Below are 57,215 nucleotides of genomic sequence, written 5' to 3' on the forward strand. Positions count from 1 at the left end.
TGGCGTAGGGCTGGTGCTGCTGGCGATCTTCCTTGACCGCCTGACCCAGGCCATGGGCGCCCGCACCAGCGCCGACCCGAGCCTGCGCTGGTACCACACCGGCCCGGTAGGCGTGGTCATGCGCCTGTGTGGCGTGGCGCAACCGCAAGGGCGGCGCAAGACCGCCTGAGCACTGCAAGGCTTTTGAGACGTTCGATCTGCCGCACTTGAAGATAAAAATCAGAAGAAGGTAAGCGACGATGCACGAATCCAAGTTCTCCCGCAGCATCCTCAAATGCGCCACTGCGCTGACCCTGGTGGCAGCCGCGCTGGGCGCGCACGCCTCGGCCGAAAAACCGGGGGAGGGCGTGAAGGTTACGCCGATCTTCCCCTCCATCGCCGAAGAGCGCTTCCGTGGCGAAGTGGCCATGGAAGGCCTGCGCGAGCTGGGCTACAAGGTCCAGGAGCCGAAGGAGACCGAGTACGGCGTGATGATGGTGGCCCTGGCCAACGGCGATGCCGACTTCACCGTGCACCTGTGGGACAAACTGCACAACCAGTTCTACCAGCAGGCCGGTGGTGACGACGTGATGGTCAAGACTGGCGACATCCTGCCGGGCGTGGCCCAAGGCTACCTGATCGACAAGAAAACCGCTGACCAGTACAACATCAAGTACATCACCGACCTCAAAAAGCCAGAGATCGCCAAGCTGTTCGACACCGACGGTGACGGCAAGGCCGACATGACCGGTTGCAACCCGGGCTGGGGTTGCGAGCTGGTGATTGCCCACCACATGAAAGCCTACGACCTGGACAAGAGCATCACCGTCAACCAGGGCTCCTACTTCGCGCTGATGGCCGACACCATCACCCGTTACAAGGAAGGCAAGCCGATCTTCTACTTCACCTGGGTGCCACAGTGGATCGCCAGCGTGCTGGTCGAGGGCAGGGACGTGGTCTGGCTGGAAGTGCCGAAAACCGACCTGCCGGATGGCAAGAATGATGTCGACACGATGTACCACGGCAAAAACCTCGGCTTTGCCATCGACAAGGTGGTGGCCGTGCTGAACAAGGACTTTGCCGAAGAGAACCCGGCAGCGCTGAAGTTCCTGTCGCTGGTGCAGATCAGCACCGACGACGAGAGCAACCAGAACCTGAAGATGCAGCAGGGCGAGAAGAAGCCTGCCGACATCACCCGCCATGCCAAGGAATGGGTAGCGGCGCACCGCCAGCAGTTCGACCAGTGGCTGCAAGCCTCCCGTGACGCTGCGGCCCAGGCTGGCAAGTAACCTGATCCATTAGCACTGGCTCCTTCGCGGGTGAACCCGCTCCCACAGGTACTGCACAGGCTCTGAATACTGTGCGATACCTGTAGGAGCGGGTTCACCCGCGAAGGGGGCAACGCGATTTCCGCTGTTGAGTTAATAGCCATGAGCCACTTCGAAAGCATCCTCAAGAACACCAACCTGGCCCACCTGGACCCGGCCATCCGCACTTCGCTGTCGATGCCATGCCAGCGTGTCGCCTTCGTCCTGCGCGAGCACTTCTCGATGATGGCCTTCACCGCCGCCATGGACAGTCTGGTCACCGCCAACCTGATGAGTGCCACGCCGTTGTTCCAGATTCAGGTAGTGGGTGAGGGTCCCCAGGTGATGAGTGACCTTGGCATCGCCCTGCCGGTCAACACCCAGCTGGCCGACCTGGAGGTGCAAGGCCTGGACTGCCTGCTGGTGTGCGGCGGCTTCCGTGTGCGCCTGGAAACCTCACCGCTGCTGCGCGCCAGGCTGCGTCAGGCCGACCAGCACGGCTGCCAGCTGGGCGGTTTGTGGAACGGTGCCTACTTCCTGGCCGAAGCCGGTTTGCTCAACGACCATGATTGCGCCTTCCACCCCGATGGCCGGGCGATGATGAGCGAGCTGTTCCCCAAGGTGCGCATCAGCCGCCAGGCCCATGTGCTGGACCGCCGGCGCATGAGCTGCGCGGGCGCCAGTAGCGCGCTGGACATGATGCTGGCGCTGCTTGAACAGTGCGGTGGCGTAGCGTTGCGCCGCGCCGTGGAGCAGATGCTGGCATGCGACCGGTCGCGGGTACTGAGTGATGCACCTGCCTGCTCGCCGGAAATCGACCCCAGCCTGCCCAACGGCGTGCGCCTGGCCCTGGAGCTGATGCACGCCAATATCGAAGACCCGATCGGCATCGACGAGATCGCCGAGCATGCCGGCTTGTCCAGGCGGCATCTGGAGCGCCTGTTCCGCCGGCATGTACAGGCTACGCCGCCGCGTTACTATCTGGAGCTGCGGTTGACCCATGCGCGGCAGTTGCTGCAGCACACCAGCAAGTCATTGACCGAAGTGGCGGTGGCCAGCGGGTTTGTCAGCTTCCCGCATTTCTACCGGCGCTTCCGTGAGCTGTTCGCCATTGCCCCGCGGCAGTACCGGGCAAGGAGCCAAGGGTGGGCAGGGCGGCAGGATGTGGCTGTGCACTGAACTTTCGGTTGCCTGTGCTGGCCTCTTCGCGGGTAAACCCGCTCCCACAGGTATTGCACAGGTCTTGCGGCAGTGGTGGATCTCTGTGGGAGCGGGTTCACCCGCGAAGAGGCCGGCACAGGAAAACACCGTTCGATAACCGAACATCTCTCCTGCCATGAACGTCCGCTATCCGCCCATCCATTCCCAAGGTCGCATTGCCCAACCCCCGCCTTTTTGCTTAAGTGTGCCCATCCACCGGTTGTCGCCTGCCCCCGCGACCCGCAGCCGGCTCGATAGAATGACCGTGACGACCGCAACCACAGCCCGCCGGGCCGTAGGAAGCGGCGACCAGAACAATAACGATCCGAGTGCCTTGCCTATGGAAAGCCGCCTGCTGAGCGAGCGCAGTAGCGTGTTTCATCACGCCGACCCTTATGCTGTGTCCGATTATGTCAACCAGCATGTAGGCCAGCATTGCATCGGTCTGTCCCGCACCACTCGTCCGCAAGCCAGCCTCAGCCACCGCAAGTTCGCCGAACTCGACCTGTGCCGCATCAGCTACGGCGGCAGCGTGCGCGTTACCTCGCCGGCACTGGAAACCATCTACCACCTGCAGGTGCTGCTCAACGGCAACTGCCTGTGGCGTGGGCACAAGCGCGAGCATCACCTGGTGCCGGGCGAGCTGTTGCTGATCAACCCCGACGACCCGGTTGACCTGACCTACTCGGAAGACTGCGAAAAATTCATCCTCAAGGTGCCGACCCGGCTACTGGACTCGATCTGCGACGAACAGCGCTGGCACCGCCCCGGTGGCGGGGTGCGGTTCTTGCGCAACCATTACCGGCTGGACGAACTGGACGGGTTCGTCAACCTGCTGGCCATGGTCTGCCAGGAGGCAGAGGTGAGCGATTCGCTGCCCAGGGTGCAGGGCCACTACAGCCAGATCGTCGCCAGCAAGCTGCTGACCTTGATGAGCACCAATATCCGTCGCGAAAGCCTGAGCGCGCCGCAAGCGGGCCTGGAGCGCATACTCGACTACATCGAACGCAACCTGAAGCTGGAGCTGTCGGCTGAAGTGCTGGCGGAGCAGGCTTGCATGAGTTTGCGTTCGTTGTATGCGTTGTTTGACCAGCATTTGGGTACCACACCCAAGCATTACGTGCGTCAGCGCAAGCTGGAGCGGGTGCATGCGTGTCTGAGCGACCCGACTTGTGGCGTACGTAGTGTGACCGAGCTGGCCCTGGATTACGGATTCCTGCATCTGGGGCGGTTCTCGGAGGTGTACCGGCAGCAGTTTGGTGAGCTGCCTTCGCAGACGTTCAAGCGGCGCGGATGAAGAAGTCTGGCTCGTTCGCCTAGCATTTCTGCCAGTTGCGAGCGTTTTATCCTCAGGCCATCATTTTTCCATCTCGGAGAAATGGTAGTAGCCATGTCGAAGTCGCAGAGACAAATGTATTTCTATTCTGTAGAAGGCCTTTCGCTGGTTAAGTATGCTAGTGCAGGAGCATCTACTTTGCTGCGCGCCGCAGGTCAGGCGTTGGCGCAGACTGATAATGTTCAGCCAGGACTTTACGCAACAGATATACAAGGTTCGGTGCTGCGGCTCATGGGCCGAGACTCGTATTCTATGCAATACACCGTATATGGATACGACAGGGATGAACCATGTGCTTCAGTGTTGCGGTACGGTGGGCAGCGAAAAGAGCCTATCATGGGACTCTACTTGCTGGGTAACGGCTATCGTGCATTAATTTCGGCTTTGATGCGTTTTAACTCGCCTGACACCCTAAGTCCATTTGGTGAAGGTGGGTTCAACACTTACAGTTACTGTAATGCTGACCCGGTGAATAACCTTGATCCGACTGGCCATATGCTGAAAGCCTTGGTAACTAAGCCGATGCATACGCAACGACCCGTCGCACGCGGATACCCGCCGAGTCACTACGGCCCTATGCCTGATGTTTACTGGAACAATAGATTCGAAAAAGTGCTCAAAGGTTTTAACGTTGGCAAGTCGCCCGCGCCCGTACATACACTAGAGCGTGCTCTTTCTACGTCGCCCTTGACCAGTCGCCCGGCAATATCTATTGAATCAGCTAAAGTTTCCGGCCAGATGTCAGAGGCTGTTGTTAGTGACTTGCGGAGAATACACACATTTTTGGCTGGGCAAATTAATAGTGCAACGTTAGCGGCTGAGCGTTTTAGTGGGCGGGGGACCGAGTTCTATTTTCATAGGCGGTCTGCGGAGCAGGTAGCCAAGGAGCTTCAGGAGATCAGGCAAAGTCTGCCTTCTCTCCCTTCTAGAAAAAATTAGATATCCGCAGCGTACATGCGCTGTGCAATGGCTTGCGTGAGTGCGCCCACCCGCATGAGCATTTTGGATAACACTCTGCACAATCCGGATAGTCCCCCGCCAGCCGTCTCCCTAACCTGACCAGGTCTAAACAATAACAAGGGAGACCCTGGCCATGTCCCTGGGATTCGACTACCTCAATGCCTTGCTCGAGGACGACCGTGAAAAGGGCATCTACCGCTGCAAGCGCGAGATGTTCACCGACCCACGCCTGTTCAACCTGGAGATGAAACACATCTTCGAGGGCAACTGGATCTACCTGGCCCATGAAAGCCAGATCCCCGAGAAAAACGACTTCCTCACCCTGACCATGGGGCGCCAGCCGATCTTCATCGCGCGCAACAAGGACGGTGAGCTCAATGCCTTCCTCAACGCCTGCAGCCACCGCGGCGCCATGCTCTGCCGGCACAAGCGCGGCAACCGCTCCAGCTACACCTGCCCGTTCCACGGCTGGACCTTCAACAACAGCGGCAAGCTGCTCAAGGTCAAAGACCCGAGCAACGCCGGCTACCCCGACAGCTTCAACTGCGACGGCTCCCATGACCTGACCAAGGTGGCGCGCTTCGAGTCGTACCGTGGCTTCCTGTTCGGCAGCCTGAATGCCGACGTCAAGCCGCTGGTCGAGCACCTGGGCGAGTCGGCCAAGATCATCGACATGATCGTCGACCAGTCGCCGGAAGGCCTGGAAGTGCTGCGCGGTGCCAGCTCGTACATCTACGAAGGCAACTGGAAGCTCACTGCCGAGAACGGCGCCGACGGCTACCACGTCAGTTCCGTGCACTGGAACTACGCCGCCACCCAGAACCAGCGCAAGCAGCGCGAGGCGGGTGAAGAGATCAAGACCATGAGCGCCGGCGCCTGGGCCAAGCAGGGCGGTGGCTTCTACTCCTTCGACCACGGCCACCTGCTGCTGTGGACCCGCTGGGCCAACCCCGAAGACCGCCCGGCCTACGAGCGCCGTGACCAGCTGGCCGCCGACTTCGGCCAGGCCCGTGCCGACTGGATGATCGAGAACTCGCGCAACCTGTGCCTGTACCCGAACGTGTACCTGATGGACCAGTTCAGCTCGCAGATCCGCATCGCCCGGCCTATTTCGGTGAACAAGACCGAAATCACCATCTACTGCATCGCGCCGAAAGGCGAGAGCGCCGATGCCCGCGCCAAGCGCATTCGCCAGTACGAAGACTTCTTCAACGTCAGCGGCATGGCCACCCCGGATGACCTGGAAGAGTTCCGCTCGTGCCAGACCGGCTATGGCGGCGGCACCGGCTGGAACGACATGTCCCGCGGCGCTGCGCACTGGGTGGAAGGCGCCGACGAGGCGGCCAGGGAGATCGAACTCAAGCCGCTGCTGTCGGGCGTACGCACCGAGGACGAAGGCCTGTTCGTGCTGCAGCACAAGTACTGGCAGGACACCATGATCCAGGCCCTGAAGGACGAACAGCAACTGATCCCCGTGGAGGCCGTGCAATGAGCCTTTATGAAACCGTGCGCGACTTCCTCTACCGCGAAGCGCGCTACCTGGACGATGCCCAGTGGGACCAGTGGCTGGAGCTGTACGCCAGCGATGCCAGCTTCTGGATGCCGAGCTGGGACGATGACGACACCCTTACCGAAGACCCACAAAGCGAAATCTCGCTGATCTGGTACGGCAACCGTGGCGGCCTGGAAGACCGGGTGTTCCGCATCAAGACCGAGCGCTCCAGTGCGACCGTGCCCGACACCCGCACCTCGCACAACATCAGCAACATCGAGATCGTCGAGCAGGGCGAGGGCAGCTGCCAGGTGCGCTTCAACTGGCACACCCTGAGCTTCCGCTACAAGACCACCGACAGTTACTTCGGCACCAGCTTCTACACCCTCGACCTGCGCGGCGAACAGCCGCTGATCAAGGCCAAGAAGGTGGTGCTGAAGAACGACTACGTGCGCCAGGTCATCGACATCTACCACATCTGATCCAGGGTTTTGCGAGCGCTGCCCGGTGCGTCCTGCGACGTACCGTGGCCCGGCTCGCCCGCGAGGTGCAACATGAGCTACCAGATCGCACTGAATTTCGAAGACGGGGTGACCCGCTTCATCGAAGCCACCGGCCATGAAACCGTGGCCGATGCCGCCTACCGCCAGGGCATCAACATCCCGCTGGACTGCCGCGACGGCGCCTGCGGTACCTGCAAGTGCAAGGCCGAGTCCGGGCGCTATGACCTGGGCGACAACTTCATCGAAGACGCCCTGAGCGAAGACGAAGTCGCCGAAGGCTACGTACTGACCTGCCAGATGCGCGCCGAAAGCGACTGCGTCATCCGCATCCCGGCCTCGTCGCAGCTGTGCAAGACCGAGCAGGCCAGTTTCGAGGCCGCCATCAGCGATGTCCGCCAGCTGTCGGCCAGCACCATTGCCCTGTCGATCAAGGGCGAGGCCCTCAGCCGCCTGGCCTTCCTGCCGGGGCAGTATGTCAACCTCAAGGTGCCGGGCAGCGAGCAGAGCCGTGCCTATTCGTTCAGCTCGCTGCAGAAGGACGGCGAGGTCAGCTTCCTGATCCGCAACGTGCCGGGCGGGCTGATGAGCAGCTTCCTGACCAACCTGGCCAAGGCCGGCGACAGCATGACCCTGGCCGGGCCGCTGGGCAGCTTCTACCTGCGGCCGATTCAGCGCCCGCTGCTGCTGCTGGCCGGTGGCACCGGCCTGGCGCCGTTCACGGCGATGCTGGAGAAGATCGCCGAGCAAGGCAGCGAGCATCCGCTGCACCTGATCTACGGCGTGACCAACGACTTCGACCTGGTCGAACTCGACCGCCTGCAGGCGCTGGCGGCGCGCATCCCCAACTTCACCTTCAGCGCCTGCGTGGCCAACCCGGACAGCCAGTACCCGCAGAAGGGCTACGTGACCCAGCACATCGAACCGCGCCACCTCAACGACGGCGATGTGGATGTGTACCTGTGCGGCCCGCCACCGATGGTCGAGGCGGTCAGCCAGTACGTGCGCGAGCAGGGCATTACCCCGGCGAACTTCTACTACGAGAAGTTCGCGGCGGCGGCCTGAGGTATTGCCAGGGCCGCCTGCCTCGTGCCGATGAGGGCGGCCTCCATTCAATTGACTGTCAGATTGCTGGGGCCGCGGTGCGGCCCTTTCGCGACACAAGGCCGCTCCTACAGAGGACCGCGGTGCTTGTAGGAGCGGCCTTGCGTCGCGATGGAGGGCGCAGCCCTCCCGGCAATTCTGGACTGAGTAGGAGATCGAGATGAACAACCGATTCCAAGGCAAGGTCGCCCTGGTCACCGGTGCCGCCCAGGGCATCGGCCGTGGCGTGTGCTGGCGGCTCAAGGCCGAAGGTGCGCAAGTGGTCGCGGTAGACCGCTCCGAACTGGTTCACGAACTCGCCGGCGAGGGCATGCTCACCCTCACTGCCGACCTGGAACAACATGGCGACTGCGCCCGGGTCATGGCCAGCGCGGTTGAAGCGTTCGGCCGCCTCGACATCCTGGTCAACAACGTCGGCGGCACCATCTGGGCCAAGCCCTTCGAACACTACGAAGTGGACCAGATCGAAGCCGAAGTACGCCGTTCGTTGTTCCCCACCCTGTGGTGCTGCCATGCCGCACTGCCGTACATGCTCGAACGCGGCAGCGGCGCCATCGTCAACGTCTCGTCCATTGCCACCCGTGGCGTCAACCGCGTGCCCTATGGCGCGGCCAAGGGCGGCGTCAACGCGCTGACTGCGTGCCTGGCCTTCGAAACCGCCGGCCGGGGCATCCGGGTCAACGCCACCGCTCCCGGCGGCACCGAGGCGCCACCCCGGCGCGTGCCGCGCAACAGTGCCGAGCAGACCGAACAGGAAAGGCACTGGTACCAGCAGATCATCGACCAGACCCTCGACAGCAGCCTGATGCACCGCTACGGCAGCATCGACGAGCAGGTCGGCGCGATCCTGTTCCTCGCTTCCGACGAAGCCTCGTACATCACCGGCGTGACCTTGCCGGTAGGGGGCGGCGACCTCGGCTGAGCGGCACCCACAAGGCAAAGAGCTTTCTTTCACAACAAAAACAAGAGCGACAGATGCCATGCGAACCCTTGACGTACACCCGATCATCGATAACGCGCGCTTTACCCCGTTTCACTGGATGGTCATGGCCTGGTGCGGCCTGCTGCTGATCTTCGACGGCTATGACCTGTTCATCTACGGCGTGGTACTGCCGGTCATCATGAAAGAGTGGGGCCTGACCCCGTTGCAGGCCGGTGCACTGGGCAGCTATGCGCTGTTCGGCATGATGTTCGGCGCCCTGGCGTTCGGCAGCCTGGCCGACCGCATCGGGCGCAAGAAGGGCATCGCCATCTGCTTCGCCTTGTTCTCCGGGGCGACCATCCTCAACGGCTTTGCCAGCAGCCCGAGCGAGTTCGGCATCTACCGCTTCATTGCCGGCCTGGGCTGTGGCGGCCTTATGCCCAACGCCGTGGCACTGATGAACGAGTACGCGCCCAAGCGCCTGCGCAGCACGCTGGTGGCGATCATGTTCAGTGGCTACTCGCTGGGCGGCATGCTCTCGGCGGGTGTCGGGATCTTCATGCTGCCGCGTTTCGGCTGGGAATCGATGTTCTTCGCCGCAGCGGTGCCACTGCTGCTGTTGCCGGTGATCCTCTACCACCTCCCGGAGTCGATCGGTTTTCTGGTGCGCCAGGGCCGTACCGGCGAGGCCCGCAAGCTGCTCAAGCGGCTGGACCCGGATTGCGACCTGCAACCTGACGATGTACTGGTCGCCCCTGTGGGAGCGGGCTTGTCCCGCGAAAGGGCCGGCAAGTTCACCGCTGTAGTCGAACTGTTCCGCAACGGCCTGGCCATTCGCACCCTGGCGCTGTGGCTGGCGTTCTTCTGCTGCCTGCTGATGGTCTACGCGCTCAGTTCCTGGCTGCCGAAGCTGATGGCCAACGCCGGCTACAGCCTGGGCTCGAGCCTGTCGTTCCTGCTGGCGCTGAACTTCGGTGGCATGGCCGGGGCGATCCTCGGCGGCTGGCTGGGCGATCGCTACAACCTGGTCAAGGTCAAGGTGGCGTTCTTCATTGCCGCCGCGCTGTCGATCAGCCTGCTGGGCGTCAACAGCCCGATGCCGGTGCTGTACCTGCTCATCTTCATTGCCGGCGCCACCACCATCGGCACGCAGATCCTGCTGTATGCCGGCGCCGCCCAGCTGTACGGGCTATCAGTGCGTTCCACCGGGCTGGGCTGGGCCTCGGGCATCGGCCGTAACGGCGCCATCGTCGGCCCGCTGCTCGGTGGCGCACTGATGGGCATCAACCTGCCCCTGCAACTCAATTTCATCGCCTTCGCCATCCCCGGCGCAATTGCCGCGCTGGCCATGGCCGTGCACCTGGCCAGCGGCCGTCGGCATGCCCAGGCCATTGCGGCGCAGGCGTAACTCCAGAACAACAACATGAGGTAACCCACCATGACCGTGAAAATTTCCCACACTGCCGAGGTACAGCAGTTCTTCGAAGAGGCCGCAGGCTTTGGCAACGATGCCGGCAGCCCGCGCCTGAAGCGCATCGTGCAGCGCCTGCTGCAAGACACCGCGCGGCTGATCGAAGACCTGGAAATCAGCGAGGACGAGTTCTGGCATGCCGTCGACTACCTCAACCGCCTGGGCGGTCGTGGCGAGGCCGGGCTGCTGGTGGCGGGGCTGGGCATCGAACACTTCCTCGACCTGCTGCAGGATGCCAAGGACCGGCAGGCAGGCCTGGTCGGCGGCACCCCGCGCACCATCGAAGGCCCGCTGTACGTGGCCGGTGCGCCCATCGCCGAAGGTGAAGTGCGCATGGACGACGGCAGCGAGGAGGGGGTTGCCACGCTGATGTACCTGGAGGGCCAGGTGCTCGACCCGCAAGGCCGGCCGCTGCCGGGGGCCACGGTCGACCTGTGGCATGCCAATACCCGGGGCACTTATTCGTTCTTCGATCAGAGCCAGTCCGAGTACAACCTGCGCCGGCGCATCGTCACCGATGCCCAAGGGCGCTACCGCGCGCGCACCATCGTGCCGTCAGGCTATGGCTGCGACCCGCAGGGGCCGACGCAGGAGTGCCTGGACCTGCTGGGCCGCCATGGCCAGCGCCCGGCGCATGTGCACTTCTTCATCTCGGCGCCTGGGCACCGGCACCTGACCACGCAGATCAACCTGGCCGGGGACAAGTACCTGTGGGATGACTTTGCCTATGCCACGCGCGATGGGCTGGTGGGCGAGGTGGTGTTCGTCGAGGGCGAGGCGGGGCGGCATGCCGAGCTGAAATTCGACTTCCAGTTGCAGCGGGCCCACGGCGGTGCCGATGAACAGCGCAGTGGGCGGCCGCGGGCTTTGCAAGAGGCTTGAGCCACCGGGTTGGCTTCTTCGCGGGCTTGCCCGCTCCCACAGGATCACCACAGGACTGAAACCTGTGTGATCCCTGTGGGAGCTGGCTTGCCGGCGATCAAGGGCGCAGCCCTTGCCATACATCACCGATGCGAGAGGTGCCATGAAAACCCTGATCAAGGACAGTTCACTGTCCGCCATCGTCGCCGGCTGCATCGCCACGATGATCTCCTACGCAGGCCCCCTGGTGATCATCTTCCATGCCGCAGAAGCCGCCGGCCTGTCCCATCGGCAACTGTCCTCCTGGGTCTGGGCAGTGTCCATGGGCAGCGCCGTGCTTGGCGCGCTGCTCAGCCTGCGCTACCGGGTGCCGGTGGTGATCGCCTGGTCGATCCCCGGCTCGGCGCTGCTGGTCACCGCCTTGCCGCAACTGGGTCTGGAACAGGCCGTGGGCGCCTACCTGGTGGCCAACCTGGTTTTGCTGCTGATCGGCATCAGCGGGGCCTTCGACCGCATCATCGCGCGCCTGCCAGGCTCCATCGCCGCCGGAATGCAGGCCGGCATCCTGTTCAGCTTCGGCGTCGAGGTGTTCCGCGCCTTGCCGGTGCAACCGCTGCTGGTACTGGCAATGTTCGTCACCTACGTGCTGATGCGCCGGCTGCAGCCGCGCTACGCCGTGGCGGCGGTGCTGTGCGTGGGCACGGTGGTGACCGTGGCCAGCGGGGCGTTTCGCAGCGAGGCGCTGGTGCTGGAGCTGGCGTCGCCGCAGTGGGTCACCCCGCAGTTCAGCCTGGCAGCGGTATTCAGCCTGGCACTGCCGCTGGTGCTGGTGGCCCTGACCGGGCAGTTCATGCCGGGCATGGCAGTGCTGCGCAACGCCGGTTACCCCACGCCGGCCAGCCCGATCATCAGTGCCAGCGCCCTGGCCGGTGCCGCGCTGGCGCCGTTCGGTTGCCACGGGCTGAACCTGGCGGCGGTCACCGCCAGCCTGTGCACTGGCCATGAAGCCCATGAAAACCCACGGCGGCGCTATGTCGCGGCGGTGGCTGGCAGTGCGCTGTACCTGCTGCTGGGGATCGCCGGGGCCACGCTGATGTCGCTGTTCGCAGCATTCCCCGCCGCCCTGATCGCCGCCCTGGCCGGGCTGGCCCTGTATGGCGCCATCAGCGAAGCCCTGGCCCGCAGCCTGGCGGAACCAACCGAGCGCGATGCCGGGCTGTTCACCTTCCTGGTCACCGCTTCGGGGGTGGCCTTCCTGGGCCTGTCGGCAGCGTTCTGGGGCCTGCTGTTCGGCCTGCTGAGCCATGGGTTGCTCAGGCTGCGCCAGCCACGTGCCCGGGAGGTGCTGCGCCGTACCCCATGAACCGCCGTGCTTCCAACGCTTTACCCATAAAAACAAGATCAAGAGAGCTTCGGAATGAACAACACCCCTTGCGTCGCCCTGGGCCTGACTTTGCTCAGCCAACCTTTGCTGGCCGCCGAAGGCGGCTTCTTCGAAGATTCGAAGGCCACCCTGAGTGCCCGTAACTACTACTTCAGCCGCGACTTCTCCGACATCGTCGGGGCCAACCGGCAATCCAAGGCCGAGGAGTGGGCCCAGGGCTTCATCCTCGACTTCAAGTCGGGCTACACCCCGGGCACGGTCGGCTTTGGCGTTGACGCCCTGGGCCTGCTGGGCATCAAGCTCGACAGCAGCCCCGACCGCACCAACACCGGGTTGCTGCCGGTGCACAGCGATGGCCGCGCTGCCGACGAATACAGCCGCCTGGCGCCCACCTTCAAGGCCCGGTTATCCAGGACCGAATTGCGCGTCGGCGAACTGCAACCCAACCTGCCGGTGCTGACCTTCAGCGACATCCGCCTGTTGCCACCGACCTACCAGGGCGCAAGCCTGAGCTCGGCGGAAATCGACGGCCTGACCGTGCAGGCCGGGCACCTGAAAAGCACCCACCTGCGCAACGAAGGCGGCGACGGCAAGATGAACGCCATGCTCGGCCATGTGCCGATGCGCCAGGCAGAAAGCGATGCCTTCAACTACCTGGGCGGGGACTATGCGTTCAATGCCAACCAGAGCAGCGTCAGCCTGTGGTACGGGCAACTGGAGGACATCTACGAACAGGGCTTTGTCGGCCTCAAGCACAGCAAGCCCGTAGGCAACTGGGTGCTCAGCGCCAACCTGGGGTATTTCACTGCTCGCGAGGATGGCGATGCGTTGCTCGGCAACATCGACAACCAGGCGTTTTTCTCGATGTTCTCGGCCCGGCATGGCGGGCACAGCTTCCATGCCGGCTACCAGGGCATCTATGGCGACAGCCCGTTCCCACGGGTATTCGCCAACATCTCGCCGCTGGGTAACGAAGTGCCGACCTATGAGTTCGCCTACACCGACGAACGCTCGTACCAGGTGCGCTACGACTACAACTTCGCGGCCATGGGCGTGCCGGGGTTGACCGCGACCGTGCGCTACATCACCGGTAACAATGTCGACACTGGGCTGGGTTATGAAGGGCGCGACCGCGAGCGTGACCTGGACATCGGTTACGCCGTGCAGGGCGGGGTGCTGAAGGGGCTGGGGATCCGGGTGCGCAATGCCATGGCCCGGTCCAACTACCGCAGCGACATCGACGAGAACCGCTTGACGCTGGTGTACACCTGGCAGTTGTTCTGACGCATCCACAGGATGCCTGCGGGGCCTTTGTAGGAGCTGCACATAACTCATTGAGTTAGCAGGGACCCTGTGGGAGCGGCTTTAGCCGCGAACACCGGCGCAGCCGGTGCCATGCACCGCGTTGGATTCTTCGCGGCTAAAGCCGCTCCCACAGGGTACGCGGATTGCTTGCAATTTCAGTTATCTACGCGACAGCGCAGCCCAAATGGCTGGGCCATCTCCCACAATGAAAGCCCATAACCAAGGGAATTGCGCATCAGGGCAGGATGAAGGTAGCTTCTGGAAACCACCTTTTCAGGAATGCCACCCTTGGACTCCATCACCCAGGCCGTACTCGGCGCGGCCCTGCAGGGTACCGTACTCGGCCGCATCCAGGGCCGCCGCTCACTGCTGTATGGTGCGGCGCTGGGCACGCTTCCCGACCTGGACGTGATCATCCGCTACGCCGACCCGGTGTCGCAGATGACCTACCACCGCGGCTTTTCTCATTCCCTGTTCGTGCTCACCGGGCTGGCCTTGCTGCTGGCCTGGCTGGTCAACAAGTGCTGGCCAGGCAAAGGCTACACCTTGCCCAGGCTGTTACTGGCGTTCTGGCTGGTGCTGGTCACCCACCCCTTGCTCGACGCCTTCACGGTCTACGGCACGCAATTGTTCTGGCCCTTGCAGGCCACCCCGGAAAGCTGGGCAGCGGTGTTCATCATCGACCCGGTCTACACCGTGCCGCTGCTGGCCGCGGTGATCTACGCAATCATCAAAGGGCTAACGAGAAGGGCTACGCAGCTACTGACCTTGGCCCTGGTATTCAGCGCAGCCTACCTGGGTTTCGGCCTGGCCGGACGCATGGCGGCCGAGCAGCGTTTCCAGGCTGCACTCGACCGCCAGGGTATCGCTGTCAGCCAGGTACGTGCCGTGCCGATAGCCTTCAACAGCCTGGTCTGGCGGGTGCTGGCCAAGACCCCGGAGGGCGATTACTACGAAGGCATCAGCAGTGCGTTCGACCAGCAAGCGCCAGAAATGCAGCGTTTGCCGCGTAATCTGCAGCTGGCGCAAGCGCTGGCCGGGCACCCTTTGCACCAGCGTTTGCGCTGGTTCACCGATGACTGGCTGCGCTATGACCAGGTCGGCGATGCATTGGTGGTCAGCGACCTGCGCATGGGCATCCCGGGGAACTACACGTTCCGCTTCAACATGGCCCACCGTGACAGCCAGGGGCACTGGATCGCCGATGTGCCGTCGATGTGGAAGGGCGCCGGACCAGGGGCGGCGTTCAATGGCGACGACCTGATGCTGATCTGGCGACGGATCGTCGAGCAGCAGCCACCTTTGCCGCTGGCTGCCTGGACCGACCGCTACCTGGGGCCCGCCACAGTCGAGCCCGGGCGCTGAGGCATGCGATCAGCCGGGGTGGACCTGGTCAAGTGGACGGCGATGCTGACCATGGTCGCCGACCACCTGCGTTTCCTGTGGCCTGCTGCCGATGGCCTGTTCGTACTGGGCCGGTTGGCGTTTCCGCTGTTCTGCCTGGCGATTGCGGTGAATGTGGGACGCGCCAGGGGCGGGGCGCTCTATACCCGCGGCAACCTGCGTTATCTGGGGTTGATGCTGGTGTTCGCGGTGCTGTCGGAGCCCGTATACCGTTGGCTGGACAGTGGTTCGCCAACGTTCAGCGTGATGCCGACTCTGGTGTTGGGGTTGCTGGTTGCCTGGGGCGTGCATCATCCGTCGAGGTCGGCGCGCGTGCTTGGCGTTGCCGGTCTGCTTGCAGGGTGGTTGTTCAGCGAACAGCTGATGTACGGGCTACCGGGGGTGATGCTGCCGGGCGCCTGGTTGATGGCCCGCCGCAAGGGAGGGGCGGCCTGGGTGTTGCCTTGCCTGTTGGCCATGGGTGGGAACCTGACCAACAGTTGGTTGCGGGAACATCTGTTGGCGCCCATTACCGTGCTGACGCTGATTGCTGCAGCCTTGGCCATTCCGGTCGGGTTGCTGTTGCTGCGTCATGATGATTGGCGGGTGCCAGCAGTGGGGCGTTGGGGCTACCTGTTCTATCCGGTGCATTTACTGGCGATCAAGGTTTTCGCTTGATCGCTCTCGACGGTCCTGCTTGCATTTCACAAATCCATACCCATCTAAACCGGCCGCACCAGACTCAGGAACCCCCATGGAACCCAACCGCTTCGGCGACATCGCCGCCTTCGTCAGCGCCGCGAAGGCCGGCAGTTTTACCGCCGCCGCCGCCACCTTGGGCCTGACGCGTTCGGCGGTGGGCAAGAGCATCGCTCGCCTGGAGGCGCGCATGGCCGTGCGCCTGCTCAACCGCACCACGCGCAAGCTGAGCCTGACCGACGAGGGCCTGGTGGCCTACGAGCGCTGGCGGCAGATTCTGGATGACCTGGACGAGGTGGAAAGCACCATGGCCCAGCGCCGTGGCAAGCCCACCGGCACCCTGCGCCTGACAGCACCCCTGTCGTTCGGCCAGCGCCATGTGCTGCCGATTCTCGACCGCTACCTGAAGCAGTGGCCCGAGCTGCGCGCGGATATCCGCTTCACCGACCGTTTCGTCGACCTGGTCGAGGAGGGTATCGACGTTGCGGTGCGTATCGGCGCACCGAAGGAAGACTCGCAACTGTTGACGCGCACGGTGGCCTGGCAGCAGTTCGTCACCTGCGCCTCGCCCGCATACCTGGATGCACGCGGCGTACCGCAGGTGCCCGGCGACCTCTACGGCCACGACAAGATCGCCTTCCTGGCCGGTGAAAAGGCCATGCCGTGGCGCTTCCATACCGAAGCGGGGCTGCACTTGTGCGAAGACCCCGGGCGGTTGAACATCGACAGCTCCGAGGCGATGCTCGACGGCGCGCGGGCGGGTTTCGGGCTGATTCACCTGCCCACCTACATTACCGGCGACGACCTGCGCGCCGGCACCCTGGTGGAGGTGCTGCAAGCCTATCGGCCGCCAGCAGACCCGATTCGCATCGTCTACCCAAGCAAGCGCCACCTGTCGCCACGGGTACGCGGCTTCATCGACCTGCTGGTAGCCAGCTGGGAACCGGGCGTGCCCTGGGAATACTGATTGGGGAATGGCAGGCCCCTATGCCGGGCCTGAAGCCGGGTTTATCACTGGCTGCGCAGCAGGGAAACTGGCAGTCACTGATAATCCCTGTGGAGACCCCATGACTGCACTGTCCGTACTGGACCTGGTCATGATCGGCGAAGGCAAGACCTTCGCTGACGCGATCGAAGAGTCCCGCCAACTGGCACGCCATGTCGAGCAACAGCACTACAGCCGCTACTGGATCGCCGAGCACCACGACATGCCGGGCATCGGCTCGGCCGCCACGTCACTGGTCATCAACGAAATAGCCAACGCCACCCGGCATATCCGCGTTGGCGCCGGTGGCATCATGCTGCCCAACCACGCGCCGCTGGTGGTGGCCGAGCAGTTCGGCACGCTCGACACCCTGCACCCTGGCCGCATCGACCTGGGCCTCGGGCGTGCGCCAGGCAGCTCCGGGCCGACCGTGCGCGCCTTGCGTGGTGCTGCGCCAGAGCGCGACTTCAGCCAGGACATCGCTGAGCTGCGTGACTACCTGGCCGACAACGGCCAGCGCCGCGTGCGCGGTGTGCCGGGCAAGCATGACATCCCGGTGTGGATCCTCGGTTCCAGCCTGTTCGGCGCCGACCTGGCAGCGAAACTGGGCCTGCCCTATGCCTTCGCCTCGCACTTTGCCCCGCGCTACCTGCTGCAGGCCATTGCCCACTACCGGGCCAACTTCCAGCCTTCGGCACAACTGGCCAAGCCGTATGTGATGGTGGGCATGAACCTGTTCGCCGCCGACAGCGACGCCGAGGCAGATTACCTGGCCAGCTCCCATCGCAAGTGGATGCTGGACTTGCATGTCGGGCGCTTCGGTCTGTTGCCCAAGCCGCAGGAGGGGTATGTCGAAAGCCTGCCGGACCATGAGCGCGCGGTACTCGAGCAAGTGATGGCCTGCACCGTGGCCGGCGGGCCGGAGCGGGTAAGGGAAGGGTTGCGCACCCTGATCGAGCAGACCGGGGCGGATGAACTGATGATCGACTGCCGCATTCACGACCCGCTGGCGCGGCAGCGTTCGCATGCCTATGCCGCGCAGGCCCTGGCGCAGCTGGGTTAAAGCTACCGGCCTCTTCGCGGGTGAACCCGCTCCCACAGGATCACCACAGACTTGAACTTTGTGGGATCCCTGTGGGAGCGGGTTCACCCGCGAAGAGGCCGGCATAGGCAACAAAAAAGGGAGCCCATGAGCTCCCTCTTTCAGCATCACGCCTGCTTGAGGAACGGATAATCCGTATACCCCTCAGCCCCATTGGCATAGTCGAACTGCGCCCGGTGCGCATTCAACGGCGCCTGCACCCGCAGCCGCTCTACCAGGTCCGGGTTGGCAATGAAGCTGCGCCCGAACGCTACGGCATCGATCAAGCCACGCCCGATCAGGTCTTCACCTTTCTCGGCGGTGTAGGCACCGGCAGCAATGATCACCCCCGGGTAGGCCGCACGAATCGCCTGGCGGAATTCGTCACGCAGCGGCTTGCCGCCGGCCCAGTCCGGTTCGGACAGGTGCAGGTAGGCAAGGTTGCGCTTGGCCAGTTCGCGGATCAGGTACAGGCCTGCGGCTTCCTGGTCCTCGCCATTGTCCACGCCATTGAAACCACCCAGCGGGAACACACGGATACCCACGCGTTCGGCACTCCAGCTGGCAATCGCCGCGTCCACTGCTTCAAGCACGATACGCGCACGGTTCTCGACGCTGCCGCCGTAGCGATCTTCGCGTTGGTTGGCGCTGGGGGTGAGGAACTGATGCAGCAGGTAACCGTGGGCGGCGTGCAGCTCGATGAAGTCGAACCCGGCTTCACGGGCGTTGGCCGCCGCCTGGCCGAAGTCGGCAACGATACCGGCGATTTCCACCTCGCTCAGCGCCCGCGGCGCAGAGGTTTCCACACGCATCAGGTTGCCTTGCTCGTCACGCAGGGTGGTGCGGGCAGCAGCCGGCAGCGCCGAAGGTGCCACCGGGGCTTCGCCGCCGGGTTGCAAGGAAGTGTGCGATACCCGCCCGGTGTGCCACACCTGCACGGCGCTATGGCCGCCATTGGCGTGGATGCCTTCGTTGACATGCTTCCAGGCGGCGATCTGCTCGGCGCTGTGGATGCCCGGCGAGCCGGAATAGCCCTTGGCCTGGAAGGAAATCTGCGTGGCTTCGGTGATGATCAGCCCGGCGCTGGCGCGTTGGCGGTAGTACTCGGCCATCAGCGAGGTAGGTACGTCACCCGGCTCGAGGCTGCGCAGGCGGGTGAGGGGGGCCATGAACACGCGGTTGGGCAGGGTGAGCGGGCCGACTTTCAAGGGTTGCAAGAGTTTCATTGCTGCTCCAGAGGTGGAAAACCAATGGTGCGCACGATACCGAGGTGATTGGGGAAAGGGGGGACCGGGAGCCCGGCATTGGGCTCCCCAATGGTTTGTTCCAGCAGCTTGGATGTCGCCTGTTCCGGCCTCTTCGCGGGTAAACCCGCTCCCACAGGGGTTGCACAGGCCCTGAAGGCATAGGTGATCCTGTGGGAGCGGGTTTACCCGCGAAGAGGCCAGAACAGGAGAACGATCAGCCGCGGGCCAACCGCCCACTCACATAATGCGCCACATCATTGAACCCCGGCGTCGACGCATGCCCCGGCGTGACCAGCGAATCAATGAACGCTTCATCCTCCGCGGTAATCTTCACCGCCAGCGCGCCGCCATAGGTATCCCACTGTTCTTCCGTCCGCGGCCCGACAATCGCCGAACTGACCAGCCGGTTGTTCAGCACCCAGGCAATCGCAAACTCGACGATACCCACGCCCTTGGCCTCGACATAGGCCTGGATCTGCCGGGCAATGGCCAGCGACTCCTGGCGCCATTCCACCTCCATGATGCGCTTGTCCTGGCGCCCGGCACGGCTACCGGCATCCGGCACCGCCCCCGGCGCGTACTTGCCGCTGAGCACGCCCCGCGCGAGCGGGCTGAACGGCACCACGCCCAGGCCATGGGCTGCCGCAGCGGTAAGCTGTTCCGGTTCGGCCTGGCGGTTGACGATGTTGTACAGCGGCTGGCTCACCACCGGCCTGGGCACGCCCAGGCGCTCGGCAATGTGGCAGGCCTCGGCGATGCGCCAGCCGCGGAAGTTGGACACGCCCCAGTAACGGATCTTGCCCTGGCGCAGCAGGTCGCCGATGGCCTGCACGGTTTCTTCCAGCGGCACCTTGTGGTCTTCGCGGTGCAGGTAGTAGATGTCCAGGTAGTCCATGTCCATGCGCGTCAGCGTGGCCTCCAGGGCATTGAAGATGTGCTTGCGCGACAGCCCGCTGCGGTTGGGCAGGCCATCGGCCGGGCCGAAGCCGACCTTGCTGGCGACGATCCAGTCCTGGCGATGGCGGGCCACCGCTTCGCCGACGATTTCCTCCGCACGCCCGGCGTTGTACACGTCTGCGGTGTCGATGAAGTTGATGCCCTGGTCCCAGGCCTTGTCGATGATGCGCAGGGCGTCCTCGGTGCTGGTCTGCTCGCCGAACATCATGCTGCCCAGGGTAAGGGCGGAAACCTGCAGGCCACTGTGGCCGAGGGGGCGGTAGATCATGCGCTTGGGTCCTTGTGCAGTCGGCTGATCTACCCGTTTTACACACAACCGGGGCGCAATGAAAGGCAGCCTCAACCGATCAGCGCCAAGGCCTCCTGCAGGCTCAACGGCCGCTTCAAGCGTTGCGACAGCGTCGCCATGGCATCGGAATAGCCCTTGGCGATGACCGCCTCGACCCGCTCATCCACGCATTGCAAGGCGATGAAGTCGCCTTTTTCCGGTTCGCCGACGAACTCGATATGGTTCCAGTCCCGGGCGTGGCCCAGTACTTCGTAGGTGCGGCCGTGCTGGTAGGTCCAGAAGAACGGCACGTCGGCATAGCGGCGCTGCTCGCCGAGCATGTTGGCGGCGGCGATCACCCCATGTTGCTGGGCCAGGCGCCAGTGTTCGATACGCACCGGGCGCCCGCTGAGCGGGAAGGTGGCGATATCCCCTGCGGCCCACAGGCTATCTGCAGCACGCATTTCAGCGTCGACTTGCACCGACTTGTCTTCGGTCAGCAGCACCCCCTGGATGAAAGCGGTCGCCGGTCTGACCCCGGTGCCCAGCAGCACCAATGGCGTCTGTAGCCGTTCACCGTTGGCCAGCAGCACGGCCTCGACCTTGCCCTGGCCCTCGATCCGCTCGACCTCGGTGGGGCCGTGGAAGGTGACCCCCTTGCGTTCGTGCAACTCGCGGATGCTACGGCCGATACGTTCGCCCAGCTGCCGGGCCAGGGGGACCTCATGGCGGGTGACCAGGTGCACCTGCACGCCGTACTTGCGCAAGGCCGAGGCGGCCTCAAGGCCGATGAAACCGTCGCCGACGATCACTGCCGGCTGGCCGGGCTCGGCAGCGTCCAGCAGGTGCGCGGCATCCTCCCGTGAGCGCAGGGTAAATACCCCGGGCAGGTCGACACCCGGGATATCGGGCCGCAGCGCCTTGCCGCCGGTGGCCAGCAGGCAGGCGTCATAGTCGATCTGCTGGCCGTCGGCCAGGGTGATCTGGCGTTTCTGGGTGTTCAGGGTGCGCACCTTGCCATGCTTGCGCTCCAGCTGGCCCTTGCGCAGGGCGTCGGCGTCGAGCAGGGCCGGCACCTCATCGGGCGGCATCTGCCCGGCGATCACGAATTTGCTGAGGGAAGTACGATCGTAGGCTGGCTGGCGCTCCTGATCGACCCAGACCAGGCGGCCGGCAAAGCCATGGGCCAGAAGGGTGGCGACTGCGGCGCTGCCCGCGGCACCGGCGCCGACCACCACGAAACAGCGGGCGTCGCTGTGGCGGGGCGGCTCGGTTCTGGGCAGAGGTTGGTCGTCGACCCAGACCTCGTCGCCCTTGACCCAGGTTTTGTAGCGTCGCAGGTCGGCCAGGGCCGGCGGCTCGCAGACCGCGCCCTCGTCCACGGCGAACGCGGCCTTGTGCCAGGGGCACACCAGCAGGCCGCCGCACACCACGCCTTCATTGAGTGGCGCGCCTTCGTGGGGGCAGTTGCCCTGGTAGGCGTGCACCTGGTCGCCCTGGCGGATGAGGATGATCTCCTCGCTGCCGGCCTGGACGCGCAGGGGGCGGTGTTCGTCGAGTTGGGCCAGGCGGGCCACGGCGTGCTGGGTCATGGGGGTTCTCCAAAGGGACCTTTGGAACCATTTGACGCCTGGGTCGGGGAGGGGATGCGTTGAGCTGACGATCGGTGGGGGGGTGGATTGTGTGTGGCCTGGGCTGGCCTCTTCGCGGGTGAACCCGCTCCCACATGGATCCCACAATCTTCGAGTTGGTGGTGATCCTGTGGGAGCGGGTTTACCCGCGAATGCCTCAACTGGCCCTTGCAGTACTCAGCGCACCAGCCCGGGTAACCCGCAAGGCCACCAGGCTACCCAGCACGATCAACGCCGCCAGCGAATACAGCGCGGCATCGGTCGAGCCGGTCTGGTCCTTGATGAAGCCGACCAGGTACGGGCTGAGGAAACCGGCCATCTGGCCCACCGAGTTTATGACCGCAAGGCCCGCGACAGCCGCGCCGGCGCTGAGCAGCGCGGTAGGCATCGGCCAGAACATCGGCAGGCCGGTAAGCGCGCCCATGGTGGCGATCGACAGGCCGAGGATGGCGATGGCCGGGTTGCCGGCGAAGTTCACCGCGATCAGCAGGCCGATGGCGCCCATCAGCATCGGCACCACAAGATGCCAGCGGCGCTCGTTGCGCAGGTCGGCCGAACGCCCGCAGAGGATCATGAACACGCCGGCCAGCAGGTACGGGATGGCGCTGAGCCAGCCGATCAGCAGCGGGTTGTCGAAGCCCATGTTCTTGATGATCGACGGCAGCCAGAAGTTGATCGCGTACACACCGCTCTGGATGCAGAAGTAGACAAAGCCGAAGGTCCAGATCAGCGGGTTGGTCAACACGGCGAGCACGCCGTCGCCTGTGGTGCTCGGCTTGCTGGCGGCATCGGCCTCGAGGTCGGCGGCGATCAGCTGGCGTTCGGCCGGGCTCAGCCAGGCGGCTTTCTGGTAGCCGTCACTGAGCAGGAACACCGCTAGTACACCCAGGGCAACGGTCGGCAGGCCCTGGATCAGGAACATCCATTGCCAGCCGGCCAGGCCGTGCTGGCCGGCGGCGAAGTGTTGGAGGATCCAGCCTGAGAACGGCCCGCCGAGCAGGCCCGAAACCGGGATCGCCGACATGAACAGGGCCATGATGCGACCGCGACGGGCCGCCGGGAACCAGCGCGAAAGGTACAGCACCACGCCCGGGAAGAAGCCGGCTTCGGCGGCGCCGGTCAGCAGGCGCAGGGCGTAGAACTCGGTGGGCGTGGTGACGAACAGCAGGCAGGTGGAGAGGCTGCCCCAGGCGATCATCATCAGCGCGATCCAGCGCCGCGGGCCGAAGCGGTTGAGTGCCAGGTTGCTCGGCAGGCCGCAGAGCACATAGCCGATGAAGAAGATGCCGGCGCCAAGGCCGTACACCGTTTCGCTGAACTTCAGGGCGTCGAGCATCTGCAGCTTGGCAAAGCCGACGTTGACGCGGTCCAGGTAGTTGAACAGGTAGCAGATGAAAATGAACGGAATCAGCCGCAGGGTGATGCGCCGGTACAGCGCGTTGCGGTTGGTGTCCGTGCCTTGGTCAGGGGCGGGGCTGTATGCCATGATCGGGTTCTCTGTTGTTATGGTTGTCGCCGCGTCGCCTGTTCCGGCGCTCGCCCTGACGAGTCTCGGGGACTGCGGCGTGCCTGTCTTTGTGCTTTTGCACAGCACTTGCACCGGGCTGCTGTGCCCGAGCCCAAAACCCTGACACCCAAAGGACCGTTCAATGTTCGAACTCGACCATGACCTGGCGCAGGATATCGTTGACCGCGCGATGGCCATTCTGCCATGCAACGTCAATGTCATGGACAGCCAGGGGTTGATCCTCGGCAGTGGCGAACCGGAGCGTATCAACACCCGCCACGAGGGCGCGCAACTGGTGCTGGCCAACGGCCGCATCGTCGAGCTGGATACCGACGCGGCCAAATGCCTGAAGGGCGTGCAGCCCGGGGTGAACCTGCCGCTGATGCTTGATGGCCGATTGATGGGCGTACTCGGCCTGACCGGTGACCCGCAGCAAGTGCGTACCTATGGTGAACTGGTGCGCATGACCGCCGAAATGCTGCTGGCTCAGCGCCATTTGCAGGCCGACCAGCAATGGCGACGGCAGCGCTGTGACGATTTGCTGGCCTTGCTGCTGGGCGGCAGCGGCGATTCTCCGCGGTTGCTCGACGAGGCCCGGCAACTGGGCCTGAAACCCCAGTTGCCACGGGTACCGTGCCTGTTCGAACTGGCCTCGGGGCCAGCCGCCGAAACCCTGGCGGCATGGTTGATGAGCCGCTACCCGGACAGTTGGTGCGTAAGCCCGGCCCGCCAGTCGTTGTTGTGGTGTCGCCCGGCGGGCGTGGTGCTGGACTTACCTCGCCTGTTGGAACGCCTGCAGCGCCATGGCTGGGAAGTGGAGCGGCTGGCCCTGGGCAGTGCCGCGCAAAGCCTGGAGCAACTGCGCCGGGGTTATCGCCGGGTGCGCGACCTGTTGGCCTATGGGCGCGAGGTACTGCCCGGCGAGCGCCTGCTCAGCCTGCAGCGCTACCGGTTGCCGGCATTGCTGTGGCGGCATCGCAACGATGATGCGCTGGATGAATTGCTGGAGCCGTTGCAGCGCATTCGCAGCAAGGACAGCAGCGGGCAGTTGCTCACCACCCTGCGCGCCTGGTGTGCCCATGACGGCCAGAGCCAGGCCTGTGCCGATGCCCTGGGCATCCACCGCAACAGCCTGCGCTACCGCCTGGAGCGGATTGCCGAGCTGGGCGAAGTCGACCCGCTGCGCATGGAAGGGATGCTTAGCTTGTACCTGGGGTTGCAGCTGCTGCCTGCCGACTGAAGGGCTGCCTGCACCGGCCCTATCGCCGGCAAGCCAGCTCCCACAGGATGCATGCTGCTCTCAGGCCTGTGTTGAACCTGTGGGAGCTGGCTTGCCGGCGATAGGGCCAGTGCAGGCGAAAGGCATCTGCCCAAACAACCCGCCCGGCGTTTTGTGCATTTGACCGAGGCCTCCTTGGCAGCCACCTGTCAGCATGCCGCTCATCAGGACAGGAGAAACCCCATGAAGATCGTCATTGCCCCCGACTCGTTCAAGGACAGCCTCGACGCTGCCGGTGTCGCCCGCGCCATTGCGACGGGCCTGGGCGAGGCCTGGCCGGAGGCCGAGCTGGTCGAGTGCCCGATGGCCGACGGTGGCGAAGGCACCATGGATGCGATTCTCGCCGCCAGCCACGGCGAACTGCGTCGTCAGACCGTGCGCGGGCCGCTGGGGCAAAGCGTGGAGGCGGGCTGGGGCTGGCTGCCGCAAAGCCGCACGGCGATCATCGAAATGGCCCAGGCCAGTGGCCTGCAGTTGGTGCCGCCAGGCCAGCGCGATGCCTGCCGCAGCAGCACCTGGGGCACCGGCGAGCTGATTGCCGCTGCCCTGGCCGCCGGCGCGCAACGGGTAGTGCTGGCCATCGGCGGCAGCGCCACCAACGACGCGGGCAGCGGCATGTTGCGGGCGCTGGGCCTGCGCCTGCTGGACGCCGACGGGCAAGCGCTGGAAGAGGGCGGCCTGGCCTTGGCCAAGCTGGCCCGCATCGATGCCAGCGACCTCGACCCGCGCCTGGCTGAGGTGCAGTTCGAAGTCGCAGCAGACGTCGACAACCCGCTGTGTGGCGCCAATGGCGCCTCGGCGATCTTCGGCCCGCAGAAGGGCGCCAACCCACAGCAGGTGCAGGCGCTGGACCAGGCCCTGGGGCATTTTGCCGACCATTGTGCGCAGCTGCTGGGTGAGGATGTGCGGGACTACCCTGGCTGTGGCGCTGCCGGCGGCATGGGGTTTGCGGCCCGGGCATTCATGGGCGCGCAGTTCCGCCCTGGAGTGGAAGTGGTGGCCGAACTGGCCGGCCTGGATGCCTTGGTGCAGGGCGCAGCCCTGGTGGTGACCGGCGAAGGGCGCTTCGACGCCCAGACCTTGCGTGGCAAGACGCCGATGGGCGTGGCCCGGGTTGCCAAGCGCCACGGGGTGCCGGTGGTGGTGCTGGCCGGGACCTTGGGTGAAGGCTACCAGCAGCTGTATGCCCATGGTGTCGATGCTGCCTTTGCCCTGGCCAGCGGGCCGATGAGCCTGGAGCAGGCATGTGCCAATGCCGCTGAGCTGCTGCGGGCGCGGGCTTGTGATATCGGGCGGCTGTGGCGCTGCGCAACGCAGAGTCCCTTGGGCTGCGCTGTTGCGTAGAGAACTGAATTCGCAAGCGGTCCGCGTACCCTGTGGGAGCGGCTTTAGCCGCGAAGAATTCAACGCGGTGCATGGCACCGGCTGCGCCGGTGTTCGCGGCTAAAGCCGCTCCCACAGGGACTGCACGGATTCAGCATTTGCGGTGATCCTGTGGGAGCGGGTTTACCCGCGAAGAGGCCAGTACAGGCGACACAAGAAGGACAGGTATGAACGCGATCGTATCCATACCAAACACAGTGACCAGCAGCTCCCACAGGGCCCCTGCTAATTCAATGAGTCATGTGCCGTTCTATGAGAGGGGGTTATGTGGTGCTGTTCCTGGACAGTGCCCCTGATGCCCAGCGACGCCCGGGTTCTCGAACATGGCAATGAAGTTGGCCAGCGCCGGTGAAGCATTCCGGGCGTTCCATTTCATGTACAAGCCCAGGCCCGGGGTGGGCTGGTCGTCGATTGGCAGGATTGCTCGGAACTGCACGCGCTCGCGCGGTATGGAGCCGATGAACGAGGCCGGCACCAGGGCCACGCCAAAACCACAGGCCACCAGGCCGAGCAGGGTGTGGACCTGTGCCGCTTCCTGCACCACCCTGGGGTAGAAACCCGCCGCCTCGCACAGCGCCGTCAACTGCGCGTGGTAGCCGCTGCCCAGGGCTTGCGGGGTGAAGACGAAATCCTCATCGGCGAACTCGCGCAGGTCTACCGCCCCCTCCCGTGCTTTGGCATGGCGGGCGGGCAGGGCCATGACGATTTGCTCGTCGAGCAGCAAACGTGACTCTAGGGTGCCTGCCGGCAACGGCAACCTGCGCATGAAGCCGATATCCGCCTCACCGGCCAGCAGGGCCTTGGCCTGCGAGGCCGATGGCATCTCGCGGATGGTCAGCTGCACGTTCGGGTACGCCTCGCGAAAGCGGCGCAAGGTGGTGAGCAGCGACTCGTAATAAGCGATGGAAATGGCGGTGATGTCCAGCTTGCCGCAGATGCCGGCGGACACATTGCGCGCATACTCGATGCCCTGTTCCAGCTCGGCCAGCGTGCGGTAGGCGGTGTCGAGGAAGGCCGTGCCCGCAGCAGTCAGCCGTACCCCGCGCTTGTTGCGCAGGAACAGGCTGAAACCGAGCTTGTCCTCGAGGCGACCAATCGCCTGGCTCAGCGGTGGTTGCGCCATGTGCAGGCGCTCGGCGGCCTTGTGGAAGTGCAGCTCTTCGGCCACGGCAACGAACTGCCGAAGCAAACGTGTCTCGATCATCCTGCGGTCCTTCGGCCCGGTGAACCGGCGGTGATATCCATGAGATATCAAAGTTACATGCTTTTAATATTAAGTCATTGATTTTTTTGTTGTTATCGTAGAAAGGAGAATCGAAGGTAGCCAGCAAATGCCCGTCACAGAGCCTTTCCACGACAACGTTGCGGTCTTCACCGATGCCGCACAGGGCCTGGGACTGGCCTGTTCCATGACGCTGGCGGAGGTGGGCGAACTGCGTAACCGCCTCAAGGCATGCAGCCATGTGCCAGTCAACGTCGCCAACACCCGCGCCGACCTGGGCGAAAGCCTGGTCTGGGATGAATGCAGCGGCGCGTTGTACTTCGTCGATATCTCTGGCGGGCGGATCAACCGCCTGACACCCGATGGCGAAACCGAATGCCTCTACGAGTCCGCGGCACGCATCGGCGCGCTGGCGCTGACCGACCAAGGCAACCTGATTTTCACCGAAGACGCCAGCGTTGCCATTTTCGACGTGTCGCTGCGCAGGGTGCGCCGGCATTCGGTGTCGGTTCACCCACGGTCGACCTACCGTTTCAACGACGGCGCCTGCGACCCGCAGGGCCGCTTCGTGACCGGGCTGATGGACGATGCCCTGAGTGGCAACACCGGGGCGCTGTTCCGCTTTGACGGGCAGTTGAGCGACCAGGTGATCCACGACGACATGGCGTTGCCCACCGGCCTGGCCTGGTCGCAGGATGGCCACACGGTGTACTTTGTCGATTCGGCGGCGCGCTCGATCTACCGCGCCAGGTACCTGGCCGAAGGCCGGCTTGGTGCGGTCACCCTGTTTGCCGAAACCCCTGCCGAACTGGGGCGCCCGGACGGCCTTGCGCTGGACCGCGAAGGCGGCCTGTGGGTGTGCCAGTACCATGGCAGTTGCCTGCTGCGCTATGACAGCAACGGCCACCTGACCGACCAGGTGCTGATGCCAGTGCCGTGCCCCACCAGTTGCTGCTTCGGCGGGGCGGGGATGAACACCTTGTTCATCAGTACCGCGCGCTTCGGCATGAGTGCCGAAGACCTGCACCATTACCCCGACGCTGGCGACCTGTATGCCATCAGCCCGGAAATTGGCGGCATCGCCCGGCATACCTTCAAGGAATGAGCTTTTGAGCCTGGCTGGCCGGTAGCACGGCCAGTTCGCCAAAGCGTTGCGCCGCGTCGATGTAGCGCAATGCCGACTTGGCGTCTTTCCAGCCCACATAGCTCATCAGCGCCTTCAACTCCCAACCGTTGGCCGTGGCCCAGGTGGCGAAGCCACGGCGCAGCGAGTGGCCGGTATACAGCGCCGCCGGTACCCCGGCGCGCTCCAGCATGCGCCGCAGCAGGCCGACCAGGCTGTTGCTGTTGAGCGCGGTGTCGCCGAGGTTGCCCCAGCGGTCGAGCTTGCGGAACACCGGCCCATGGGCGATGCCGGCGACTTCCAGCCATTGCAGGTAGGCCATGACCGGGCACAAGGCCTTGAGGGCCGGGGTGCGGTGTTGTACGCCCTGGGCCTCGCGGTCGCCCTTGCTGCGCGGCAGGAACAGGGTGATGCCGACACCAGCCTCGGCCTGGATGTGTTCCACGCGCAGGCGTGCCAGTTCATCACCCCGAAAACCGCGCCAGAAACCCAGCAACAGCAGCGCAGCGTCGCGACGCGCCCGGCGCAGGGTGGCCAGGTCATACTGTTCCCGGGCCTGGCGGGCTTCTTCTTCGAAACATTCCACTGCGCTTTGCAGGTGCTGCAGCAACAGCGGCGCGGCCTGCCTGGGCGGGGTCGGGTGCAAGGTGCGGATGCCGCGTAGCACCTGGCGCACCAGCGGCGCCTTGGTCGGGTCGGGGAAACCTTGGGCGACGTGCCATTGGCTGAGCGCTGCCAGGCGCTGGCGCAGGGTGCTGACGGCATGCTGGTCGGCGTGGTCGGCCAGGTAGCGGGCGATGCTCTCGGCCGTGGCCGGCAGAAAACCGCCCCAGTGGGTTTCGAAATGCTCGATGGCGGCCTGGTAGCTGCGCCGGGTGTTGTCACGGGTGGCGGCGCGGAGGTAGCGCTCGATGTCGGTCATGGTGCGGGTGCGAGTAGATGATGGGCACACGATAAACCGAAATGGGTTGCCTGTCCTGACTGCGATGCTGGCGGGATTGTCGGGGGCGCTTTGCGCCCCTTTCGCGACACAAGGCCGCTCCCACAGGGTTGCGCTGCCTGCAGGTCCAGCGCTGTACCTGTGGGAGCGGCCTTGTGTCGCGATGGGCTGCGAAGCAGCCCCGATCTGGCTTGCGTTACACGCAGGCCTTGTCCTCGACACCGTTGAAGAGCGGGTAGTCACGCATCTGCGCCGGCGACAGCGGCCGGCTGAAGTGGTAGCCCTGGGCGATATCGCAGCCGGCAAGCTTCAGGCACACCACTTGTTCGCGGGTTTCCACGCCTTCGGCCACCACTTCCAGGCCCAGGCGTTTGGCAAGGATGATGGTGGACGACACGATCGGGCTGTCGTCGTGGCTGTTGGACAGCGGCGCAATCAGCGAGCGGTCGATCTTCAGTTTGCTCAGCGGCAGCGAGTGCAGGTGGGCGAATCCGGCGTAGCCGCGGCCGAAATCGTCCAGGCTGATGCCCAGGCCAGCGTCGCGCAGGGTGTGCAGGTGCGCCACCGCCGTGCCTTCGGGGTCGAGGATGGTGGTTTCGGTGATTTCCAGCTCCAGCCGCTGCGGGGCGATGGCGTACTGCTGCAGTTTGCTCAATAGCCGTGCAGCGAAGTCCGCCTGGCGTAGCTGCAGGGCGGATACATTGACCGCCAGCCGCGTCTCCCGGCCCTGGGCGTCCCAACCCGACAAGGCCTCGCAGGCCAGGCGCAGCACCTCCCAGCCCAGTTCGACAATGAAGCCGCTGCGCTCGGCAAGGTCAATGAACCGGTCCGGATACAGCAGACCGAACTCGGGGTGGTCCCAGCGCACCAGCGCTTCATAGCCCAGCACCTGCTGGGTGTCGAGGCGGATCTGTGGCTGGTAGTGCAGCACGAACTGGCGCTCGGCCAGGGCGCTGCCGAAGGCCTGTTCGAGGGTGAAGGCGTGGATGTCGGCCAGGTTCAGCGACGGGTCGAAGAAACGGTACTGGGCGCGCCCGGCCTGCTTGGCCGAGTACATCGCGGCATCGGCACTGCGGATCAGGCTGTCGATGTCCTGGCCATCGCGCGGGCAGATGCTCACGCCCACGCTGGGGCTGGTGTTGACCTCCTGGCCGTCCAGCGCGTAGGTGGCCGACAGCTTCTGCACCAGTACGCGCACCCAGGCATTGATCTGTTCCTCGCTGCGCTCGCCGGCCAGCAGCACCACGAACTCGTCGCCACCAAAGCGCGAAGCCTCGTCGCCTGGCTCCAGCAGGCGCTGGATACGCCCGGCCACGGCCTGCAGCAGCAGGTCGCCGATCTTGTGCCCGAGCGAGTCGTTGATCGACTTGAAACGGTCCATGTCGATGAACAGGATCGCCATCAGCCGGCGCTTGCCGCGTTGCCGGGTCAGCGCCTGGCTGGCCACCTCGACGAACTGGCGCCGGTTGTGCAGGCCGCTGAGGTGGTCGGTAGCCGCGGCATGGCTGCTGCGCCGGTGTTCGTCCTCGAGGCGGCCGATCAACTGCTGGTTGACCTGCTGGGCCTGTTCCAGCGCGTTGAAGGCCTCCTGGCGCTTGCGCAACAGGCGCAAGGTCCACAGCAGGCTGGCGAGGATCATCAGGGTCATGCTCAGGTTCAGCCAGAACTGCCGGGAATAGGCCAGTGTCGACGGCGCGAGGATTTCGTCCTGGCGCTGGCTGACCACCACGCTGAAACCCCGCTCGGGCAGGCGCCGGTACAGGCTCTGGTACGGGTCGCCGGCCGCGTACTGGGTCAGCATGCCTGCTTCACTGCCGCTGTCCGGCAGCCCGGGCAGTAGGGCGTCGCCGGCCACCACCACGCCGCTGCTATCGATGCGCAACCGCTCCAGGCCGTCATCCTGCAACAGGCGCACCAGCCCGCTGCTGCCCAAGTCGATGTGCTGTAGCAGCACCGCCAGGTAGCCGATGTCCAGCTGCACCACCAGGATATTGTCGATTTCGCGGCCGGGCAGGTTGGTCAGCGGCAGCAGGAAGGGCAGGTGCCAGTTGGGCAGGGTGGCCGGTTGGCCGGGGGGCTGCACGCTGGGCAGGAACGGTTTGAAGCCGTAGCGGGCAACGTGCCGTTGCAACTGGCGCAGCCAGTCTTCGGGCAGTTCGGCGGCTTCTTCGGCATGGCTGGCCGACAACAGCCGGCCTTGCCGGTCGTACAGGCTCATGCGCTTGAATACCGGGTCTTCGGCAAGCATCCGCGCCAGGCTGACGCTACCCTGGCGCAGCACCTTCATGTCGTCCTGGGTGACCCGGCCCACGGCCTGGGCACGATCCACCAGCTGGCGCAGGCTTTCGCCGACGATACTGGCCAGGTTCAGGTGCTCGGCGGCCTTGGCCGACAGCGCGTCCTGGCGGGCGGCGGCCTTCTGCGAAACGTGCAGCCCCCAGAGAAAGGCCAGGGTGGCTGCACAGAGCATCAGGATCAGCAGCCGCAGAAGGCTGGCGGATGAAAGCGAACGGCGAATCACTGCTGATAGTTCCCGACCCTGGGTGATGGTCGAAAAAATACGACAGTAAGATGACAGCCTAATGACTGATGGCTAATTGCCTTTAAGGATTGCCCTTATCGGCCAGGGGCGTCTGCAGGCGCGCGGTTTCTTCCTCCATGTAGCTCATCAGCGCGCTGACTTCGGCATCGCCCAGGCGCATGTTGGGCATGGCCACGCGGTTGTACTGTTCGTACAGCAGCATGGCCAAGGGGTCTTTCTGGGCCAGCATCAGGTCGGGCTCCTTCAGCCAGCGGGTCAGCCAGTTGGCATCACGCTGGCGGGTCACGCCCAGCAGGTCGGGGCCGATGCCGGGCTGCCCTGGCTCGGCGTTGCCCAGGGTGTGGCAGGACGAGCAACGGGTACGGAACAGCTGCTCGCCACTGCTGGGGGCGCGCACCTCGGGAGCCTGCGCGTAGTCGTTGGCCATGGCGCTGGCCTGTTTCCAGTTGTGCAGGCTGTTGCCCAGGCGGTCGGCGAGGATGTACGGGCTTTCGAAGGGCGAGGCTTTCATCCAGCGGCCGGTGGCCTGGTTGCCGATGATCAGGCTGAGGTTGTGGTCTTTGGAGCGGCCGTTTTCCAGGCCATCGATGTACAGGCCCAGGCTGCGGCGCAATTGTTCGATATCGGCTGGCTCGCCGGTGAGCAGCGTCCAGCCGGGGCCGATACCGAACTTTTCGGCGTAGCGCTTCAGGGTGGCGGGGGTGTCGTTGTAGGGGTCGATGCTGATGGAGTAGAGGAAGATGTCTTTGCCGACCCGGTCACCGAGGATTTTCTGCACCTGGCGCAGGCGGGCGGTTTCCACCGGGCAGGAATCGGAGCAGCCGGTGAAGATGAAGTTGATGGCGACCACCTTGTCCTTGATCAGGTCGTCGAAGAAATGCACTTTTTCGCCGTCCTGGGTGAGCAGCGGGATGTTGGGGAAGTAGTCGGCACCCCAGGGCGTTGCAGCTTCCTCGGCCACGGGTTGCGGCGGTTGCAGCGGCCAGAACGGGATGCTGGCGGCGAACAGCGAGAGCACCAGCAGGAAACGCCATGAGCCGGACATGATGCGGTCCTCGTCGATAACGGGATCGGGGCTGCCATGCAGCCCATCGCCGGCAAGCCAGCTCCCACAGGGACTGCACATGGCTTGCCGGCGATGGGCCGCATGGCGGCCCCCGCTTTACCCTCACTTGTATCTGACTGGCGCGGTCACGCTCTGCCCCAGCGCCGACTTCACGGCCACTGTCGCCGGCGTGGCCGGGCCGTAGCCGGAGGTGGTTGCCACCAACCGCCAGCTGGCACCGCTGCCCGTGGCGGTCATCGTGGCGGTGCCCAGGTTCACCGGGCCGCCGGTAGTGGCCGCGGTCACCGTGATGCTGTTGCCCATGGCCACCGAGGTAGTGCCAGCAATTTCCCAGGTGAAACGGTTGCTGCTGAGCACCTGTACCGTGGCACTGGTGACCTGGATCTGGTCGACCACCGCTGCCGAGCCTACCGCGATGCTGACCGTGGCCGGTGCCACCGATTCGGCGCCCTTGGCGTCACGCGCCGAGTAGTTGAAGCTGGCGGTGAACGGCGTGGTGACAGTGGCCGGCGGGGTGTAGGTCACCTTGGTGCCATCGGTGCTGGTATTGCCTTGGCCGGAGTCCGGCTGGCTGAGGCCGACGACGGTCAGCGGCAGGTTGCCTTCCGGGTCGGTATCGTTGGCCAGCACGTTCAGGGTGATCGGCTTGCCGGCCGTGGTAGCCGCGCTGTCGTTGGCCGCGACTGGCGGTTTGTTGGCCGCGTCGTCGTCGTCATGGTCTTTGGTGCGGAAGGTCGGCAGGCCAACCGAAGCGACGTACTCCACGCCATCCCAGCCTGGCAGCGGGGTCGGCATCACCTGGAACTGGCCTGGGTGTTCCAGGTCCCAGCGCAGCAGCATCGACGAGTCTTCATGCTGAGTGTTGTGGCAGTGTTCCATGTAGGTACCGGCAAACTCGCGGAAGCGGATCGCCACTTCCACCTCTTCCGAAGAATCGATATCCGGCCCGATGCGATACACGTCCTTGCGCGCCCATTTTTCCCATTCTGGCGGTGCCTTACCGTCGCGGCTGAGGACCACACCTTCCTCGAAGTGCACATGCACCGGGTGGCTCCAGCCATTGCCGCCGTTGATGATCTTCCACACTTCCAGGGTGCCGTCGCCGCTGAAACCGCCGTCGGTGGACTGTTGGGCCAGCTGTGGCGCCGCGTTGATGCGTCGTGGGTCCATGCTGTAGCCAAAGCTGCCATCGGTCTTGATGGTCCAGGGCTGGGTGTCGGTACCGTCAGAGCGACCAAAGATGAACTCGCGGTGGCGGGCGGCCTTGAGTTTGGCCTGGTCAGTGGCAGAGTTGCGGTCGATCGGCAGCGGTAGCATCCTCAGGCCTTCAGCCTTGCCCGGTTTGGCTGGTTCATAGGCTGCCGGGTTCATGCTCAGGTCCTGGCCGCTGTAGGGCTGTACCACAAGCTGCAGGAACTTGCCGATCCCCGGGTCGCCGTTTTCCCAGCGGGGGCCTTTGCTGGTCTGCTTGATCACTGGCTTGTACTTGTCCGACAGCACATCGGCCAGCGAGATGGCGCCTTCCGGACCCTTGCCGCTCTGGTGCTCCTCGAGGTTGACGAAGTACAGCTTGTCGCCGACCTTGATGCCGTTCTTGGCGAAGTTGATGATGATGTCGTAGCGCTCGGCGATGCCTTGCAGCGGCAGGATGCCGTTGTTGTCCTGCAGGTTGCCGTCACCGTTGAGGTCCATCGTCCCGTCGAACGGCACGGTGTGTTCCATGATGTTGCCGTCGTTGGCGATCATGTGGAACGGCACCCGCGCATACGACAGGTTGGAGCCGGTCGGGCCTTTGAACTCGCCACTGGTACCGGCAATTTCACGCACCACGGCGAACTTGAAGTAGCGCGACACCGAGCCGTTGAGGATACGGAAGCGGTAGCTGCGCGCGCGTACCTTGAGCGTGGGCCGGTACTGCCAGTTGACCAGGATCTGGTCGCCGAGGAAGCCATCGGTGTTGAACGGGTTGAACCACAACTGTCCGTTGGCATCCCAGGCTTTGTCGGCGATCACCAGGTTGACGTCGTAGTCGCGGTTGCCCCACGGCATGCCCGAACCACTGGGGAAGCGCAGGTTGACGCCATCCTGCAGCGCCTCGTTGCCGCGGTCCAGGGCGCTGTAATAGTTCATCATGGTGGCGTTGCCTTTGTAGACGTTCTGCGCCGTGAAATCCATCATGTGGTCGTGGAACCAGTGAGTGCTCATGGTTTCGCGCCAGTCACCACGAATCTTGATGCTGCCGTTCTGGCAGGTTTTCAGGCCTGGCGAGGCGTCATTGACGAACAGGGTTTCACCCGGCGAGCAGGGGAACGCCGCGCGCGGGTCCTGGGCGCGGGTGTTGATGGTGTCGTAACCAGCCAGTTGCAACGGCCAGCGGTAATCGTAGTACTGCCCTGGGAAGAAGTAGGCGTTGGCAAAGCCGTCGCTCTCGGCCGGTGAGTGGCCGTTGTGCTCGTGGGTCGAGAGGGTGTGCAGGCCAAAGCCGTTGTTGGCCGAAGGGTCGATCGGCAAGGCGTTGTAGTGGCGCATCAGGATCGGCTGGCCATAGCGCACCATCAGCAGCTTGGGCGGGAAGGTGCCGTCGAAGGTCCACATTGACTTGTGATTCTGCAGCGGCATTTTCGGGTGGAAGCGGGTGTCGATACCCTTGGTGGTGCCCAGCGTGGTCGGGATGTCGGAGGTCTGGTAGTACAGGCCACCCGGGGCGAACTCGCCGACCGCATAGTTGTGCAGTTGCTTGCGGTCACGCAGGCCGAGGTTGATGCGTGCACCAGCCTGGGCGGTCTTGAACCCCGCCTGCGGGTAGAACTCGTTCCAGCGCTGGTGCGACCAGCCTTTTCCTGGTGGCCGGCCTTCTGCTGGCGAGCCGACCGGCTGGCGGTTGAGGAACATCTCGATCTGCGCCTTCCACGGGTTGCGGTCGAGCACGTTGGAGAACTGGGTCGGGAACGGGTACAGGCCCGGCTGTTTGAGGAAGGCTTCCAGGGCGGTGCCGCTGGGCCCGCTGCGGGCCACCACGTCAGGGTCCTGCGCCGGTGCTGCGCCCAGGGTGGGCACCGGGAAGGTCAGGGCGGGCGGCGGCAACGTGGGGTCGAGTTTTTCCGTGCCGAATTCCTCGAACAGTAGTAACTGCTGAGTAAACGGCAGCGCCCCGAACAGCGGGCTGGGCTTGCCGTTGGTGGGGTATTTGTTGTCGGTTTGCAGGGCCGGTGGCAACACGTTGTTGGCGCGTACCGTGTCGCGGTTGCCGTACACGCCATTAGTCAACTCGAGTGAGCCTCGGTTGGCGTCTGGCATGCTGTACAGGTCGAGCAAGGGCTGGGTCGGATCGGCTGGCTGGTCGGTGTAGGCCGACGGGTCGGTCGGCGGTGGCATGCTGTTGTCGTCGAGGGGAGCGGCGGTAGCCGTGACCAGCCCGAGGCCGAGCATCAGCGTGGTGAGGGTGGACAGCTGGAATGCATGCCTGGCAGGGTTGATCACGGCAGGTGTTTTCATTGCCTTATGCCTCGCTCGCGGCCTTATGGCTTTCAGCCATCAGTGGCGTTTTGCCCGTTTCTGGGGCTGGAGCAACGGCTGTGCCAACCCAAATGCGAGGAATGTGTTTCTAAACAAATCCTTGTGGCGCCTGATGCGCGCTAAATACAACGGCGTCAAAAATGGGTGAGGGGCCCCACTAGTGGGTCACCCATTGCCCACAGATTGGGTGGTGACAGCAGCGGCGCCCTGGGGTATACCTGAGCGCCACCAAGGGGAGCCCGGCAACGGGCTGAGAAACCGCTGGATGCTGCAGCGCGGTGACCCTTCGAACCTGATCCGGATCATGCCGGCGAAGGGATGGGACTTGAAACCTGCCTTTTTGCCGGCCTCACTGCGAGGCCCGTCCATGCCAACCATCGCGGTCTCGCTGTCACCCCCATCAAGGACAGCAACATGACCGAACGCTTCAGCCAGTCCCTGCGCCGCCGCAGCGAGCCGACCTGGTCGGCGGCCGTTGGCCACCGCTTCGTCACCCAATTGTGCGACGGCAGCCTGCCGGACCCGATCATGGTCGACTACCTGGTGCAGGACCACCGCTTCCTCGACAGCTTCCTGACCCTGCTGGGCGCGGCCATCGCCACCGCCGACACCTTCGAGGCGCGCCTGCGCTTCGGTCGTTTTGCCGGGATGATCTCCAGTGACGAGAACACCTACTTCCTGCGCGCCTTCGAGGCCCTGGGGGTAAGCCCCGCGCAACGCAGCGAACCGGCCGACACCGTGCCAACCGCAGGCTTCAAGGCGATCATGCGCGAAGCGGCGGCCACCCGGTCCTATGTGGCCGCGCTGGCGGTGCTCAATGTCGCCGAAGGCCTGTACCTGGACTGGGCGCTGAAGGCGCCAGAACCGCTGCCGGACAACTTCGTCCACGCCGAATGGATCACCCTGCACGACAACCCGGCATTCCAGGGCTTCGTTGCCTTTCTGCAAGCCGAACTCGACCGCGTCGGCCCGCAGGAAGCCGCGCTGGCGGCTGACTTCTACCAGCGCACCGTGGCGCTGGAACTGGCCTTCTTCGATGCCGTCTACCCGGAGGACAAATGAGCATGGATATCTTCGACCGCCTCAAGGCCGCTGCCATGCCGCAGTGGAACAGCTACGTCGATCACGAATTCGTGCGCCAGATGGGCGAGGGTACGCTGAGCGAAGCCGCCTTCCGCACCTATCTGGTACAGGATTACCTGTTCCTCATCCAGTTCGCCCGCGCCTGGGCGCTGGCCGCCTACAAGAGCCGTCGCCCGGCCGACATCCGCGCCGCGCAGGCCGGGCTGGCGGCGATTCTGGATGAAACCGAGCTGCACTTGCGCCTGTGCGCACGCTGGGGCCTGACCCAGGCCGATATCGAGGCCGCGCCAGAGCACCAGGCCACGGTTGCCTATACCCGCTATGTGCTGGACTGCGGTGCCGCGGGTGACCTGCTGGAGTTGCATGTGGCGCTGGCGCCTTGCGTGATCGGTTATGCCGAAATTGGCCGGGCGTTGTCCGAGCGCATTGGCGATCTGAGCAATCACCCGTACCGCGAGTGGATCGCCGAGTATGCCGGCGAGGGCTACCAGGGTGTCGCCACCGCGGCGCGCAAGCATCTGGACGAGCTGGCAGCGCGGAGCATGACCGAGCAACGGTTTGCCGAGCTGGTGGGGATTTTCGGCCAGGCGTCCAGCCTGGAGGCGGACTTCTGGCAGATGGGCTTGGTTAGCCAGTAACGCACTGCATGGCCCTGCGCGAGTTCTTGTAGGAGCGGCCTTGTGTCGCGAAAGGGCTGCGAAGCAGCCCCAGCAATTTGTGCATTTGCGCTGAAATCCTGGGGCTGCTTCGCAGCCCTTTCGCGACACAAGGCCGCTCCTACAAAGGTCCGCGCTAACCGGGCAGGTGAGATTTCGGCCACTATGCTGGTAGGGCCACCCGCAAAGCCCAGGGAGAAGCATCATGAACATCATCAACGCACGCCTGCGCGGCAAGCCCGGCCTGTTCCGCATCGAGCTCAGCGGCGAACGCATCGCCGCCATCGTGCCCCAGGCCGAAGGGGTGGCGACGCGCGCTGCCGATGACCTGGATGCCGGGCAAAACCTGGTGGTGGCGCCCTTCATCGAACCGCACATCCACCTGGACGCCACGCTGACCGCCGGCCAGCCGCACTGGAACATGAGCGGCACCCTGTTCGAAGGCATCGAGCGCTGGGCCGAGCGCAAGGCGATCACCACCCACGACGACATCAAGAACCGCGCGAAAAAGACCATCGGCATGCTGGTGGACCATGGCATCCAGCATGTACGTACCCATGTCGATGTCACCGACCCCACTCTGACCGCGCTGAAGGCCATGGTCGAAGTGCGTGACGAAGTGCGCCACCTGCTCGACCTGCAGATCGTCGCCTTCCCCCAGGAGGGTATCGAGTCTTATGCCAATGGCCGGGCGCTGATGGCTGAAGCGGTGGCCATCGGCGCCGACGTGGTTGGCGGCATCCCGCATTTCGAGAACACCCGCGACCAGGGCGTGTCGTCGGTCAAGTTCCTGATGGACCTGGCCGAGCGTACCGGCTGCCTGGTGGACGTGCATTGCGACGAGACCGACGACCCACAGTCGCGCTTTCTCGAAGTGCTGGCCGAAGAGGCGCGGGTGCGCGGCATGGGCGCCCGGGTGACAGCCAGCCATACCGTGGCCATGGGCTCGTACGACAATGCCTACTGCTACAAGCTGTTCCGCCTGCTAAAGCAGTCGGGCATCAATTTCGTGTCCTGCCCGACCGAGAGCATTCACCTGCAAGGGCGTTTCGACAACTACCCGAAACGCCGCGGCGTCACCCGCGTGGCCGAGCTCGACCGGGCCGGGATGAACGTGTGCTTTGGCCAGGACTCCATCGTCGACCCTTGGTACCCGCTGGGCAATGGCAACATCCTGCGTATTCTCGAGGCCGGCCTGCACATCTGCCACATGCTTGGCTACGAAGACCTGCAGCGCTGCCTGGACCTGATCACCGACAACAGCGCCCGCACCCTGAACCTGGGCGAGCGCTACGGCATCGAAGTGGGGCGGCCGGCCAACCTGTTGCTGCTGTCGGCGCCGGACGATTACGAAATGGTGCGCAGCCAGGGGCATGCGCTGGTGTCGGTACGCAACGGCAAGGTGCTGATGCGTAGAACGCCTGCCAGGGTTGAACACTACACCTGACGCCCCCTGCGTCAGCATTCTGCAGCGCCCCGCCGGCTTGAAGCCGAGCGGGGCGTTTTGCTGTCTGGCGTACTGCTTTATTCCCTTGCGCGGCCTTCATGAACCACTCACATGCGATAAGCCGTGATTATTCCACCATAGGAAATGTTTGCATGGGCAATGGCCTGTCTCCATAATTGGTACGTAATTACATGGTACATAACACGGTACAAAATCGTAGGAGCAAGCATGGCCCGGGGCGGTATCAACAAGGTTGTAGTGCAGCAGGCGCGTCAGGCGCTGATTGCCCGGGGCGAGAACCCCAGCATCGATGCCATACGTATCGAACTGGGCAACACCGGTTCCAAGACCACGATTCACCGCTACTTGAAAGAGTTGAATGGCCAGCAGCCTGTGGCCTCCGAGGGCGGCATTGCGCTGAGCGACGTGCTGAGCCGAATGGTCGGGCAGCTGGCAACCCAGTTGCAGGACGAGGCCGACCTGAAGATCGAGCAGGCCGAAAGCGCCTTCACTCGACAGCGCGAACAACTGGAGGCGCAGCTGGCGATTGCCCAGCAGGCACTGGCTGCGGCGCATCAGCAGCATCAGATTGACGCGGCCGCGCTGGCGGCCGAATCGGAGAAACTGCTCTCCACCCAAAGCACCCTGCAGGCCGAACAGCTGCGCAGTGCCAGCCTCAACCAGTCGCTGGGCGAGCTGCAGGTGCGCCTGGCCGACAAGGACGAGCAGGTAAAGTCACTGGAAGACAAGCACCGTCATGCCCGCGACGCGCTGGAGCATTACCGCAACGCCAGCCGCGAACAGCGTGAACAGGAACAGCGCCGCCACGAGGCGCAGCTGCAACAGTTGCAGGTGGAAGTGCGCCAGCTGCAGCAGGGCATGATCGTCAAGCAGGACGAGCTGACCCGCCTGCACCGCGACAACGAGCGTTTGTTGGGCGAGCACCGACAGGCCACCAGCGCCTGTAGGGCGCAGGATGAATTGCTGGAACAGCGTGATGCGCAGATCCAGGGCTTGCGCACTATCCTGGCCCAGGCGCAGGGTGCCAGCGAGGAAATGCGTCGGCAGCTGGATGTACAGGCACAGAGCCTGGAGGCCAGGCGCGACTTGTGCACGGAACAGGCTCGCCAACTGCAGCAACTCGAGGAGCAACTGAAGCAACGTGATGCAGCGTTGGTTCAATGCCGTGCCCAGCTAGCGGTGGATACAGATTAATCAAACTTTTTCTGGCTGGTGATTTCTTCCCTAGACACTCACCGGAGATAGCCTCATGCCTGAACCACAACAGCCAGAAAAACATCCCCAAGGGCCCCATTCGTCCGAGCAGGCGAACAAACGCCAGGACTTGGGTTTCGACCCCGATTCGCCAGATGTGGAGGATCCGCAAGTCGACCCTCAAGGGCCTGCCAAGCCACCGCGGGACGTCGAAAAATCACCGTGAAGGTAGCTTTTGTCGCAAAGGGCCGCTCAGCGGCCCCCGCGATCAACACGGCACTGCTTTGGGGCAGGCTGTCTCAGGCAAGCTACGCCCGCTTGACTCAGGACTCTGCCTGCCTGGCTGCCTCCACGCCCGCAGCCGAGAGTTTGATGGGGTAGTTCACGCTGATCTGGTGGTCGCTGCTCACCGCCACGCTGCCATCCTGGATCAAACCGGCCTCCTGCAGCGTCTTGAGCATGCCGGCCACGGCCTTCTCGCCCCGGTAGTTGTCCAGCACTTCCTTGCCGAGCCCCTGGGGGTGAGCGTGCAGCAGGCGAGTCAGCACTTCGGCTTTCAATGCATCGTTACTCATGGCGGGCCTCACTTGCCGTGTTTGGCCTGAAGCGCCTTGGCATGCTCCAGATGCTGTTCGAGTTTGGGCAGGGTTTCGCTGGCAAAGGCCTTCAGTTCAGCCTTGTCGGACGATGCCGCTTCCTTCTTGAACAGCTCCACCGCCTTTTCGTGAGCGTCGACCTGGTTGTTGACGTAAGACTTGTCAAACGACTCCTCCCGCCATTCCAGGATCATTTTCTTGACCTTGTCGGTTATTGCCGCCTCATCGGGTACGGATATATCGAGCTTGCGAGCGATGTCGCCGAGTTTCTGATTGGCCTTGGTGTGGTCAGTGACCATCTGCTGGGCGAAGGTCTTGATTTCGGCATTCTGAGTTTTTTCCAGAGCCAGCTTGCCGGTGACCACTTCGGCAATACCGGCCTCGGTGGCCGCTTCGACGAAGTCATCGGAACTTGCCGCCATCGCGTGTACCGATGCCAGGCCCAGCACCATGGAGAAACCGACGCGCTTGATGAAGAGACTGCTCATGCTTCACTCCTTAAACCGTGGCGCGACCTCAGTGTCGCGTACGGTTGAGGGTGCACGGGCGGCAAAGGTTTAATCTTTTTCCTGGCCGGCTGCGCCCAGGTGGTGCTGAACTATAGTGAAAGGCGGCGAACGCGGTATGGCTAGGGATTTCAATGTGTGCAGCCAGGAAACAGGATGAAGACGGGTTCTTCGCGATAACAGGCGAGGGCCGCGCCGTGGCGCTGTTCCGCCTGGTACTGGCGTTCATGCTGGTGGTGATGCTGGCCTTCGTCGTGGTGGAAGGCTGGCGTATCTGGCGCGACTACCGGCACGCCTTCACCAACGCCGAAAACATGGTCACCAACCTGGCCCGGGCCACGGCGCAGCATGCCGAAGACGCCATCCGCCAGGTCGACGCAATTACCGCGGCGCTGGCCGAGCGCCTGGAAGGCGACGGCTTCGAGCACATCGACCGGCCGCGTCTGCATACCTTGCTGGTGCAGCAGAAAAGCATCATGCCGCAGTTGCACGGGTTGTTCGTGTATGGCCCGGATGGCAGCTGGATCGTGACCGACCAGGCGGTAGTCCCGCCCAATGCCAACAATGCCGACCGCGACTACTTCATCTACCACCGCGACCATACCGACCGTGGGGTACACATCGGTTCGGTGGTGCGCAGCCGTTCCACTGGCGACCTGATCATCCCCATTTCACGGCGCCTGCAATATGCCGATGGCAGCTTCGCCGGGGTGCTGCTGGGCACCATCAAGGTGGAGTGGTTTGTGCGTTACTACGGCGACTTCAAGATCGACGAACGTGGCGCGCTGGTGCTGGCCAAGCGCGACGGCACCATCCTGGTACGGCGGCCGTTCGTCGAGCAGGTGGTGGGCCGCAGCCTGAGCAGCAGCGAGATCTTCCGCAAGCACCTGCCGTATGCAAGCGAAGGGGTGGCCGAGGCGGTCGCCGTGGTGGACGGCACGCCACGGCTGTATGGCTTTCGCGCGCTGGGCAGCTACCCGTTGGTAGTGGAGGCGGGCTTGTCGCGGGAGTCGATCGTTGCGCCCTGGCGACACGATGCGATCAAGTCGGTGGCGGTCTTGCTGCTGTTGCTGGTGGGGTTGGCGGCCTTTGGTGGCGTGGTGTTGCGCCAGTTGCGCGAGCGAATCGTCATCGAGCGGGCGCTGCACCAGGCACACCAGACCCTGAAGGCCCTGGCACTGACCGACAGCCTGACCGGCCTGGGTAACCGTCGGCGGCTGGATGCAGTGTTCGAGCCGGAGTTGCGCCGGGCGCGACGCCAGGGCTATCCGCTGGCGCTGGTGATGCTCGACCTGGATTACTTCAAGGCCTACAACGACCGTTACGGGCACCCCGCGGGTGACCAGTGCCTGCGGCGCTTTGCCGAGGTGCTGCAGCAGGCACTGAAGCGGCCGGCCGACCTGGCTGTGCGCTATGGCGGCGAGGAGTTCACATTGCTGCTGCCGGATACCGATGTTCGCGGGGCGGAACTGCTGATGCAGGAAGTGCAACAGCTGCTGCGTCGGCAGCCGCTGGAGCATGCGGGCAGCCCACTGGGGCGGGTGTCGTTCAGCGCGGGGATTGCCGTGGGTGACCTGGCGCGGGAGGGAGTGACGGCCGAGCGCCTGATGGCGGCAGCGGATGCGGCGCTGTACCAGGCCAAGCGCCAGGGGCGGGATGGGTATTGTGTGGCAGAAAGTTCGGTGGTGAGTGTAGATGAATGAAGGCTTTGGGTTGTCTGTACCGGCCCCATCGGCGGCAGGCCAGCTTCCACAGGTAATGTGCATCTCTTTGGCAATGCGCGGTCCCTGTGGGAGCTGGCTTGCCGGCGATGGGCTGCAAAGCAGCCCCGGGGGTCTAGTTATCTACGCCAAGGCGCATCGCACAACGGCCCTCAAGCCCATGGGCACGCTCCTCGGCCAGAATCTGCTGCAAGCGTGCATCCAGCAGCCCCTCATCGATCACCTCGAACCCCAACCGCGCGTAGAACGGCGCATTCCACGGCACATCGGCAAAGGTGGTCAAGGTCAGCTCCCGCACCGCCGCCTGGCGCGCCGCATCGGCCACCTGCTGCAGCAGCTTGCGCCCGACACCTTGCCCCTGGGCCTCCCGGCGCACCGAAATTTCATGAAGATGCAGCGCCTGATCCTCGAACCGGGCACAGGCAAACCCCAGAATGCGCCCATCCGGCCCCTCGGCCACCCAGCTCCCGCCAGCTTCGACAAATGCCTGATGGGTGCCGCAGTCCATCACATCTCCTTGCGCCAGCCATGCCAGCGCCGGCCGGGCGGCAAAGGCCTGGGCAGCCGAGCGTTCGACGCCCGGCAGCCATTGAATGTCTTGCTCGAGGGTAGGGCGAATGCGCATGAAGAAGTCCTTTCGTTCTAGTCTGCCGCCAGCACCTGCGGCTGCAATTGCCAGCGCACCGAGCTTACACCTTTCTCCAGGCTGACCCGGCTGACCAACCGTTCCAGTTGCGCTGGTGCCTGCGCGGTGCCGAGCAGTTCGGCGCGCACTTCCAGGCGTGCGGGGTTCGCCAGGTCTTCGCTGTGCAGTGACTGCAGGCGCAGCTGCGGGTCGCCGAGGCTGTGCAACATCAGGCTGCGGACCTGGATCTCGTCCTCGGCGCGGCAGACGATGCGCACCTCGAAGTGCTGTTCCACCTCGCTGGCCGGCACCACGTCCTGGCGGTCCAGGCGCTGGGCAATGTCGCGCAAAAGGATATTGGCACACAGCACCACCAGGCTACCCAGCGTCGCTTCCAGCAGCAGCCCGAGGCTGCACAGCACGCCGACCGCGGCCGTGCACCACAGCGTGGCGGCGGTGTTCAGGCCACGTACGTTGAACCCGTCGCGCATGATCACGCCGCCACCAAGAAAACCGATGCCCGATACCACGTACGCGGCGATACGCGACGCATCGGTGGGCGCCATGCCCGGCACCGCCTGGGTCATCAGCACGAACAGGCAGGCACCGGTGCTGACCAGTGCATTGGTGCGCAGCCCGGTCAGGCGCTGGCGCAGTTGACGTTCGGCGCCGATCAGCGCCCCCAGCAGCAGGGCGATGCTGACACGCAGCAGAAATACTTTCCAATCCATAGCAAACCTCTTCCACGGGCACACGCCCGCAAGAACGCCATCAGCTGGCGCGGTTGAAAAACCAGAAAATGCGCAGGACCACGAAGGGGGAGGAAGAAGAGGGGGGTTACAAGAAACCACCGTCTTGCCAGGCCGGCCAGACAGTGCAGAGACACTGCCGGACTAGCGCGCCACGTGGGCCTGTCGCATGCGACTGGGGCTACTGTCCAATGCAGGTCTCCTGTTCAGGGATGCAAAATTGCGCCGCGGACCTTACGCCCCGTGGCAGGCCAGGTCAAGGGCAAAAACATGACAATGGCTTCATCCGCAGTGGGCCTGCTACCGGTCACGCCTGCATGGAAAAAAATGCGGGCAATCGGTACCCTTGCGCCTTCCCTTGCCATCCCCCGGACCGTTCCATGCTGTTCAATCTCGCCGTGCTGTTCGGCACCCTGGTGGCCATGGAGGGCGTTGGCACGCTGGCTCACAAGTACATCATGCATGGCTGGGGCTGGTGGCTGCACCGCTCGCACCATGAGCCGCAGCTGGGCATGCTCGAAACCAATGACCTGTACCTGGTGGCCTTGGGGCTTATCGCCACGCTGCTGGTGGCCCTTGGCAAGGGTGGTTATGCGCCCTTGCAGTGGGTGGGCGGCGGGGTGGCGGGGTATGGCGTGCTGTATGTCGTGGCCCACGACGGGTTCTTTCATCGGCACTGGCCACGCAAGCCACGGCCGGTCAACCGCTACCTCAAGCGTTTGCATCGCGCGCACCGGTTGCATCACGCGGTGAAGGGGCGCAAGGGGAGTGTGTCGTTCGGGTTTTTCTATGCACCGCCGTTGAAGGTGCTGAAACAGCAGTTGCGGCGTAAGCGCAGCCAGTTGTGACAGGGACTGGCAGAGCAGCCCACGATGATGCAACTGCACATGACTCATTGAGTCAGCAGGGACCCTGTGGGAGCGGCTTCAGCCGCGAACACCGGCGCAGCCGGTGCCATGCACCGAGTTGGATTCTTCGCGGGTAAACCCGCTCCCACAGGGTACGTGGAAAGGCCCTCAATTCACCGTTTCACCCTTGGGCTGCGCCGCCACATGCCCGCGGCTCACCCACCAGCCAAACGCCGCCGCGGTGAAGAACATGATCAGGCTGTACAGCGCCGCCGGCACCGCCATGGTGGCGTTGTTCAGCAACGAAGGGCTCAATGCCAGGGCAATCGCCAAGGTGCCGTTGTGGATGCCGATCTCCATGCCGATGGCAATCGCCTGGCGCTTGGGAATGTTCAACAGGCGCGGCACCCAGTAGCCCACGCTCAGGCTCAGCAGGTTGAACAGCAGCGCGGCCAGGCCCACCACCGGCGCGTACGCAACCACGGTCTGCCAGTCCTTGGCCAGCGCCAGGACGATGGTGAACGCCAGGAACAACGCGGCCACCAGCTTCATCGGCTTCTCCATGCGCGCGGCAAAAGCGGGTGCGAAGCGGCGAACCAGCATGCCCAGCGCCACCGGTAGCAGGACGATGGCGAACACCTGCATCACCTTGGCAAATTGCAGCGGTATGGCCTGGTCCGATGCCATGAACCAGCTCAGCGACAGGTTCACCAGCAGTGGCATGGTCAGGATCGCGATCAGCGAGTTGACCGCCGTCAGGGTGATATTCAACGCCACATCGCCATGGGCCAGGTGGCTGAAAAGGTTCGCCGTGGTCCCGCCAGGCGAGGCGGCCAGCAGCATCAACCCCACCGCCAGGGCCGACTCCAGGCCAAAGCCGTTGGCAATCAGGAAGCACACCAGCGGCAGCAGCAGGATCTGGCAAACCAGGCCTACCACCACCGGCTTGGGGTATTTCACCACGCGGGCGAAGTCGGCCAGGGTCAGCGATAACCCGAGGCCTAGCATGATGATGCCCAGGGCCAACGGCAGAAAGGCGGTGAGCAAAGGTGATGCGGTCATGGGCGGTCTCTCGGGCGAAGGATCCCGAGGAGTGTAGGTCGGCCCTGATTGATAGCTAATTGCAAAGCGCCAGCCCTTGGTAACCGTTTGTTACCAAGCGCAGCGGCCAGCGAGGCTGTATGCCGCGTTGCAGTAGGCCTGCAGGCGCAGTAGCATTCCGGTTTTTACCGAGGATTAGCCTGTCATGCCGTTCCAGCAAGGTCTGCTTGCCACCCCGGTGCCGGCCCACGCCCGTCACCTGTTCTTCACCCTGCAGTCGCCAGAGGCCCTGCCTGCCGCCCTGGATGCCTTGCTGCCGCAGGTCGATGGCGAACAGCTGATCCTGGGTGTCGGCGCCCCGCTGGCCAAGGCCCTGGGCCGTGAAGTACCTGGCTTGCGCGCCTTCCCGCAGCTGGATGCTGCAGTGGAGAACCCCAGCACCCAACACGCCCTGTGGCTGTGGCTGCGCGGCAACGAGCGCGGCGACTTGCTGCTGCGGGCCCAGGCCTTGGAGCTGGCATTGGCACCGGCCCTGCGCCTGGCCGACAGCGTCGACGGCTTCCTGCATCGTGGCGGCCATGACCTGACCGGCTATGAGGACGGCACCGAAAACCCGGTGGACGAAGAGGCCGTGCAAGCGGCCATTGGCGCCGATGGCTCCAGCTTTGCCGCGTTCCAGTTATGGAAGCACGACCTGGAGTACTTCAAGTCGCTGCCCCAGGCCGACCAGGACAACATCATCGGGCGCCGCCTCAGCGACAACGAAGAGCTCGACGACGCCCCCGAGTCCGCCCACGTCAAGCGCACGGCCCAGGAAAGCTTCGAACCAGAAGCGTTCATCGTCCGTCGTTCGGTGGCCTGGGCAGACCAACGTGGCGCTGGCCTGGCCTTCGTGGCCCTGGGCCACAGCTTCGATGCGTTCGAGGTGCAGCTGCGGCGCATGAGCGGCCTGGAGGACGGCATCATCGACGGCCTGTACCGCTTCAGCCGGCCACTGACCGGTGGTTACTACTGGTGCCCGCCCATGAGCGAGACGGGTGTCGACCTGAGCCTGCTGCTGCAAGCCTGATCGCTAAACATCCAGATACAGAAACACCGGACGCAGCGGGGTACAGCGGCTAGCCTTGAAAGTTTCCGCTTCGTGACGGGAGCTTTTCCATGTACGCACGTCGTGATGTCCTACGTGCGGGTGCTACCTTGGGCTTGCTGGCCGCCAGCCCCTGGTTGCACGCCGCTGCCCCGGCGGGCTTGCTGACCCGCAACGTGCCGAGCACCGGTGAAGCGCTGCCGGTGATCGGTGCCGGTACCTCCGGCAGTTTCGAAGTGCAAGCCGGTTCGGCCCAGTACCAGCAGCTGAAAGTTGTACTGAAGGCGTTCTTCGAAGGCGGTGGCCGGGTCATCGACACCTCGCCCAACTACGGCGGCGCCGACAGCATTCTCGGCCAGCTGCTGGAAGAGGGCGGCTGGCACCGGCAGTGCTTCATCGCCACCAAGATCGCCGCCGACAGCCGGGCAGACACCGAAGCGCAATGGGCCGGCAGCCTCGAGAGCCTGCGCACCGACAAGGTCGACTTGCTGCAGATCCACAACCTGCGCGACTGGCAGACCCAACTGCCCTATGCCCGCGAGTTGAAGCAGCAGGGCAAGACCCGCTATGTCGGCATTACCCATTACCTGAACAGTGGCCAGGACGAGGTCGCCCGCATCGTGCGCAGCGAACCGCTGGACTTCATCCAGATCAACTACTCGGTCAATGCCCCCGACGCCGCCCGCGAACTGCTGCCGCTGTGCCAGGACAAAGGCGTCGCCGTGCTGATCAACCGGGCATTCGACGATGGCCGCCTGTTCGCCCGGGTGAAGGACCAGGCCTTGCCCGGCTGGGCCGCAGAGGCAGGTATCGGCAGCTGGGCGCAGCTGTTTCTGAAGTTCGCCATCAGTCACCCGGCGGTGACCACGGTCATCCCCGCGACCAGCCGGCCCGAGCGCCAACTTGACCAGCTCAAGGCCGGGCACGGGCCGTTGCTGACCCAGGCGCAGCAACAGGCGCTGATCAAGCAGTTTGCCTGACACCATGGCAGCCTGGCGGCGGCGCCTGGACCAGGGGCTGAACATCCAGCCCGGCGAAGGGCCGGTGGTGATCGCCGGTTTGCTGCTGTTCTACCTGTTGTTCACTGGCTATTTCATGCTGCGCCCGGTGCGCGAAACCATGGGCGTTGCCGGTGGCGTGGACAACCTGCAATGGCTGTTCACCGGCACCTTCATCGCCACCCTGGCGTGCCTGCCGTTGTTTGGCTGGCTGGCCTCCAAGGTGCAGCGCCGGTACATCCTGCCCTGGACCTACGGCTTCTTCGCCAGCAACCTGCTGCTGTTCGCCGTGCTGTTTGCCCGCAATCCGGAAGCTTCGTGGACGGCTCGGGCCTTCTACATCTGGTTGTCGGTGTTCAACCTGCTGAGCATCTCGCTGGCCTGGAGCGTGCTCGCCGACCTGTTTTCCACCGCGCAAGGCAAGCGCCTGTTCGGCCTGCTGGCGGCCGGGGCCAGCCTGGGTGGGCTCAGTGGCCCCATCCTGGGCACGCTGCTGGTGGCGCCGCTGGGCCATGCCGGGTTGCTGGTGCTGGCCGCGGCGTTGCTGCTGGGCAGCATCGGCGCCACGTTGTACCTGCAACGCTGGCGAACGCGGCATCCACTGCCGGCGCAAGCCGAGCGGGCAGGTTCCCGGCCACTGGGCGGCAACCCGTTTGCCGGTGCCACTGCCGTACTGCGCTCGCCCTACCTGCTGGGCATTGCCCTGTTCGTGGTGTTGCTCGCCAGTGTCAGTACCTTCCTGTATTTCGAACAGGCGCGCATCGTCAGCGAAACCTTCACCGACCGTACCCGGCAAACCCAGGTGTTCGGCCTGATCGACACCGTGGTACAGGCCTTGGCCATCCTCACCCAGGTGTTCCTCACCGGGCGCCTGGCCCGCCGCCTGGGGGTGGGCGTGCTGCTGGTGGCGGTGCCGCTGGTGATGGCTGCGGGCTTCCTGTGGCTGGCACTGGCCCCGGTGTTCGCCGTGTTCGTGGTGGTGATGGTGGTGCGCCGGGCCGGTGAGTACGCGCTGGTGCGGCCGGGGCGGGAGATGCTGTTCACCGTGCTGCCCGCCGAGGACAAGTACAAGGCCAAGAACTTCATCGACACCGTGATCTACCGCGGCGGTGACGCGCTCAGTGGCTGGGTCAAGCGGGGGCTGGATGTGATGGGCGAGTACCCGCAACTGGCGATGTTGATCGGTACGCTGATTGCCCTGGGCTGGGCGATGACCGGAGGTTTGCTGGGAAGGCGACAGGCACGCCTGGAAACCACATCGCGCGACTGACAGGCGCGCCAAATATGCTGATGCCGCTTATTTAATGCCGTTGGTCCGAACGCTTCGCATTAAACCGAATCCGTCGAAATGACCGAACTCCCAACTGGTGTACGGCAGGTAATGCCGTGCATTCCGAAGTCATACGAGGTTTAAGACCATGGCCAACAAAGAGAACAGCCGCACCGGCAACCAGCAAGGCAGCCAGGGTGGCAACAAGAACCCGGGCAACTTTGCCAATGACCGCGAGAAAGCCTCCGAAGCTGGGCGCAAGGGCGGCCAGCAATCCGGTGGTGGCCGTACCAGCGAATCGGGCCGCAAGGGCGGCCGTTCGTAAGTGAGGCTACGCAGTGCCCGGGTGATCGGGCACTGCGATTCTGCACATGAGGAGAACCCCATGCGATTGATCCCTCTCATAGCGCTGGTGGGCACGCTTGGCTTGCTGGGTGGCTGTTTCGACCGGGACAACGACCACCCGGCAAAGGATGCCGACCAAAGCAAACCTTCGCTGCAGATGCAGCAACCCGGCGACCAACCTGCTCCCCAACCTGCGCCGGACCCCGAGCCGATGCCTGGCCAGAAACCCAGCCAATAAAACGCGGACAAGGACTACGGCATGACGGTAATGACCCGCAAGACCGGCGCGGTGATACCGGCTTCGGCAAATGGGCCAAGCCTGAAGGAGCGTTACCACAAGTTGCTCGTGGCCCACGACACCACGAGCGCGGCGTGGCTGAGCGAACAATTGGCACGCGCGCAGCGTTTGCCGGATGACCTGCCTGCCGATCCTGCTCAGCTGCAAGCCTGGAGCGCTAGCCATGCAAACCAGGTGGCCGAGGCCTATGCCAGTTACCTCGAGCAACGACGCCAAGGCGCGCCGCGGCGCTATTTTGCCAACCGCGCCCAGGCGTTGTGGTTCCTGCAACAAGTGGCGCCCACCAAGGCAGTGGACGGGGCATGGCTGCACAGTACCTTGCGACAGTGGAGCGATCCGCGCTATCACGGCCTGATTCGCACCTACCTGGAAGAACTGGGCGGCGGTGATCCGCGCTGCAACCATGTGCTGATCTACCAACGGCTGTTGAGCCGGCTGGGTTGCCTGGGTATGCCTGAACTGGACGACCAACGTTACCTGCAGGGCGCCTTGCAATTGGCATTGGGGCGCCACGGCGATGATTTCCTTCCCGAGGTGATCGGCTACAACCTGGGCTATGAACAACCACCGTTGCATCTGCTGATCACCACCTACGAACTGGCGGAATTGGGCATCGATGGCCATTATTTCCAGCTTCACGTGACCATCGACAACGCGGCCAGCGGGCATGCGCATCTGTCCATCCAGGCGCTACGCCAACTCTGCCCGGCCGACGACGCTGGCCAGTTCTACCAGCGGGTGCGCAGTGGGTACCGCTTGAACGACCTGGGGCTTGATACACCCAGCCTGATCAGCAGCTTCGATCTTGAATCCGAATTGCTGTCGGCACTGGAGCACAAGCGCAATTTTGGCCAGTTCATGCATTCCGACCATTGCCGCCTGCAAAAGCGTACCGTCAACCAATGGCTGGCCGAACCCGGCGCCATGCCCGCGTTTCTGCAGGCCCTGCAGGCGCAGGGCTGGATCCGCCGTGGTGAAGCACCCGCCAATAGCCGCTGGTGGGGGCTCATCGACGGCCCCTCGGCACCGATGTATGGCGTGTTCACGGCGTATGAAAAACAACTATGGCACGACTGGATCGCGGCAGGTTGGCAAGCCCGGGGGCGCCGCGTGCTGCCTGGCAGCTGGGAGGTGCAAGTGCAATCGGATGATGCGCTTTCCACTCCTGCCGCGGACGCCGATATCGAGACGTTGATCGACACGATGTCCGGTAACCGCCATGCAACACCGGAAGGCTTGCTGGCCACTCGGCGCTATATGCGTGCTACCGGCCTTGTTCAGGAGATCACCCGCTGATGCTGCTCGATCCGCAACAGACCCAGGCTGACCAGGCAGTGCTGCAACTAGGCAGGCGCCTGCGCGCCGACGGCTACCGCTTCACTTGCGTCACCCCGGCAACCCATGCTCGCGTGAATGCGCGCCCGGAAGCCGGGCAGGCCAGGACAGTGCGCGATGTGTTCGGCTGGAACCGTCCGTTCCGTTCGTCACTGGTTTCTGCCGATGAGCTGGACCAGATGCGGCAGGCCCAGGTACTCGAGGAGCACGGTGATTTGCTGATCAGCCGCGTGCGCTGGTCCACGCTCGACGACCTGCTGCTGGTGCACTCCGCGTACCCCACCCAACATTCCGACGCGGTGTTTTTCGGCCCCGACAGTTACCGTTTCGCCCAGGTCATCCATGATCACTTGCAACGCACGCCAAAGCGTGTCGAGCATGCCGTGGATATCGGTTGCGGCACGGGTGTCGGCGCCTTGCTGATTGCCCGGGCGGCTCCCCATGCCCAGGTCAGCGCCGTGGATATCAACCCGCTCGCGCTGCGTTACACCGCGATCAACGCGGCATTGGCGGGCCTGAGCAATGTGTCCGTGGAGCCAAGTGACCTGCTCGGCGGCATTACCGGGCTGTTCGACCTTATCGTTGCCAACCCGCCGTACATGCTCGATGCCAGCGAACGTACCTATCGGCATGGCGGCGGTTCGCTCGGCGCGCAGCTTTCGCTGCGGATCGTCGAACAAGCCTGCGAGCGGCTCGGCTCGGGGGGCTCGCTACTGTTGTATACCGGCGTGGCGATCGTCGAAGGCCGGGACGCCTTGCTCGAAGCCATTCGCCTGCGCCTGGCGGGCCCGGAATGGTCCTGGGTGTATCGGGAAATCGACCCGGACGTGTTCGGCGAGCAACTGAACGAACCCGGTTACGAGCAGGTCGAGCGCATCGCCGCGGTGGTGCTCACAGTTACCCGCAACAGCTGAGGCAGCATGGCCCGACCCTGCACGTTCGGCATCGAGGAAGAATACCTGCTGGTGAACCTGGACACAGGGCAGGTGCCAGCCACACCTTCGCCAGCCGTGGTCGGGCGTTGTCGCAAGGCGCTGGGCCAGCATTTTGCCCAGGAAATGTTCCGCAGCCAGATCGAGGTGGCCTCGCCGGTGTTCGCCAACCTGTTCGAGGCACGCGAGTTCTTCCAGCACAGCCGCCAGCAGCTGAACACAGCGCTGGCCGAAGAGGGCATGGGCCTGTACGGTGCGGCGAGCCACCCCAATGCCGCCTGGCTGCGGCAGAAACCTGCTACCCCGGCGCACTACCAGCAACTGTTCGCTGACTACCGGCATGTGGCGCGGCGCAGCCTGCTCAACGGCCTGCATGTACACGTGGGCGTACCGCCAGGTTGCGACCGCATGCAATTGATCAACCGCGTACTGGGCTGGTTGCCCCTGTTGCTGGTGCTGAGTGCGTCATCCCCGCTGTGGGAAGGCCAGTGCACCGGCTACATGAGCTATCGTCGGGTGATTTGCGGGGAATGGCCGCACATGGGCTTGCCCGAGCCGTTGCCGGACTGGGCCGCCTACGAGCGCTACCGTGCATTGCTGCAACGCACAGGGTCGCTGGCCGCGGATGGCGACTTCTGGTGGGCGATCCGGCCTTCGCGGCGTTTCCCGACGGTCGAGCTGCGCATCTGCGACGGCTGCCCGCGGCTGGAGGACGCGCTGTGCATCGCTGCGCTGTTTCGTCACCTGGTGGAGCACAGCATCGTGTACCGGCATGACCCGGCGGCCTGCAACCGCGAACAGCGCTGGATCACCCAGGAAAACTACTGGCGCGCCATGCGTCATGGGCGCCAGGGCGAGTTCATTGGCCTGCATGAGCAACAGCCGGTCACGGCCGAAGGTTGGTTGGCTCAATTGCAGGAGCAGTTGCCGATCGACACCGCAGACGCCGAGCGCGCCTTCCACCATGCACAACGCCTGCTGCGCGACGGCACCCATGCCGACCAGCAACTGCAATGCCTGGCTCAGGCCAGCGCTGCCGGCCTGGGCAGGGCGCAGGCGTTACGGGCCGTGGTGGCCGCCGGGGCTTGCAATTAGCCGGGGTTTGCCGAAAATGGCCGCGCCTTTCGCAGCCACTCGGAACCACCTGCGCCATGATGCTGATCAAGCAATTCCCCGACATTTCACTGGACGACACGTTGTTTGTCTTCGCCCTCGAAGCCGAGGCCGGCGATGTATTCGCTGACGTCAACACCGTGTTCACCGGCATCGGCAAGGTCAATGCCGCCATCGCCCTGACCAAGGCCATTGCCGCGCGCCGGCCCAGGCTGATCGTCAACCTCGGCTCGGCCGGCAGCCAGCGCCATGGCAAGGGCGAGGTGGTGTGCTGTACCCGCTTCGTGCAGCGCGACATGGATGTGACCCCGCTTGGCTTCGCCCGCTACCAGACGCCTCTGTCGGACATCCCGGTGGTGCTGGAGCATGGGGCGCAGATCCCCGGCCTGGCCCTGGAAACCTGCGGCAGTGGCGACAGCTTCGAGATCAACCATGGCGATGCACCTTATGACGTGGTCGACATGGAAGCCTACGTGCTGGCGCTGATCGCACGCGGCGAAGGCATCCCGTTCGTGTGCCTGAAATACATTTCCGATGATGCCGGCAGTGACGCGGCGCAGGACTGGGCGGTGCAGGTACACCTGGCGGCTGAGGCTTTCAGGCAGGTGCTGTTCAGCCAGGCGTGACTGCTGGCAGGCGCCGACACGTGCCTTGGCCTGATATTCGGTCCTTTGAACTCAGGCAGACAGTACTAGTCTTATTATGTGGGAATATTTCCCACGCAAAGATGCTGACTGGCTCTGAAGGATCGTGCGAAACCGAAGCTGCTCGCTGACACTGCAGATCTATGGCCGCGCCGGTTGGCTGTCCGCTCCATGGGCGGTTGCGAACTCATTGGTCATTGCGTTCGATACGGAGATGACGACGCAACTCCAAGCGGAGGTGCATCATGTTGCTCAAGAAATGTTTGTTGGCATTGGCAATAGGTGGCGTCCTGTCGGCCTCGACCGTCCTGGTGCCCGACTACATCGGTAGTTTCTCCAGCGTGTATGCCAAAGACGGTGGCAGCGGCGGTGGTGGTGGCCACGGCGGCAGCGGCGGTGGCGGTGGCTCTGGAGGTGGCGGCGGTCACGGTGGTGGCAGCGGTGGTTCTGGAGGCGGCGGTCACGGTAGTGGCGGCGGTGGCTCTGGAGGTGGCGGTGGTCACGGTGGTGGCAGCGGTGGATCTGGAGGCGGTGGCGGAGGCAGTGGTCACGGCGGTGACGGCGGTGGCGGTCATGGCGGCCATGGTGGCCCGGGGGCCGGCGATGGTGACCATGGTGGCATGGCCGGCAGAGGCCCAGGCGATGCGCATGACAACGACAACGACAACGACAACGACAACGATGCGGCAGACGCCGCCAGGGACGCAGCGCGAGACGATGCTGATGCAGCCAGAGACGCTGCAAGGGCTGAGGCAGATGCCGCCCGGGATGCGGCAAAAGCTACTGCAGATGCCGCCAGAGACGCTGCCAGAGCCGAGGCGGATGCAGCCCGCGACGCTGCAAAAGCTGCTGGCGTAGCCGGCGCAGATGAAGCCAGAGACGCTGCCAGGGCCGCGGCAGATGCTGCCCGCGACGCAGCCAGAGACGAAGCTGATGCCGCCAGAGATGCTGCCAGGGCTACGGCAGATGCCGCCAGGGACGAAGCCAAAGTCGCTGCCAATGCAGCCAGAGACGCTGCAAGGGCGGATGTGGACGACGCGCCAGATGCTCCAGACGCGCCAGATGCACCGGATGCGCCGGATGTCGACGCAGCTGAGGTACGGAACTAGTCACTTTGAGTGACGTATCGACCGCTGGTCAGTGTTTGGGCCAGTCGGAAAAAACCATCGATGGCGGTTTACCTCGAAATCGGTAGAACGGCCTTCGCGGGCTTGCCGCTCCCACAGGACTACCACCAGTTTCAATACCTGTGGGAGCGGGCATGCCCGCGAATGGGCCAACACCGGTTTCACCAGAGGAGTGGCCCCCATGCCCAGCAAACCGCACGACCAGTTCAGCATGCAGAACCCGCTGACCCAGTACCCGCACCCTCCGTTCCCGGCCCAAGGCCAGCCAGCACCGGGGTTGGACGCCAACATGCAGCCCGAACCAGACCACGGCGAAACCACCTACAAGGGCTTTGGCCGCCTGGCGGGGCGCAAGGCGCTGATCACCGGCGCGGACTCGGGCATCGGCCGGGCAGTGGCCATTGCCTTCGCCCGCGAGGGTGCCGACATTGCCCTCAATTACCTGCCCATCGAACAACCCGATGCCCGCGAAGTCATCAAGCTGATCGAAGCCGAAGGCCGCAAGGTGGTGGCCCTTGCCGGTGACCTGAAGGACGAGCAGTTCTGCAAGGAACTGGTCGACCAGGCCCACGAGCAGCTCGGCGGCCTGGACATCCTGGTCAACGTCGCCGGCAAGCAGGAGGCGCGCAAGGACATCAGCCAGGTCAGCCACGAGCAGTTCGACCACACCCTGAAAACCAACGTCTACGCGCTGTTCTGGCTGTGCCAGGCGGCCGTGCCGCTGATGCCGGCGGGGGCGACCATCATCAACACCGCCTCGATCCAGTCCTACCAGCCTTCGGCCACCTTGCTCGACTATGCCACCACCAAGGCCGCGATCGTTGCCTTCACCAAGGCCTTGGCCAAGCAGGTGATCGAGCGCGGTATCCGGGTCAACGCCGTTGCCCCTGGCCCCATCTGGACCGTGCTGCAGCCCAGCGGCGGCCAGC

At 64.3% G+C, this 57,215-nt stretch carries 51 protein-coding genes, 1 pseudogene and 1 riboswitch (2 of these 53 cut by a window edge); of the genes and pseudogenes, 38 read left to right on the plus strand and 14 right to left on the minus strand.

The annotated features are described in order from the left end of the window. The 17 genes from proW to CAG00_RS16590 all read left to right on the plus strand — a co-directional run. A protein-coding gene (proW, locus tag CAG00_RS16510; protein WP_085664792.1) for a glycine betaine/L-proline ABC transporter permease ProW crosses the window boundary here: on the plus strand, positions 1–169 show its 3' portion. The gene continues 785 nt to the left of window position 1, outside the view; only the last 169 of its 954 coding nucleotides appear in the window; its start codon lies beyond the left edge, outside the window; it ends in the stop codon at positions 167–169. Positions 170–239: 70 nt separating this feature from the next. After that, positions 240–1,268 carry a glycine betaine/L-proline ABC transporter substrate-binding protein ProX gene (gene proX, locus CAG00_RS16515; protein WP_085664793.1) on the plus strand — a complete coding sequence of 343 codons (1,029 nt, stop codon included), beginning with the start codon at positions 240–242 and terminating at the stop codon, positions 1,266–1,268. Positions 1,269–1,409: 141 nt separating this feature from the next. Then, entirely contained in the window at positions 1,410–2,465 is a 1,056-nt protein-coding gene (locus CAG00_RS16520; RefSeq protein WP_085664794.1) for a GlxA family transcriptional regulator, read from the plus strand. A gap of 361 nt (positions 2,466–2,826) precedes the next feature. Beyond that, the gene (gene benR / locus CAG00_RS16525; RefSeq protein WP_085664795.1) at positions 2,827–3,783 is read left to right on the plus strand and encodes a benABC operon transcriptional activator BenR; all 957 of its coding nucleotides are present in this window, start codon (positions 2,827–2,829) and stop codon (positions 3,781–3,783) included. A 93-nt stretch (positions 3,784–3,876) separates the two neighbouring features. After that, on the plus strand, positions 3,877–4,761 hold the full coding sequence (locus tag CAG00_RS16530; RefSeq protein ID WP_256579008.1) for an RHS repeat-associated core domain-containing protein: 885 nt from the start codon (positions 3,877–3,879) through the stop codon (positions 4,759–4,761). A gap of 154 nt (positions 4,762–4,915) precedes the next feature. Further along, on the plus strand, positions 4,916–6,274 hold the full coding sequence (gene benA, locus CAG00_RS16535; protein WP_085664797.1) for a benzoate 1,2-dioxygenase large subunit: 1,359 nt from the start codon (positions 4,916–4,918) through the stop codon (positions 6,272–6,274). Then, positions 6,271–6,756 carry a benzoate 1,2-dioxygenase small subunit gene (gene benB / locus CAG00_RS16540; RefSeq protein ID WP_004374327.1) on the plus strand — a complete coding sequence of 162 codons (486 nt, stop codon included), beginning with the start codon at positions 6,271–6,273 and terminating at the stop codon, positions 6,754–6,756. The genes benA and benB overlap by 4 nt, the downstream gene beginning before the upstream one ends. Before the next feature lie 72 nt (positions 6,757–6,828). Next, a complete protein-coding gene (gene benC / locus CAG00_RS16545) occupies positions 6,829–7,839 on the plus strand; it encodes a benzoate 1,2-dioxygenase electron transfer component BenC (RefSeq protein ID WP_025339040.1) in 1,011 nt (336 codons plus the stop codon). Between the two features lie 199 nt (positions 7,840–8,038). Beyond that, positions 8,039–8,800, plus strand: coding sequence for a 1,6-dihydroxycyclohexa-2,4-diene-1-carboxylate dehydrogenase (locus CAG00_RS16550; RefSeq protein ID WP_085664798.1), 762 nt, complete (start codon positions 8,039–8,041; stop codon positions 8,798–8,800). 58 nt (positions 8,801–8,858) lie between these two features. Continuing rightward, a complete protein-coding gene (locus CAG00_RS16555) occupies positions 8,859–10,208 on the plus strand; it encodes an aromatic acid/H+ symport family MFS transporter (RefSeq protein WP_085664799.1) in 1,350 nt (449 codons plus the stop codon). A gap of 30 nt (positions 10,209–10,238) precedes the next feature. Then, positions 10,239–11,153 (plus strand): catechol 1,2-dioxygenase, encoded by a 915-nt coding sequence (catA, locus tag CAG00_RS16560; RefSeq protein ID WP_085664800.1) that lies wholly within the window; start codon positions 10,239–10,241, stop codon positions 11,151–11,153. A 142-nt stretch (positions 11,154–11,295) separates the two neighbouring features. Then, on the plus strand, positions 11,296–12,495 hold the full coding sequence (locus CAG00_RS16565; protein ID WP_085664801.1) for a benzoate/H(+) symporter BenE family transporter: 1,200 nt from the start codon (positions 11,296–11,298) through the stop codon (positions 12,493–12,495). Between the two features lie 54 nt (positions 12,496–12,549). After that, positions 12,550–13,800 (plus strand): OprD family porin, encoded by a 1,251-nt coding sequence (locus CAG00_RS16570; protein WP_085664802.1) that lies wholly within the window; start codon positions 12,550–12,552, stop codon positions 13,798–13,800. A 309-nt stretch (positions 13,801–14,109) separates the two neighbouring features. After that, a complete protein-coding gene (locus tag CAG00_RS16575) occupies positions 14,110–15,186 on the plus strand; it encodes a metal-dependent hydrolase (RefSeq protein WP_085664803.1) in 1,077 nt (358 codons plus the stop codon). A 3-nt stretch (positions 15,187–15,189) separates the two neighbouring features. Then, positions 15,190–15,882: a TraX family protein gene (locus CAG00_RS16580; protein ID WP_085664804.1), complete on the plus strand. Its 693-nt coding sequence runs from the start codon at positions 15,190–15,192 to the stop codon at positions 15,880–15,882. A gap of 76 nt (positions 15,883–15,958) precedes the next feature. Then, positions 15,959–16,870 (plus strand): LysR family transcriptional regulator, encoded by a 912-nt coding sequence (locus tag CAG00_RS16585; RefSeq protein ID WP_085615654.1) that lies wholly within the window; start codon positions 15,959–15,961, stop codon positions 16,868–16,870. Between the two features lie 100 nt (positions 16,871–16,970). Then, complete coding sequence (locus CAG00_RS16590; RefSeq protein WP_085615656.1) at positions 16,971–17,951, plus strand: LLM class flavin-dependent oxidoreductase; 981 nt, start codon at positions 16,971–16,973, stop codon at positions 17,949–17,951. 146 nt (positions 17,952–18,097) lie between these two features. On the opposite strand, the gene CAG00_RS16595 is transcribed toward CAG00_RS16590, so the two are convergent. The 4 genes from CAG00_RS16595 to CAG00_RS16610 all read right to left on the minus strand — a co-directional run bounded on the left by CAG00_RS16595 (position 18,098) and on the right by CAG00_RS16610 (position 23,558). Further along, complete coding sequence (locus CAG00_RS16595) at positions 18,098–19,195, minus strand: alkene reductase (protein ID WP_085664805.1); 1,098 nt, start codon at positions 19,193–19,195, stop codon at positions 18,098–18,100. A 235-nt stretch (positions 19,196–19,430) separates the two neighbouring features. Continuing rightward, on the minus strand, positions 19,431–20,441 hold the full coding sequence (locus CAG00_RS16600) for an aldo/keto reductase (RefSeq protein WP_085664806.1): 1,011 nt from the start codon (positions 20,439–20,441) through the stop codon (positions 19,431–19,433). Between the two features lie 71 nt (positions 20,442–20,512). After that, positions 20,513–22,033 (minus strand): FAD-dependent oxidoreductase, encoded by a 1,521-nt coding sequence (locus CAG00_RS16605; protein WP_085664807.1) that lies wholly within the window; start codon positions 22,031–22,033, stop codon positions 20,513–20,515. 196 nt (positions 22,034–22,229) lie between these two features. Further along, on the minus strand, positions 22,230–23,558 hold the full coding sequence (locus tag CAG00_RS16610) for an MFS transporter (protein WP_085664808.1): 1,329 nt from the start codon (positions 23,556–23,558) through the stop codon (positions 22,230–22,232). A gap of 163 nt (positions 23,559–23,721) precedes the next feature. Here CAG00_RS16610 and CAG00_RS16615 point away from each other — a divergent pair, with 163 nt between their 5' ends. Further along, a complete protein-coding gene (locus tag CAG00_RS16615; RefSeq protein ID WP_085664809.1) occupies positions 23,722–24,819 on the plus strand; it encodes a sugar diacid recognition domain-containing protein in 1,098 nt (365 codons plus the stop codon). 222 nt (positions 24,820–25,041) lie between these two features. Further along, positions 25,042–26,202 carry a glycerate kinase gene (locus CAG00_RS16620; protein ID WP_085664810.1) on the plus strand — a complete coding sequence of 387 codons (1,161 nt, stop codon included), beginning with the start codon at positions 25,042–25,044 and terminating at the stop codon, positions 26,200–26,202. A gap of 289 nt (positions 26,203–26,491) precedes the next feature. Here the strand turns inward: CAG00_RS16620 and CAG00_RS16625 are convergent, their stop codons facing one another. Further along, positions 26,492–27,445, minus strand: a complete 954-nt coding sequence (locus tag CAG00_RS16625; protein WP_085664811.1) for a LysR substrate-binding domain-containing protein — start codon at positions 27,443–27,445, stop codon at positions 26,492–26,494. Between the two features lie 205 nt (positions 27,446–27,650). Here CAG00_RS16625 and CAG00_RS16630 point away from each other — a divergent pair, with 205 nt between their 5' ends. After that, positions 27,651–28,568 (plus strand): SMP-30/gluconolactonase/LRE family protein, encoded by a 918-nt coding sequence (locus CAG00_RS16630; RefSeq protein WP_256579022.1) that lies wholly within the window; start codon positions 27,651–27,653, stop codon positions 28,566–28,568. On the opposite strand, the gene CAG00_RS16635 is transcribed toward CAG00_RS16630, so the two are convergent. From CAG00_RS16635 to CAG00_RS16650, 4 genes are all read right to left on the minus strand, one after another. Next, positions 28,558–29,508 (minus strand): site-specific integrase, encoded by a 951-nt coding sequence (locus tag CAG00_RS16635; RefSeq protein WP_085664813.1) that lies wholly within the window; start codon positions 29,506–29,508, stop codon positions 28,558–28,560. The genes CAG00_RS16630 and CAG00_RS16635 overlap by 11 nt on opposite strands. A gap of 214 nt (positions 29,509–29,722) precedes the next feature. After that, positions 29,723–32,047: a bifunctional diguanylate cyclase/phosphodiesterase gene (locus tag CAG00_RS16640; RefSeq protein WP_085664814.1), complete on the minus strand. Its 2,325-nt coding sequence runs from the start codon at positions 32,045–32,047 to the stop codon at positions 29,723–29,725. 82 nt (positions 32,048–32,129) lie between these two features. After that, entirely contained in the window at positions 32,130–33,113 is a 984-nt protein-coding gene (locus CAG00_RS16645; protein ID WP_085664815.1) for an SCO family protein, read from the minus strand. 123 nt (positions 33,114–33,236) lie between these two features. Next, positions 33,237–36,629, minus strand: coding sequence for an Ig-like domain-containing protein (locus CAG00_RS16650; protein ID WP_085664816.1), 3,393 nt, complete (start codon positions 36,627–36,629; stop codon positions 33,237–33,239). Positions 36,630–36,871: 242 nt separating this feature from the next. Further along, positions 36,872–36,986: riboswitch (TPP riboswitch) on the plus strand. 78 nt (positions 36,987–37,064) lie between these two features. Here CAG00_RS16650 and CAG00_RS16655 point away from each other — a divergent pair. The 5 genes from CAG00_RS16655 to CAG00_RS29100 all read left to right on the plus strand — a co-directional run bounded on the left by CAG00_RS16655 (position 37,065) and on the right by CAG00_RS29100 (position 41,277). Next, entirely contained in the window at positions 37,065–37,712 is a 648-nt protein-coding gene (locus tag CAG00_RS16655) for a TenA family protein (RefSeq protein ID WP_085664817.1), read from the plus strand. After that, the gene (tenA, locus tag CAG00_RS16660; protein ID WP_085664818.1) at positions 37,709–38,371 is read left to right on the plus strand and encodes a thiaminase II; all 663 of its coding nucleotides are present in this window, start codon (positions 37,709–37,711) and stop codon (positions 38,369–38,371) included. The genes CAG00_RS16655 and tenA overlap by 4 nt, the downstream gene beginning before the upstream one ends. A 223-nt stretch (positions 38,372–38,594) precedes the next feature. Then, positions 38,595–39,836 carry a cytosine deaminase gene (gene codA / locus CAG00_RS16665; RefSeq protein ID WP_085664819.1) on the plus strand — a complete coding sequence of 414 codons (1,242 nt, stop codon included), beginning with the start codon at positions 38,595–38,597 and terminating at the stop codon, positions 39,834–39,836. 228 nt (positions 39,837–40,064) lie between these two features. Beyond that, positions 40,065–41,051, plus strand: a complete 987-nt coding sequence (locus CAG00_RS16670) for a DNA-binding protein (RefSeq protein WP_085664820.1) — start codon at positions 40,065–40,067, stop codon at positions 41,049–41,051. Between the two features lie 55 nt (positions 41,052–41,106). Continuing rightward, entirely contained in the window at positions 41,107–41,277 is a 171-nt protein-coding gene (locus tag CAG00_RS29100; RefSeq protein ID WP_238066344.1) for a DUF6021 family protein, read from the plus strand. 97 nt (positions 41,278–41,374) lie between these two features. Here the strand turns inward: CAG00_RS29100 and CAG00_RS16675 are convergent, their stop codons facing one another. Both CAG00_RS16675 and CAG00_RS16680 read right to left on the minus strand, forming a co-directional pair. Then, entirely contained in the window at positions 41,375–41,626 is a 252-nt protein-coding gene (locus CAG00_RS16675; protein ID WP_013972652.1) for a hypothetical protein, read from the minus strand. 8 nt (positions 41,627–41,634) lie between these two features. Then, on the minus strand, positions 41,635–42,135 hold the full coding sequence (locus CAG00_RS16680; protein WP_085664821.1) for a DUF4142 domain-containing protein: 501 nt from the start codon (positions 42,133–42,135) through the stop codon (positions 41,635–41,637). Positions 42,136–42,287: 152 nt separating this feature from the next. On the opposite strand from CAG00_RS16680, the gene CAG00_RS16685 reads away from it, so the two are divergent. Further along, a complete protein-coding gene (locus CAG00_RS16685; protein WP_085664822.1) occupies positions 42,288–43,856 on the plus strand; it encodes a sensor domain-containing diguanylate cyclase in 1,569 nt (522 codons plus the stop codon). Positions 43,857–43,989: 133 nt separating this feature from the next. Here the strand turns inward: CAG00_RS16685 and CAG00_RS16690 are convergent, their stop codons facing one another. Continuing rightward, a complete protein-coding gene (locus CAG00_RS16690; RefSeq protein ID WP_085664823.1) occupies positions 43,990–44,499 on the minus strand; it encodes a GNAT family N-acetyltransferase in 510 nt (169 codons plus the stop codon). A 17-nt stretch (positions 44,500–44,516) separates the two neighbouring features. Next, positions 44,517–45,230, minus strand: coding sequence for an MgtC/SapB family protein (locus CAG00_RS16695; protein WP_085664824.1), 714 nt, complete (start codon positions 45,228–45,230; stop codon positions 44,517–44,519). 398 nt (positions 45,231–45,628) lie between these two features. Here CAG00_RS16695 and CAG00_RS16700 point away from each other — a divergent pair, with 398 nt between their 5' ends. Further along, on the plus strand, positions 45,629–46,096 hold the full coding sequence (locus CAG00_RS16700) for a sterol desaturase family protein (RefSeq protein ID WP_085664825.1): 468 nt from the start codon (positions 45,629–45,631) through the stop codon (positions 46,094–46,096). A gap of 168 nt (positions 46,097–46,264) precedes the next feature. On the opposite strand, the gene CAG00_RS16705 is transcribed toward CAG00_RS16700, so the two are convergent. Beyond that, positions 46,265–47,158, minus strand: coding sequence for a bile acid:sodium symporter family protein (locus tag CAG00_RS16705; RefSeq protein ID WP_025339072.1), 894 nt, complete (start codon positions 47,156–47,158; stop codon positions 46,265–46,267). Positions 47,159–47,342: 184 nt separating this feature from the next. Between CAG00_RS16705 and CAG00_RS16710 the strand changes: the two genes are divergently transcribed. The 11 genes and pseudogenes from CAG00_RS16710 to CAG00_RS16765 form a co-directional block, all read left to right on the plus strand. Then, positions 47,343–48,206: a Dyp-type peroxidase gene (locus tag CAG00_RS16710; RefSeq protein WP_085615693.1), complete on the plus strand. Its 864-nt coding sequence runs from the start codon at positions 47,343–47,345 to the stop codon at positions 48,204–48,206. Between the two features lie 89 nt (positions 48,207–48,295). After that, entirely contained in the window at positions 48,296–49,204 is a 909-nt protein-coding gene (locus CAG00_RS16715) for an aldo/keto reductase (protein ID WP_085664826.1), read from the plus strand. Positions 49,205–49,208: 4 nt separating this feature from the next. Further along, the gene (locus tag CAG00_RS16720; protein ID WP_085664827.1) at positions 49,209–50,492 is read left to right on the plus strand and encodes an NTP/NDP exchange transporter; all 1,284 of its coding nucleotides are present in this window, start codon (positions 49,209–49,211) and stop codon (positions 50,490–50,492) included. 205 nt (positions 50,493–50,697) lie between these two features. Beyond that, a pseudogene (locus CAG00_RS16725) lies at positions 50,698–50,817 on the plus strand (general stress protein); the annotation flags it as partial. Between the two features lie 60 nt (positions 50,818–50,877). Then, the gene (locus tag CAG00_RS16730; RefSeq protein ID WP_085664828.1) at positions 50,878–51,075 is read left to right on the plus strand and encodes a hypothetical protein; all 198 of its coding nucleotides are present in this window, start codon (positions 50,878–50,880) and stop codon (positions 51,073–51,075) included. A gap of 21 nt (positions 51,076–51,096) precedes the next feature. Then, positions 51,097–52,431, plus strand: coding sequence for an iron-containing redox enzyme family protein (locus tag CAG00_RS16735; RefSeq protein WP_085664829.1), 1,335 nt, complete (start codon positions 51,097–51,099; stop codon positions 52,429–52,431). Further along, entirely contained in the window at positions 52,431–53,384 is a 954-nt protein-coding gene (locus tag CAG00_RS16740) for a class I SAM-dependent methyltransferase (protein WP_085664830.1), read from the plus strand. Before CAG00_RS16735 ends, CAG00_RS16740 begins: the two co-directional genes overlap by 1 nt. A gap of 6 nt (positions 53,385–53,390) precedes the next feature. Next, the gene (locus CAG00_RS16745; protein WP_085664831.1) at positions 53,391–54,497 is read left to right on the plus strand and encodes a carboxylate-amine ligase; all 1,107 of its coding nucleotides are present in this window, start codon (positions 53,391–53,393) and stop codon (positions 54,495–54,497) included. A 56-nt stretch (positions 54,498–54,553) separates the two neighbouring features. Continuing rightward, on the plus strand, positions 54,554–55,141 hold the full coding sequence (locus CAG00_RS16750) for a nucleosidase (RefSeq protein WP_085615705.1): 588 nt from the start codon (positions 54,554–54,556) through the stop codon (positions 55,139–55,141). Positions 55,142–55,504: 363 nt separating this feature from the next. Beyond that, positions 55,505–56,017 carry a hypothetical protein gene (locus tag CAG00_RS28835; RefSeq protein ID WP_085664832.1) on the plus strand — a complete coding sequence of 171 codons (513 nt, stop codon included), beginning with the start codon at positions 55,505–55,507 and terminating at the stop codon, positions 56,015–56,017. Between the two features lie 450 nt (positions 56,018–56,467). Beyond that, positions 56,468–57,215, plus strand: partial view of an SDR family oxidoreductase gene (locus CAG00_RS16765; RefSeq protein WP_075045213.1) — the 5' portion only. It continues 158 nt past the right edge of the window; 748 of the gene's 906 nt are visible here — the first part of the coding sequence; the start codon lies at positions 56,468–56,470; the stop codon falls past the right edge of the window.

The sequence above is a fragment of the Pseudomonas sp. B5(2017) genome, from assembly GCF_002112825.1.
Taxonomy (GTDB): Bacteria; Pseudomonadota; Gammaproteobacteria; order Pseudomonadales; family Pseudomonadaceae; genus Aquipseudomonas; species Aquipseudomonas putida_Z.

Coding starts and splice junctions, on each gene's coding strand:
- proX (WP_085664793.1), top strand. CDS start 240: ATGCACGAATCCAAGTTCTCCCGCAGCATCCTCAAATGCGCCACTGCG.
- CAG00_RS16520 (WP_085664794.1), top strand. CDS start 1,410: ATGAGCCACTTCGAAAGCATCCTCAAGAACACCAACCTGGCCCACCTG.
- benR (WP_085664795.1), top strand. CDS start 2,827: ATGGAAAGCCGCCTGCTGAGCGAGCGCAGTAGCGTGTTTCATCACGCC.
- CAG00_RS16530 (WP_256579008.1), top strand. CDS start 3,877: ATGTCGAAGTCGCAGAGACAAATGTATTTCTATTCTGTAGAAGGCCTT.
- benA (WP_085664797.1), top strand. CDS start 4,916: ATGTCCCTGGGATTCGACTACCTCAATGCCTTGCTCGAGGACGACCGT.
- benB (WP_004374327.1), top strand. CDS start 6,271: ATGAGCCTTTATGAAACCGTGCGCGACTTCCTCTACCGCGAAGCGCGC.
- benC (WP_025339040.1), top strand. CDS start 6,829: ATGAGCTACCAGATCGCACTGAATTTCGAAGACGGGGTGACCCGCTTC.
- CAG00_RS16550 (WP_085664798.1), top strand. CDS start 8,039: ATGAACAACCGATTCCAAGGCAAGGTCGCCCTGGTCACCGGTGCCGCC.
- CAG00_RS16555 (WP_085664799.1), top strand. CDS start 8,859: ATGCGAACCCTTGACGTACACCCGATCATCGATAACGCGCGCTTTACC.
- catA (WP_085664800.1), top strand. CDS start 10,239: ATGACCGTGAAAATTTCCCACACTGCCGAGGTACAGCAGTTCTTCGAA.
- CAG00_RS16565 (WP_085664801.1), top strand. CDS start 11,296: ATGAAAACCCTGATCAAGGACAGTTCACTGTCCGCCATCGTCGCCGGC.
- CAG00_RS16570 (WP_085664802.1), top strand. CDS start 12,550: ATGAACAACACCCCTTGCGTCGCCCTGGGCCTGACTTTGCTCAGCCAA.
- CAG00_RS16580 (WP_085664804.1), top strand. CDS start 15,190: ATGCGATCAGCCGGGGTGGACCTGGTCAAGTGGACGGCGATGCTGACC.
- CAG00_RS16585 (WP_085615654.1), top strand. CDS start 15,959: ATGGAACCCAACCGCTTCGGCGACATCGCCGCCTTCGTCAGCGCCGCG.
- CAG00_RS16590 (WP_085615656.1), top strand. CDS start 16,971: ATGACTGCACTGTCCGTACTGGACCTGGTCATGATCGGCGAAGGCAAG.
- CAG00_RS16595 (WP_085664805.1), bottom strand. CDS start 19,195: ATGAAACTCTTGCAACCCTTGAAAGTCGGCCCGCTCACCCTGCCCAAC.
- CAG00_RS16600 (WP_085664806.1), bottom strand. CDS start 20,441: ATGATCTACCGCCCCCTCGGCCACAGTGGCCTGCAGGTTTCCGCCCTT.
- CAG00_RS16605 (WP_085664807.1), bottom strand. CDS start 22,033: ATGACCCAGCACGCCGTGGCCCGCCTGGCCCAACTCGACGAACACCGC.
- CAG00_RS16610 (WP_085664808.1), bottom strand. CDS start 23,558: ATGGCATACAGCCCCGCCCCTGACCAAGGCACGGACACCAACCGCAAC.
- CAG00_RS16615 (WP_085664809.1), top strand. CDS start 23,722: ATGTTCGAACTCGACCATGACCTGGCGCAGGATATCGTTGACCGCGCG.
- CAG00_RS16620 (WP_085664810.1), top strand. CDS start 25,042: ATGAAGATCGTCATTGCCCCCGACTCGTTCAAGGACAGCCTCGACGCT.
- CAG00_RS16625 (WP_085664811.1), bottom strand. CDS start 27,445: ATGATCGAGACACGTTTGCTTCGGCAGTTCGTTGCCGTGGCCGAAGAG.
- CAG00_RS16630 (WP_256579022.1), top strand. CDS start 27,651: ATGACGCTGGCGGAGGTGGGCGAACTGCGTAACCGCCTCAAGGCATGC.
- CAG00_RS16635 (WP_085664813.1), bottom strand. CDS start 29,508: ATGACCGACATCGAGCGCTACCTCCGCGCCGCCACCCGTGACAACACC.
- CAG00_RS16645 (WP_085664815.1), bottom strand. CDS start 33,113: ATGTCCGGCTCATGGCGTTTCCTGCTGGTGCTCTCGCTGTTCGCCGCC.
- CAG00_RS16650 (WP_085664816.1), bottom strand. CDS start 36,629: ATGAAAACACCTGCCGTGATCAACCCTGCCAGGCATGCATTCCAGCTG.
- CAG00_RS16655 (WP_085664817.1), top strand. CDS start 37,065: ATGACCGAACGCTTCAGCCAGTCCCTGCGCCGCCGCAGCGAGCCGACC.
- tenA (WP_085664818.1), top strand. CDS start 37,709: ATGAGCATGGATATCTTCGACCGCCTCAAGGCCGCTGCCATGCCGCAG.
- codA (WP_085664819.1), top strand. CDS start 38,595: ATGAACATCATCAACGCACGCCTGCGCGGCAAGCCCGGCCTGTTCCGC.
- CAG00_RS16670 (WP_085664820.1), top strand. CDS start 40,065: ATGGCCCGGGGCGGTATCAACAAGGTTGTAGTGCAGCAGGCGCGTCAG.
- CAG00_RS29100 (WP_238066344.1), top strand. CDS start 41,107: ATGCCTGAACCACAACAGCCAGAAAAACATCCCCAAGGGCCCCATTCG.
- CAG00_RS16675 (WP_013972652.1), bottom strand. CDS start 41,626: ATGAGTAACGATGCATTGAAAGCCGAAGTGCTGACTCGCCTGCTGCAC.
- CAG00_RS16680 (WP_085664821.1), bottom strand. CDS start 42,135: ATGAGCAGTCTCTTCATCAAGCGCGTCGGTTTCTCCATGGTGCTGGGC.
- CAG00_RS16685 (WP_085664822.1), top strand. CDS start 42,288: ATGTGTGCAGCCAGGAAACAGGATGAAGACGGGTTCTTCGCGATAACA.
- CAG00_RS16690 (WP_085664823.1), bottom strand. CDS start 44,499: ATGCGCATTCGCCCTACCCTCGAGCAAGACATTCAATGGCTGCCGGGC.
- CAG00_RS16695 (WP_085664824.1), bottom strand. CDS start 45,230: ATGGATTGGAAAGTATTTCTGCTGCGTGTCAGCATCGCCCTGCTGCTG.
- CAG00_RS16700 (WP_085664825.1), top strand. CDS start 45,629: ATGCTGTTCAATCTCGCCGTGCTGTTCGGCACCCTGGTGGCCATGGAG.
- CAG00_RS16705 (WP_025339072.1), bottom strand. CDS start 47,158: ATGACCGCATCACCTTTGCTCACCGCCTTTCTGCCGTTGGCCCTGGGC.
- CAG00_RS16710 (WP_085615693.1), top strand. CDS start 47,343: ATGCCGTTCCAGCAAGGTCTGCTTGCCACCCCGGTGCCGGCCCACGCC.
- CAG00_RS16715 (WP_085664826.1), top strand. CDS start 48,296: ATGTACGCACGTCGTGATGTCCTACGTGCGGGTGCTACCTTGGGCTTG.
- CAG00_RS16720 (WP_085664827.1), top strand. CDS start 49,209: ATGGCAGCCTGGCGGCGGCGCCTGGACCAGGGGCTGAACATCCAGCCC.
- CAG00_RS16730 (WP_085664828.1), top strand. CDS start 50,878: ATGCGATTGATCCCTCTCATAGCGCTGGTGGGCACGCTTGGCTTGCTG.
- CAG00_RS16735 (WP_085664829.1), top strand. CDS start 51,097: ATGACGGTAATGACCCGCAAGACCGGCGCGGTGATACCGGCTTCGGCA.
- CAG00_RS16740 (WP_085664830.1), top strand. CDS start 52,431: ATGCTGCTCGATCCGCAACAGACCCAGGCTGACCAGGCAGTGCTGCAA.
- CAG00_RS16745 (WP_085664831.1), top strand. CDS start 53,391: ATGGCCCGACCCTGCACGTTCGGCATCGAGGAAGAATACCTGCTGGTG.
- CAG00_RS16750 (WP_085615705.1), top strand. CDS start 54,554: ATGATGCTGATCAAGCAATTCCCCGACATTTCACTGGACGACACGTTG.
- CAG00_RS28835 (WP_085664832.1), top strand. CDS start 55,505: ATGCCAAAGACGGTGGCAGCGGCGGTGGTGGTGGCCACGGCGGCAGCG.